This window comes from Streptomyces durhamensis, assembly GCF_000725475.1.
Classification (GTDB): Bacteria; Actinomycetota; Actinomycetes; order Streptomycetales; family Streptomycetaceae; genus Streptomyces; species Streptomyces filipinensis.
Genome location: NZ_JNXR01000007.1, coordinates 169,473 through 225,829, shown reverse-complemented (window position 1 = coordinate 225,829; position 56,357 = coordinate 169,473). Strand labels below are relative to the sequence as shown.

Sequence of the window (56,357 nt, the reverse complement as noted above, 5' to 3'; positions counted from 1 at the left end):
GCCACATCCGAGCGCTCGGGCCGGGCCGTGGCCCACGCGCGGACGTTGTTCAGGATCCGGTGGACGATCTCCAGCGGCGCCGCGGGCTCCAGCATGGCGGCGTCCAGCGGCGCCCCCGTGGCCCCCACCACGAGCAGGTCCGCGTCGCTCCCGGTCAGCACCCGGCCGCCGTCGAACGGATCGGCCAGCACCTGCTCCCCAGCCGCGCCGAACCCCACCACGAAGTGCCCGGGCAGCGCGACCCCGTACACCGGGGCACCCGCCCGCCGCGCGACCTCCAGCCAGACCACCGACAGCAGGATCGGCAGCCCGCGCCGCCGCCGCAGCACCTCGTGCAGCAGGGAGGACTCCAGCCGCTGGTAGTCGCCGGGCGTCCCGTGGAACTCGTAGCGCGCCCCGAGCAGCCGCCGCACGGCCTCCGCCCACGCGTGCGCCCCGCCCGGCCGGTACGGCAGCTCGCCCGCGAGCCGGTCCAGCTCCGCCTGTGCCGCGTCGATGCCGGCCTCGTCCAGCGAGCCGTCCGCCTCGGCGCCGATCAGCAGGCACAGCGCCGACAGATCCGGCCGGTCCGAGCGCGCCTCCTCGGCGAACCTCCGGCGCAGCTCGGCGGACCGCTCCGGCGGGGGCGGGTACGGCGGCGGCAGATAGGGGCGGGGCACGGCGGGCTCAGGCCCTTCCACGGCTGTCGCCCGGCTCGTCCGGCGCCCGGTAGTGGTGATAGGCGTGGTGCGGCGTGAAGCCCAGCGCGGCGTAGAACGCGTGTGCGCCCCCGTTGTCCGCCTCGACCTGTAGCCAGGCCGCCGACGCGCCCTCGTCCAGCGCGCGCCGGGCCAGCGCGGCCATCACCTCGGTGGCGAGACCCTGCCGGCGCCGGGTGGGATCCACCTCGACGGCGGCGAACCCGGCCCACCGCCCGTCCACGACACATCTCCCGATCGCCTGCAAAGGCTCGCCCTGCGCACCCGGCACGGACGCGAACCACACCGACGGACCACCGCCGAGCACCCGCAGGGCCACCTCGCTCACCCCCTTGCGCCGATACCGGGCGAGCCACGCCTGGTCCGCCTGCCGGGACAGCACCACGCCGGCGCCCTCGGCCCGGTCCGCGACCGGCGCCAGGGCACCCGTCCACAGCTCGGCGGTCACCTCCCGCACCCAGCCGCGCCGCTCCAGCTCCGCGCACAGCAGCTCCTGCGTGCCCTCGGCTCCGGTGGCCGTCTGGACGTAGGCGGGCAGACCACGCTCGCGGTACCAGCGTCGTACGGCCGCCAGGGCCGCGTCGAGGGGAACGCCCGGATCGCCGAGCGGCAGCACGCTGTTGGCCCGCCGGGTGAACCCGCCGGCCGCCCGCAGCCGCCACGCGCCGAGCCGCCCGGTCTCCAGTGGCGGCCAGCCGCGCGCGGTGACGTGCGCGAGTTCCTCGTACGAGGCGGCGGGCCCCCGGCGGCGTGCCGGAGCGGCCGGTACCACCTTGCCCGCGACCAGGGCGGACTCGGCGATCCGGACACTCCGCCCGTCCCGCCGTGTGATCATGAGCACGCCACCATCCCATGATGTGAGAACACCCACCGTGTCGGTGAACTTCTCCTGTGCCGTTCCAGGATCGCTCAAGCGCCGCACGGAGACTCGTTTCCCCACGTCAGCTGGGGTGATTCGGACTTCCAGGCGTCCTGTCGCCGAGATTTCCACTGGTCAGTTCACCCCTCCTGTTCGGATCATGCTCCGGAACGGAGATACTAGGGGCGGGCATCGACGACGCCGCGCTCCCGCGCGCCAGGCGGCGGAGCCTGAGGAGGCCCGCCAGCGCCCTATCGAGGAGGAACGACAGCGTGACCTACGTCATCGCGCAGCCTTGTGTCGACGTGAAGGACAAGGCGTGCATCGAGGAGTGCCCGGTCGACTGCATTTACGAGGGCTCCCGGTCCTTGTACATCCACCCGGACGAATGCGTCGACTGTGGTGCCTGTGAGCCGGTCTGCCCGGTCGAGGCGATCTTCTACGAGGACGACGTCCCGGAGGAGTGGAAGGACTACTACAAGGCGAACGTCGAGTTCTTCGACGAGCTCGGCTCTCCCGGCGGCGCCAGCAAGCTCGGGCTGATCGAGCGGGACCACCCCTTCGTCGCCGCGCTGCCGCCGCAGGGCGAGTGACCGTCTAAGCGCCAAGCGGCCGCCCGCACAACGCGCCGCCTCGGTCCCGTACGGCCCGATCGTCCCGATCACCGCCGTACGGGACCGAGGCGTTTGCCGCACCGTACGAAAGAGAGCCTGATTCCTGTGTCCGCAGTCTCCGACCGGCTCCCCGCCTTCCCCTGGGACAAGCTGGAGCCGTACAAGAAGACGGCCGCCGCCCACCCCGACGGGATCGTCGACCTCTCCGTGGGCACCCCCGTCGACCCGGTGCCCGAACTGATCCAGAAGGCCCTGGTCGACGCGGCCGACTCGCCCGGCTACCCGACCGTCTGGGGCACCCCCGCGCTGCGCGACGCGATCACCGGCTGGCTGGAGCGCCGCCTGGGCGCCCGCGAGGTCACCCACCGCCATGTCCTGCCGGTCGTCGGCTCCAAGGAGCTGGTGGCCTGGCTGCCCACCCAGCTGGGCCTCGGCCCCGGCGACAAGGTGGCCTACCCGCGCCTGGCCTACCCCACCTACGAGGTCGGCGCCCGCCTCGCCCGCGCCGCGTACGAGGCCTACGACGACCCGCGCGAGCTGGACCCGGCGGGCCTGAAGCTGCTCTGGCTGAACTCGCCCTCGAACCCCACCGGCAGGGTCATCCCGAAGGCGGACCTCACCGCGATCGTCGCCTGGGCCCGTGAGCACGGCGTCCTGCTGGTCTCCGACGAGTGCTACCTGGAGCTGGGCTGGGAGGCCGACCCGGTCTCGGTCCTGCACCCGGACGTCAACGGCGGCTCCTACGACGGCATCGTCGCCGTCCACTCCCTCTCCAAGCGCTCCAACCTCGCGGGCTACCGCGCGGCCTTCGTCGCCGGCGACCCGGCCGTCCTCGGACCGCTGCTGGAGATCCGCAAGCACGGCGGCATGATGACCTCCGCGCCGACGCAGGCCGCGGTCGTGGCGGCGCTGTCCGACGACACCCACGTCCACGAACAGCGCGAGCGCTACGCCGCCCGCCGCGATGCCCTGCGGGCCGCCCTGCTGGGCCACGGCTTCCGCATCGAACACAGCGAGGCGAGCCTCTACCTCTGGGCCACCCGGGGCGAGTCCTGCTGGGACACGGTCGCCCACCTGGCCGAGCGAGGCATCCTGGTGGCCCCGGGCGACTTCTACGGCGAGGCGGGCGAGAAGTACGTCCGCGTGGCCCTGACGGCGACCGACGAACGCGTCCGGGCGGCAGCCGCACGCCTGACCCCCTGAGCCGACGACACAGCCCACCGTCCCCGCTCCCCGTGGCCACCGACGTGGGCAGTCGTCCCGCGGGGCGGAACGGGTGGGCACGGCCTGCGGCACCGGGCACGGCCCGAACAAGGGCCGGCCCCCGCCGACGCGGGCACACAAAGGCGACGGGGCCCAGGGAATTCCCTGGACCCCGTCGGCTGTCAGAGCCGGGTGCCTAGCCGAGCGGCAGGCCACCCTGCACCGGCAGCTGCGGCAGCCCGCTCTTCGCCGTGGAGGACGCGGCGTTCCCGACGACACTCCCGGCCGCCCCGGTCACTTCACCGGCGGCCTTGCGCGCCACCGGCGCCGTCTTGCTCACGGCACCGGTGCCGGTCTTGGCCGCGCCCGGCACGGTCTTGCCGACCGCGGTGCCGCCGGTGGTGGCCGCGAGAGTGGTGGCGTGCTGCGCGGCGCCCTCGACGGTGCTGCCGACGTTCGCCGTGTCCGGGGCGGTGAGACCACCCGTGTTCGGGACCGCCACCGGCTGGTTGGTGGCCGCACCGGCGGAGCCGGCCGCACCGACCCCGGCAGCCGCTCCCGCTGCGACGATCAGCGCGGCACGGGCGATCCGGCGGGTCAGAGGGAGGGACATGATGCTCCATTCGACGGGAGAGAACGCTGTCTGTGGTCCGGGCTCGTGTCCGGCTCGGACGCCGTGACTACCGCTCGAAGCCCGCGAAGGTTGCGGACGCCCCAGGTAAAGAATGGATAACGCATCGCATTATCAGGTGTGGATAAAAACGGGCAAAGAGCGTCCGCCCGTCATCCCGCAGAATCCTTACAGCCTTTGATTTCCAAGGGATCCCGGATCCGGCGCCGTTCCCGCCCCGGACGCGCGCCGAACCGGCGCCGCACAACCCGCCGGAGTGATCCGTCGTACTACTGTCCGGCCACGATGCGGACGGCCCCCACGGACTGCTCCGCACCACTGGCCTCGCCCGTAGCGGCCGTCTTCCACGGGTCCTCGCCGTGCCCGGCGGTCCACTCCCGCCCCGCGTACGACACGCGCTGGATGTGCAGCGCCGAGGAGTTCGCGACCGCCCACTGCGCCAGCTGCCAGCCCCGCTCCCGCTCGGTACGCCCGCTCGCGTCCGTCCGCCTGCCCTGCGGCACCGGAACGGTCACCGTCCGCCCGTGCGCGGTCGCGGTCACGCTCGGCGAGGGAGACGGCGACGGCACCGGCGTACCGCCGACCTCCGCCCCGGTCTCCTGCAGCGCGTCCCGCCCGAAGTCCCCGACCAGCGCGGCCCGTACCGCGTCCGGACCCGTCGCCGAGGCGGCGGGCTCCGGGCGCCCGTCACAGGTCAGCGTGGCCGCCGCGCGGCCGGTAAGCGCCGCCGCCAGCAGCTTCGCGTCCGGCTCGTGCTTGGCGTACGCCTCCGGGTACCCGCTGCGCTGCACCTCCTGGGCCGCCTCGGTCAGCGGCAGCGCCGCGTAGTCCGGCACCTTGGCCAGATGCGCGTAGAAGATGCCCGCCGCGTACGCGGGGTCCATGATCTGCTGCTCGGTGCCCCAGCCCTGCGAGGGCCGCTGCTGGAACAGGCCGAGCGAGTCCCGGTCTCCGTGCTCGATGTTGCGCAGTCCCGACTCCTGCAGGGCGGTCGCCAGCGCGATCGTCACGGCCCGCTCGGGCATCCCGCGCCCGGTGCCCACGGCCGCGATCGTCGCCGCGTTCACGGCCTGTTCCGGCGTGAACTCGTGCGACGTCCCGTCACCCGCGGACGAGATCACCTTGCAGCCGCGCGCACCGCCGCCTCCGGTGACGTACTGCACCACGAGGTAGGCGGCGACACCGCACAGGACCAACAGGGCCGCCGCGAAACGGAAGAGGCGGCCGCGGCGCTTGGGACGGGTGGGGGACGGCTCTGGCACGCGTACAAGGTACTGGAGGGGCGTCCGGCGCTCACGGCGGGCCCGGTCAGCGCCGCGAACCGGGCCCCGGCAGGTGGCGCGCTAGGGTCGAGGCCATGGCCGACACCTCGCTTGACCTCACGCTCGACGCAGCCGCGCTCACCGCGCAGCTCGTGGACTTCCCCTCGGAGAGCGGCACCGAGCAGCCCCTCGCGGACGCCATCGAGACCGCCCTACGCGCCCTGCCGCACCTGACGGTCGACCGCTACGGCAACAACGTGATCGCCCGCACGAACCTGGGCCGCGCCGAGCGCGTGATCCTGGCCGGCCACATCGACACCGTCCCCATCGCCGACAACGTGCCCTCGCGGCTGGACGAGGACGGCGTGCTGTGGGGCTGCGGCACCTGCGACATGAAGTCGGGCGTCGCGGTGCAACTGCGCGTCGCGGCCACGGTCCCCGCCCCCAACCGCGACCTCACCTTCGTCTTCTACGACAACGAGGAGGTCGCCGCCGAGCTCAACGGCCTCAGGCACGTCGCCGAGGCCCACCCCGAGTGGCTGGAGGGCGACTTCGCGGTCCTGCTGGAGCCCTCCGACGGCGAGGTCGAGGGCGGCTGCCAGGGCACCCTGCGCATGCTGCTGAAGACCACGGGCGAGCGGGCCCACTCGGCGCGCTCCTGGATGGGCGCCAACGCCATCCACGCCGCCGCCCCCATCCTGGCCCGCCTGGCCGCCTACGAGCCCCGCCACCCGGTGATCGACGGCCTGGAGTACCGCGAGGGCCTGAACGCCGTGGGGGTCAGCGGGGGAGTGGCCGGCAACGTCATCCCCGACGCGTGCGTGGTCACGGTCAACTTCCGTTACGCCCCCGACCGCACCGAGGAGGAGGCGATCGCGCACGTCCGCGAGGTGTTCGCGGACTGCGGGGTGGCGGAGTTCGTGGTCGACGACCACAGCCCCGGCGCACTGCCCGGCCTGTCCCACCCCGCCGCCGCGGCCTTCATCGAGGCGGTCGGCGGCACGCCGAAGCCCAAGTACGGCTGGACGGACGTCTCCCGCTTCTCCGCGCTCGGTGTCCCCGCCGTCAACTACGGCCCCGGCAACCCGCACTTGGCCCACAAGCGCGACGAGCGGGTGGAGACGGCGAAGATCCTGGCGGGCGAGGAGCGCCTGCGGAACTGGCTCACCGCGTAGGGCCCGCCGCTCGGCGCTTCATTGCGGACATGCTCACGTCCCCCCTCCGTAACCCGCGTGGATCTAGTCTGAGATCGAACTACCGGCAAGCGGAGGGAGCGCACATGGCTACCGGCAACCCCGAGGGGAAGAAGCAGCCGCCGGACGAGCAGCGGCTCGGACCGGTCCTCCGACGTCGCGGCCAGGTGATGCCCAGCACCACCGACCAGCGGCTGCTCGACGAGCGGGCCCCCACGGACTGGGTCCACACGGACCCCTGGCGTGTGCTCCGCATCCAGTCGGAGTTCATCGAGGGATTCGGCACGCTGGCCGAACTCCCGCCCGCCATCAGCGTGTTCGGCTCGGCCCGGACACCGGTGGACTCGGCGGAGTACGACGCGGGGGTGCGGCTCGGCCGGGGCCTGGTCGAAGCCGGCTGGGCGGTGATCACGGGTGGCGGTCCGGGCGCGATGGAGGCCGCGAACAAGGGCGCTTGCGAGGCGGGGGGCGTCTCGGTCGGCCTCGGCATCGAGCTGCCCTTCGAGCAGGGGCTGAATCCGTACGTCGATATCGGGCTGAATTTCCGCTATTTCTTTGTAAGAAAAATGATGTTTGTGAAATATGCCCAGGGCTTCGTGGTCCTGCCCGGCGGCCTCGGCACCCTCGACGAACTCTTCGAGGCGCTGACCCTGGTCCAGACCCAGAAGGTCACCCGCTTCCCGATCGTCCTGTTCGGCACCGAGTACTGGGGCGGCCTGGTGTCCTGGCTGAGGAACACGCTGGTGGCCCAGGGCAAGGCGGCGGAGAAGGACCTCCTCCTGTTCCACGTCACGGACGAGGTGGACGAGGCGGTGGCCCTGGTCTCGAAGGAGGCGGCCCGCTAGCCCAGGGCTCCCTCCGGCATCCACCGCCACCACGCCACACCCCGGGGGACTTCGCCCCCGGGGTTCAGGCCAGGCCTCGTCGCGCCACAGCGGGGGGCCGGTGCCCGGAGATGGCGGCCACCATCTCCAGCACCTGACGCGTCTCGGCCACCTCGTGCACCCGGTACACCCGCGCCCCGAGCCACGCCGACACCGCGGTCGTCGCCAACGTACCGATCAGCCGCTCCTTCACCGGCCGGTCCAGCGTCTCGCCGACGAAGTCCTTGTTGGACAGCGACACCAGCACCGGCCACCCCGTCGCGACCATCTCGTCCAGCCGCCGCGTCGCCTCCAGACTGTGCCGCGTGTTCTTCCCGAAGTCGTGCCCGGGATCGATCAGCACCGACTCGCGCGGCACTCCGAGCGCGACCGCCCGCTCGGCCAGCCCCACGGTCACCTCGAGGATGTCGGCCATGACGTCGTCGTACGTCATCCGGTGCGGGCGGGTGCGCGGCTGTACACCCCCGGCGTGCGTGCACACCAGCCCCACCTCGTACCGCGCCGCGACCTCCGCGAGCGCCGGGTCGACGCCACCCCAGGCGTCGTTCAGCAGATCCGCCCCCGCCTCGCACACCGCCGCGCCGACCTCGGCCCGCCAGGTGTCCACGCTGATGAGCACGTCCGGGAAGCGGCGCCGTACCTCGGCCACGAAGCCGACCGTGCGCCGCGCCTCCTCCTCGGCCGTGACCTCGTCGCCCGGCCCGGCCTTCACCCCGCCGATGTCGACGATCGCGGCGCCCTCGGCCACCGCCTGCTCCACGCGGGCGAGGGCCGGCTCGTCACGGAAGGTGGCCCCCTGGTCGTAGAAGGAGTCCGGTGTCCGGTTCACGATCGCCATGATCACCGGCTCGTGGGGCCCGAATTCCCGCCTGCCCAGCCTGAGCATCCGCTGTGACCTCTCCTAGTACGTCCCGCAGTACGGCCGCCTGTGACCCTAACTGTCAGAGGCGCATGGCACGATCGGACCCTGACAGATTCAACGTCCGGCACAACGTCCGGCACGGAGCGTGGGGACCCCTGGCGATGGTGATGTTCTTGTTCCTGGTCGTCGCGCTGGCCGTCGTGGTCGCCGCGGTGACACTCGCCGTGGTGGGTGGCGGCGGGAGCGGCCCGCTGCCCGAGGTGGCGCCGGAGCGGCTGCAGGACCCGCTGCCCGAGGACCGCCCGGTGGAGCGCGCGGACGTGGAGAGCCTGCGCTTCCCGGTCTCCCCGCGCGGCTACCGCATGGCGGACGTCGACGACGCCCTCGGCAGGCTCGCCGCCGAGCTCGCCGAGCGGGACGCCCGTATCGCCGACCTGGAGTCCGCGCTGGCCGGCGCGAGAGCCGCCGCCGCACACGTCCACATGGAGAAGCGCGACCACCCCGAGGACCAGCGGTGAGCGCCGGTGCCGCCCTGGCCGGGACCGACGGCGCGCTGCGCTGCCCCTGGGCCCTGTCCACCGAGGACTATGTGGCCTACCACGACGAGGAGTGGGGCCGCCCGGTCCACGGCGACGACGCCCTCTTCGAGCGGCTCAGCCTGGAGGCCTTCCAGTCGGGCCTGTCCTGGATCACGATCCTGCGCCGCCGCCCGGGTTTCCGCGCGGCCTTCGCCGGCTTCCGCATCGAGAAGGTCGCCGCGTTCACCGACGAGGACCGCGAGCGCCTGCTGGCGGATCCGGGCATCATCCGCAACCGCGCCAAGGTCGACGCCACGCTCGCCAACGCACGCGTGCTCGCCGACTGGGCCGAGGGCGAGCTGGACGAGCTGATCTGGTCGCACGCCCCCGACCCGGCGGGCCGCCCGGCCCCGAAGACCCTCGCCGACGTCCCGGCCGTGACCCCGGAGTCGACGGCCCTGTCCAAGACCCTGAAGAAGCGGGGCCTCAGATTCGTCGGCCCGACCACGGCCTACGCCCTGATGCAGGCATGCGGCCTGGTCAACGACCACCTGGAAGCTTGCGTGGCGAGAAGCACGGGCGCCTGACCGCCATGTCCCAGGCCGTGCCCCCGACCCTGGCCGCCCTCCTGGACGCGGCGGCCCGCGGTCACTTCCCGCCGCCCGACGGCGGTGTCACCGTCGTGCCGCAGCCGAGCCACCGCGACGCCGGGGTGATCGCGTTCACCGCGCACTCCGTGGTGTTCACCGACGAGGACCCGCACTGGGTGCGGGACACCCTCGCGTCCCTCGACTGCGACGCGCTGGCGGCCGCGATGAACCCCCGCTTCCTGGCCGCGTTCCTGGCCCGCACGGGCCGTTCCACCGACACCGTCGACCTGCTCACCGTGGCCGGCTCCCTGCCCGGCGACCCCCCGGTGGGGCTGCGGGAACTCACCGACCCGGACCACCCGCGCGTGCACAGCGCGCGGGCCCGCCGCGACGACGTCCGGGTCTGGGCGGCGGACGGCGCGGTGGTCGTCCTCGGCCGGGGTGTGGCGGGCCGCTGGGAGACGGCGATCGAGGTGGACGAGGACGTACGCCACCGGGGCCTGGGACGGGCCCTGGCCACGGCCGCCCGGCATCTCGTCCCGCCCGGGCAGTGGGTCTGGTCGCAGCAGGCCGCCGGCAACGCCCGCAGCGTACGCGCCTTCCAGGCGGCCGGATACCGCCCGGTGGGCGCGGAGGCCCTGCTCATCGCCCCCTAGGCCCCGCACCCCGGCCCCGGTGCCTCACCGGCCCAGGTACGTGGGCTTCTCCTTGTTCACGAACGCCTGCACCGCGATCGCGTGGTCCTCGGACGCGCCGGCCCGGGTCTGCAGCTCGTCCTCCTTCTCCAGGGTCTCGTCGAGGGAGTGCGTGAGGCCGTAGGCCATCGCCTCCTTGATCGCCGCGTACGCCACCGTCGGGCCCTCGGCCAGTGCGCGCGCGGTCTTCTCGGCCTCGGCGCGCAGCTCGGCGGTGGGCACGACCCGGTTGGCGATGCCCAGCTCCAGCGATTCCTGGGCGCTGATGCTGCGCGGGAAGAGCAGCAGGTCGGCGGCGCGGCTCGGGCCGATCACCCGGGGCAGCGTCCAGGAGATGCCGGAGTCGGCGGTGAGGGCCACGCCGGCGAACGAGGTGTTGAAGGCGGCCGTGTCGGCGACCACCCGGTAGTCCGCGGCGAGCGCGAATCCGAAGCCGGCCCCGGCCGCGACGCCGTTGACCGCGGCGACCACCGGCTTCTGCGCCCCGGTGAGGGCCCGCACGATCGGGTTGTAGTGCTCCTTGACCGTGCTCATCGTCTGACCGGACCCCGTCGCGCGGTCCGACGCGAGCAGCCCGATGTGCTCCTTGAGGTCCTGGCCGACGCAGAACGCCCGGTCCCCGGCGGCGGTCAGCAGGATCGCCCGTACGGCCGGGTCGCCGGCCGCGGACTCCGCCGCCTCCCGGAGAGCGGCCTTGGTCGCGATGTTCAGCGCGTTCATCGCCTCGGGGCGGTTCAGCGTGATCGTCGCGAGTCCGTCGCTCACCTCGTAGAGCACGGTGTCGGCCATGGCGCATCCCCTCGGTGTCGCGGATGACGTACCGCTCGGTACGTCCCTGTATGAAGGACAGCATGGCGGAGATCGCCGGCCAAGGGCCGGACCCGACGTGTGACCTGCGTCAAAGAAAACCGGAGCGGAGTCGGCCCGCGGACGTCCGTGCAGCGGCGCAGTATCGCAGCCACATCCCCGAATTGGGTGGTTTTGCTCGCGCGCGTTGCCCAAGCGATGCCGACTGATGTTGGTCATCGGGTCCTGCGATGCGGGATAATGGCTGGGAAGCAATGTGTTCGATGCCGGTGTCGCGTGTCCGGTGCGGAACCGCGGATGCCCGGTGCGGGCTCCCGGCAGACGATGAGCTGGTTTCAGGAAGGGGAACGAGCATGGCGGCCATGAAGCCGCGGACGGGTGATGGCCCGCTCGAGGTGACCAAGGAGGGGCGGGGCATCGTCATGCGCGTTCCGCTCGAAGGCGGCGGTCGACTCGTCGTCGAGCTGACCCCTGACGAGGCCGAGGCGCTCGGCGACGCCCTCAAGAAGGTCGTCGTCTGACGCCCCAGCGCAGTGTCCTTCCGACTGCCCCGGCATCGTACGCGGTGCCGGGGCAGTCGCGCGTCCTGCCCCGCCGCGGGCCGGCGCTCACCGCTTGACGGCACACAGCAGGCCATCGCCCACCGGCAGCAGCGACGGCACCAGCTCCTGGCTCTCGCGCACCGTGCGCAGCAGTTCGCGCAGCTTGAGCACCTCCGTCGGCTGCGGTCCCGAGTCGACCGTACGGCCGTTGGCGAAGATCCCCTCGAAGACCACCAGGCCGCCGGGCCGGAGCAGGCGCAACGATTCAGCGAGGTAGTCCAGGTACTCCAGCCGGTCACCGTCGCAGAAGACGAGGTCGTAGCCGGCGTCCGCGAGCCGGGGCAGCACCTCCAGCGCCCGGCCGGGGATGAAGCGGGCGCGGTTGCTGGCGAAGCCACACGCGCGGAAGGCCTGCCGGGCGAACTGCTGGTGCTCCGGCTCCGGGTCGACCGTGGTGAGCACCCCGTCCGGGCGCATGCCGTGCAGCAGATGGATCCCGGACACCCCGCAGCCGGTGCCGATCTCCGCGACGGCCTTGGCGTCGACGGAGGCGGCGAGCAGACGCAGCGCGGCGCCCGTGCCGGGCGACACCGAGCGCAGCCCTGCCTCGCGGGCCCGGTCGCGGGCCCAGCGCAGTGCTTCGTCCTCGGCGACAAAGGCGTCGGCGAACGCCCAGCTCGTCTGCCGGTTGCCGGTAATGACCCTCTCCTGTCCCCATGGATGCCTGGGCGTGACTGTATCCGTTGGTGTCGGGAACCCGCAGATGGGACCGGGCGTTTATAGGGATGAGACGGAGGCCGGCGGCGCGACGGGGGGCGAGGGGTGGATCAGCGCACCGAGCAACTGCTGACGCAGCCGAACGAGCCGTATCAGCGAGTATCAAATTCTCGTAAAACCGCTTATCCGGAGCTAACGGGCGAGGTGGCTATGGTAGGGGCTCCACTGGACACCACCAGAGCCGACAGGGGAGGTGCGGCTGCGCCCGGGGACCGGGGTGGAGTGCTGCGGCGCTTCCTCGGGTCGGCGGGCAGGCCGAAATCCGTGACCGACACCGCTGCTGACCACCACGCCGGTCTCGCCGCAGGCGAGGCCCAGACCGCGACCTTCTCCACCGACGCGGACGGGCAGGCGTGGACTCCGCCCACGTGGGAGGAGATCGTCAGCACCCACAGCGGCCGGGTCTACCGGCTGGCCTACCGCCTGACGGGCAATCAGCACGACGCCGAGGACCTCACCCAGGAGGTCTTCGTCCGTGTCTTCCGCTCCCTGTCGACGTACTCGCCCGGCACCTTCGAGGGCTGGCTGCACCGCATCACCACCAACCTCTTCCTGGACATGGTCCGGCGCAAGCAGCGCATCCGCTTCGACGCCCTCGGCGAGGACGCCGCCGAGCGGCTGGCCAGCCGCGAGCCCACCCCGCAGCAGCTCTTCAACGACGCCCACTTCGACGCCGACGTCCAGCAGGCCCTCGACACCCTCGCGCCCGAGTTCCGCGCCGCCGTCGTCCTGTGCGACATCGAGGGACTGTCGTATGAGGAGATCGCCGCCACCCTCGGCGTGAAGCTCGGCACCGTCCGCTCCCGTATCCACCGCGGCCGTTCCCAGCTCCGCAAGGCCCTGGCGCACCGTTCCCCGGAGGCCCGCGCGGCCGAACGGCGCACCTTCCTGGCCCGGGTCCCCGCTCTGGGGGGAGGGGGCGCGACCGCGTGAGTGGATCACGGCCGAAACCTGCGGAGGGGCACCTCGCAGAGCAGCACCTGGGAGACCGTCTCTCCGCCCTGGTGGACGGAGAGCTCGGTCATGAGACGCGTGAGCGGGTCCTCGCGCACCTGGCCACCTGTGCCCGGTGCAAGGCGGAGGCGGACGCCCAGCGCGCGCTGAAGAACGTGTTCGCGGAGGCGGCCCCGCCGCCGCCCTCGGCGAGCCTCCTGGCCCGCCTCCAGGGCCTTCCCGGAGGAGGTGACCTGGACGGCGACGGCATGTCGCCGCCCGGGGGCGGCCCCTTCGGACGCGGCCCCGACGAGAGCGCCGGAGCCACCGGTGTCCTCGGCGTCTTCGGAGCGAGGCGCGGCGAGCGCTTCGCGTTCGGATACGTCCCCCCCCGCCCGCACGGCCCCGCTCCCGCGGGCTCCCATCACGTCGTACCGGCACCCGAGGAGCGCGGCTTCCGCATCCATCCCGTCGGCCGCCCGGACGACGGCCGCTCCGCCTCGCGCGGCCTGCGGTTCGCGGTCGCCGCCGCCGGCGCGGTCTCCCTGGCCGCGGTCGCCCTCGGCGGCATGACCACCGCCATCCCCGGTGACACCACCGCGGACGCCCGCGGCGGCTCCGGCACCGGCAGCGTGCTCCCGGCCCGCTCGGCCGGCACCGGCGCGGGCAGCGGCGCCGCCACGCCCGACAACCAGCGCCGTCGCGCGGCGGGACCACTGCTCGCCCAGGGCGGCGCCCAGCTCGGACCGACGTCGGCGGCCCCCACCTCGATGTCCGCGCCCCTCGTGCCCGGACTGCCGGCCTCCGGCACCGGCCAGACCCAGGTCGACGCGATACGGGGCCTGACCACGCCGGTGACGGCCGGTGCGGCCGCCGTCTCCCCGCTGATACGCCCGCTCGACGACACGGTGGTCTACCCGCTCACCGCCTGGTCCAGGATCCCCGGAGTGTCCGCCTCCGGCCTGCTGTCCGCCCCCGTCCCCGACGCCGCCTCCGCTCCTTCCCCGTCCCCCTCCACCCCCCACGAGACGCCCTGACCGGCCACTGCGCCACGGCCCGCGAACCTGGTTGAATCCTGTGAACACCGTTCCCGCGGCGATGTCCCGGGGGCGTGGTCGACGTTCCGTGGCCGCCGCCGAAGCGCGCGGCCACGGCCAGCCGTGGGGAGAGCATGAACGAGGGGAACCGTGTCCCGCCGGAGGACGGACCGGAGGGAGCGGCGGGGATGATGCCGGCCGACAACGAGCCGTCCGGCACCGAGCCGACGGGCGAGTCCGCTTCGGCAGGCCCGGCCGCGCCGGTGGACGCCGAGCGCGGTGAGGCGCCGGGTGGTGTCGGGCCGGCGGATTCCGGTTCGCTCGACGGAGACTCGGGCGACTTCGCCCTGGCGCGTCCGGCCGGCGCGGTGGGCACCGGGGCGGAGCAGGCCGGGTCGGACGAGGCCGGGGCCGCCGTGGCCGACGGGGACTTCGAGCTGGCCAAACCGGTGCCGGGCCCGGCGAAGGAGGCCGAGGCGGACGGCGGCACTTCGGCGGGTGAGGCGCCCGAGCAGGGGAAGTCCGCGTGGGCGGCCCCCGCCGGGCGTCCGAAGCCGTTGCACGACCCCGACCCCTACGGCACCCCGCCCTACGGCGAGCCCGGCCCCTGGGCACCCGCACCGCCCGTACAGCACCCGGCGGCCACACCGCCCCAGGGAACGCCCGTACCCCCGCCGCCCCCGGCACGGCCCGCATCCGGCCCCCCCGTTGCTGGCGTCTCCGCGCCCGGCATCCCGATGCCGGTGCCGGGCACGTCCGCGCCCAGCGTTCCTGGTGCTGGTGTCTCCGCGCCCGGCGTCCCGATGCCGGTCCCCGGCACGCCCGCCCCTGCCGCCGGTGCCCCGGCCACCGGCACTCCCATGGTCCCCGGCGCCCCCGCGCCCGGTGCCCCGATGCCGGTCCCGGCCGCCCCCGCGCCCGGCACCTCTGCTGCAGGCGCCCCCGCCCCCGGCACTCCCATGCCCGGCACCTCTGCTGCAGGCGCCCCCGCGCCCGGCACTCCCATGCCCGGCACCCCTGCCGCAGGCACCCCCGCGCCCGGCACTCCCATGCCCGCACCGGGCACCCATGGGCCCGGCACCGGTTCCGCCGTCGCGTCCGCCTCGCTGGTCACTCCGGTGTCGGACGGTGGGGCGGGGGACGTGGGTGGGCGTTATGACCCCTGGGCCGGCGGGTCTCCGCGGGAGCAGGTGGTCGCGCACGGGGGGCTGCAGCAGACCGGGGCCGGTGTGCCGACGGACGCGCAGCGCAGACGGCGGGCGAAGCGGCTCGCGCTGGTGTGGACCCTCGTGGTCGCCGTCGTCTCCGCCGGCGTCGGCGGGGTCGTCGGCGCCTATGTCGAACGCCAGGGCCTGGGCGGCGGTGACGTGCGTCTGCCGCAGGCCGGAAGCGTGCCCGCCGGGCGGCCGCCGGGCAGCGTGGCCGCGATAGCCGCCCGGGCGCTGCCCAGTGTCGTCACCCTGCACGTCACCGGGACCGACCAGTCGGACACCGGCACCGGCTTCGTGCTCGACGCCCAGGGCCACATCCTCACCAACAACCACGTCGTCGCGCCCGCCGGATCGGGCGGCGCGATATCCGTGACCTTCAGCAGCGGCGACACCGTCAAGGCCAAGGTCGTCGGCCGCGACAGCGGCTACGACCTCGCCGTCGTCCAGGTCCACGGCGTGCACGGGCTCACCCCGCTGCCCCTCGGCAACTCCGACGATGTGCGCGTAGGCGATCCCGTCGTCGCCATCGGCGCCCCCTTCGACCTCGCCAACACCGTCACCTCCGGCATCATCAGCGCCAAGGAGCGGCCCATCACGGCGGGTGGGGAGAAGGGCGACGGGAGCGACGTCAGCTACGTCGACGCGCTGCAGACCGACGCGCCCATCAACCCGGGCAACTCCGGCGGCCCCCTGCTCAACTCCCGGGCCCAGGTGATCGGCATCAACTCCGCCATCCGTTCCGCCGACAGCGGCTCCGAAACGGACAGCGGCCAGGCCGGCTCCATCGGTCTCGGCTTCGCCATCCCCGTGAACCAGGCCAGGCGCGTCGCCGAGGAACTGATCAACGACGGTCACGCGACCCATCCGGTGATCGGCGTCACCCTCGACATGGCGTACACCGGCGACGGGGCCCGGATCGACGGCAAGAGCGCGGGCGGCGGACCCGCCGTGACCCGGGGCGGCCCCGGTGAGCGGGCCGGACTCAAGCCGGGCGACGTCATCACCGAGGTGGACGGCGAGCGTGTGCACACGGCCGAGGAACTGATCGTCAAGATCCGCGCCCACCGGCCCGGTGACCGGTTGCGGCTGACGGTCCGGCGCGACGGCACCGACCGGCAGGTCCCGCTCAGCCTGGGCGCTGCGGATCAGAACTGACTGCCGTGGCACAGAACTGACAGAAGTCTCACCTCGGGACGGTACCGGTCGGACAGGAACGCCGGGTACCGTTGAGCGACCGAGGACATCGCAAGGAGCGTCAGGTGTTCAATGACATAGGGCCACTGGAGCTGGTGACGATCATTGTGCTCGCCGTGCTCGTCTTCGGTCCGGACAAGCTCCCGAAGGTCATCCAGGACGTGACGCGCACGATCCGGAAGATCCGCGAGTTCTCGGAGAGCGCCAAGCAGGACATCCGCAGCGAACTGGGGCCGGAGTTCAAGGACTTCGAGTTCGAGGACCTCAACCCCAAGACGTTCATCCGCAAGCAGCTGGACAACGACGATCTGGGGCTGAAGGAGATCCGCAACGGGTTCGACCTGAAGAAGGAGATGGCCGAGGTCACGGACGCCGTCAACGGCCGGGAGGCCGAGGCTTCGTCCTCCGCCGCGTCCTCGTCCTCCGCGTCCTCGTCGCCCGGTGGGCGTATCGACATGACCAAGAAGCCCGAGGAGCCCGGCCAGGACGAGCGGCCGCCCTTCGACGCGGACGCCACATAGCCGCGGCGACGGCCGCGGCCGCGGGGCTACGCCGACACGCGCACGGGGGCGCATCCCGCGCACGTGACGCGTGTCATAGCACGCACCCGTCGCACACGGCCTGAGCAGGGCGTTCGTGCGCCCCACGCCTCCAGCGCCTGCCCTGCGGTTCTCACCGGTGTGGATATGCTGCCGAGTTGTTGTGCGGACCGGACGCGTACGCCCGAAGGGGGGCGGGTCACCCGGTCCGACGAGAGCGAGGAGGCGTCCGGGCAGATGGAGACGACGAGTCGGGTGGGCGCGCAGCCGCCGGACGCGGAGGGCGAGCAACAGCTCCCCTCCGGCCGGCGTACGGTCGACGGTTACCTGCAGGCGCCCTTCCCGTGGTACGGCCTCGACGAGGCGTTCACCGGACCGCGCTGGCTGATGCAGGTCGGTATGGGGGCGGACGGCGCCGTCGAGCACGGTTCGATCGGGCACGGTGACGAGCCCTCCGTACGCAGCGAGGCGGTCTCCGGTGAGCCGCGGGAGAAGTTCGCGGTGGTCATCACGGTCGCCGCGCAGCCGTCGCGCCGGAGCGCCGACGGGACGGGGCTGCTGGAGGCCACCTCGGTCTCCTCGGCCGCGTGGCTGGCCGGGGTGGGACTGCTGTCGTTCACCTGGCCTGGACAGATGGACCACACCCTGCGGGACGACTGGCTGGACCAGCAGACGGAGACCGCGTGGGCCTTGGCCGACGATCTCGAAGGGCCGGAGTGGACCAGGCTCTCCCTGCCGGTGGACGGGGTGGCCGCCTCGTTCTACTACCGGGAGTCGGAATTCGGATGGGTCCTGGCCGGCACGACGGAGGCGGGGGTGCATCTGGGGGCGTACGGACGCGGCATGAGCGCATACGGTCTCGGGTTCGCCGCGGTGAAGGACGTTTCCGCCTACGCGTGAGGATGGGGCGCCGGTTGCCCGGCGCCCCTTTCGCCGCACGGTCCGCTCACGTTCACCGAAAGGGCCGCCGCGTCCGCCGAGACGTGCTCAGAACTTGTTCTTGGGCGTGATCCCCAGGGACAGGCCCGACAGACCCCGCTGCCTGCCGCCCAGCTTCCCCGCGATCGCGCGCAGGGCCGAGCCCGCCGGGGAGTCCGGGTCGCTCAGGACCACCGGCTTGCCCTCGTCGCCGCCCTCGCGGAGGCGGACGTCGATCGGGATGGAGCCGAGTACCGGGACGGTCGTGCCCGTCGTCCGCGTCAGGCCGTCGGCGACCGTCTGGCCGCCGCCCGTGCCGAAGACGTCGACCATCTCGCCGCAGTGCGGGCAGGGCAGGCCGGACATGTTCTCGACCACGCCGACGATCTTCTGGTGGGTCTGGACCGCGATGGAGCCGGCGCGCTCGGCCACCTCCGCCGCCGCCTGCTGCGGGGTCGTCACGACCAGGATCTCGGCGTTCGGGATCAGCTGGGCGATCGAGATGGCGATGTCGCCGGTGCCGGGCGGAAGGTCCAGCAGGAGGACGTCCAGGTCGCCCCAGTAGACGTCCGCCAGGAACTGCTGCAAGGCGCGGTGCAGCATGGGGCCGCGCCAGACGACCGGGGCGTTGCCCGGGGTGAACATGCCGATGGAGATGACCTTCACGCCGTTCGCCGACGGCGGCATGATCATGTTCTCGACCTGGGTGGGACGGCCGTCCGCGCCCAGCATGCGCGGCACGCTGTGGCCGTAGATGTCGGCGTCGACCACGCCGACCTTGAGGCCGTCGGCCGCCATCGCCGCGGCGAGGTTCACCGTCACCGAGGACTTGCCGACGCCGCCCTTGCCGGAGGCGACCGCGTAGACGCGGGTGAGGTTGCCGGGCTTGGCGAAGGGGACCTCGCGCTCGGTCTGGCCGCCGCGCAGGGCCGTCGCCAGCTCCTTGCGCTGCTCGTCGCTCATGACGTCGAGCGTGACGTCGACACGCGTGACGCCCTCCACCCGCGAGACCGCTTCGGTGACGCGCTGGGTGATGGTGTCGCGCATGGGGCAGCCGGAGACCGTCAGGTACACGGTGACGGCGACCGCGCCGTCATCCCCGATCTCCACCGATTTGACCATCCCCAGCTCGGTGATGGGGCGGTTGATCTCGGGGTCGTTCACCGTCGCCAGTGCCTCGCGCACCGCGTCTTCCGTAGCCATAAGGACGATGGTACGGCGCCCCGAGGGGCCGCAGGGATGCCCCTCAGCGGTCGTCTGTGTCACGTCCCGGGGGGCGTTCTGTCCGTTCCGCCGGGAATACGACATGGCCGGGGTGCCCGTCGTGACGGCGGCGCTCCTCCAGCTCCTTGACCACGTCCTGGAGTTCCGAGCGGATCCAGTCGCGGGTGGCCACCTCGCCCAGGCCCATGCGCAGCGCGGCGATCTCCCGGGTCAGGTACTCGGTGTCGGCGATGGACCGCTCGTTCTGCTTGCGGTCCTGCTCCAGGTTGACCCGGTCGCGGTCGTCCTGCCTGTTCTGCGCGAGCAGGATCAGCGGGGCCGCGTAGGAGGCCTGCAGGGACAGCATCAGGGTCAGGAAGATGAACGGGTACTGGTCGAAGCGCAGATGGCGGGGTGCGGCGATGTTCCACACCACCCACGCGATGATGACGACCGTCATCCAGACGATGAAGCGTCCCGTGCCCAGGAAGCGGGCGATCCTCTCCGACAGCCGCCCGAAGGCCTCCGGGTCCCACTCGGGCAGGATCCGGCGCCTGGGCGGGCGCGGCTGGTCCAGCCGGGGCGTACGGGGCCGGCCGGCGGCCGTGGCGCCCGCCGGGTTGCCGCGCTCACGGGTGCTCTCACGCTCAGGAGCCATGTGCGGCCGCCCCCTCTCCCTCGTCCAGGTGGAACTCGGTCTCCCGCCAGTCCTCGGGCAGCATGTGGTCCAGTACGTCGTCCACGGTCACCGCTCCCAGCAGCGACCCCGACTCGTCCACCACGGGCGCGGCCACCATGTCGTACGTGGCGAAGAACCCGGCGATCACGGGCAGCGCGGCGTCCGGGGCCAGGGTCTGCAGGTCCTCGTCGAGGAGCGAGCTGACCAGGGTGTACGGGGGATCGCGCAGCAGCCGCTGGAAGTGCACCGTGCCCAGGTACTTGCCGGTCGGGGTCTCGTCGGGCGGCCGGCAGACGTAGACCTGGGCGGCGAGGGCGGGGGACAGGTCGGGGTTGCGGACCCGGGCGAGCGCGTCGGCGACCGTGGCGTCCGGGCGCAGCACGATCGGCTCGGTGGTCATCAGACCGCCGGCGGTGTGCTCCTCGTACGACATCAGGCGGCGCATGTCGGCCGCGTCGGAGGGCTGCATCAGGCTCAGCAGCCGCTCCTTGTCCTCCTCGGGCAGCTCGGAGAGCAGGTCGGCCGCGTCGTCGGGGTCCATGGCCTCCAGGACGTCCGCCGCGCGCTCCTCCTTCAGCTTGCCGAGGATCTCGATCTGGTCGTCCTCGGGGAGCTCTTCGAGCACATCGGCCAGGCGGTCGTCGTCGAGTGCGGCGGCGACCTCGGCGCGCCGCTTCGGGGAGAGGTGGTGCAGGACGTTGGCGAGGTCGGCGGGGCGCAGCTGCTCGAAGGTGGCGAGCAGACTCTCGGCGCCCTGCCCGTGCTCCTCCAGCGAGAACCCGGTGACGGCGGACCACTCGACGGTCAGCGTCTCGCCCTTGGCCCGCCGGAACGCGCCGCCCTTCCTGCCCTTGCGGACGAAGACGCGGTCGACCTCCCAGTCGCGGCGGGCGGGCAGCTGCTGCACGGACACGTCGAGGACGGTGACCTGCTCGCCGGTCTCCGCCAGCGTCACCCGGCGGTCCAGCAGCTCGCCGAAGACCAGCCGCTCGGTGGGCCGCTGCTCGAAGCGCCGGACGTTCATCACGCCGGTGGTGATGACCTGCCCGGACTCGACGCCGGTGATCCGGGTCATGGGCAGGAAGATACGGCGCCGGGTGGTCAGTTCGACGACCAGCCCGAGCAGCCGCGGGGGCCTGCGGCCCACGCGCAGCATCACGACCAGATCGCGTACACGGCCCACCTGGTCGCCGCTCGGGTCGAAGACGGGGACCCCGGCGAGGTGCGAGACGAAGATCCGGGGGGCGCCGGCTGCCATGGTTGTGCTTCCTCTGCTGACGTGGCCTGGGAATCGCCCTTTGCTCGGGTGTTCCGCTTTCTTTGTGAATTGCTCGGATTTGCCCGCTCGGGTGCGCTTCAGGCTAGCCCGTACCGGTCGGATACGCCCCGGTGGGGGGTCCGGACGGACTGGCTCCGCCAGGCGGCCGGGGCACCGGTACGCTGCCGTACGCCGTTCAGGAACCGTCAGAAAGGCGACCCCACCTGTGACTGCGACTCCCCAGGGCCGTACCCGCCGGGCCGCCCGGGTCACCGCGTTCTGCGCACTCGCCGTGACGGGGACGGCGCTGCTGACCGGGTGCGGCGGCGGCGATCCGGACGCGGGGACGAACGGCGTGGGCAAACTGCCCGCCGACCGCATCGAGGCCAAGACGCGGGCGGCCGCCCAGGGCGCCCCGGCGGTGCGGCTGTCCGGGACCGTGGTCACCAGCGGCCGGACGTACCAGCTGGACATGCGGCTGAAGGCCGACGGCGGCACCGGGTCGGTGACCTCGCAGGGGGCGACCTTCAAGCTGCTGCGGGTCGGCGCACAGCTGTATCTGAAGGCCGACGCGGACTTCTGGAACCAGGCCGGCGGCAAGGACGGCGGTGACGGCACGGCCGGCAAGCTGAACGGCAAGTACGTGAAGGTGCCGCAGACGGACCCCGCGTACAAGAAGTTCAGCGGCTTCACGGACAAGGACGTCCTCCTCGACGGGCTGCTGACACTGCACGGCACACTGGCGACGGACGGCCACCACGACGACGCGGGTACCCGCACCATCCGCATCACCGGCGACAAGGGCTCCGGCGGCAGCCTCGACGTCTGCCTGGAGGGCACGCCCTACCCCCTGCGCCTGGTCCGCGCCGGCGGGGCGGGGACGCTCAGCTTCTCCGACTGGGGCAAGGACTTCGCCGTGACCGAGCCCGCGCAGGGCGAGACGGTCGACTACGGGCAGCAGCTGCCGACGTCCTAGCCGTCGAGAGCCCCGGTGCGAAACGGCACCGGCCGTTCTCGTCCGCCGCGACGGCGCTGAGCCCTCACGGACGTGACCTGCGGTGCCGAAGCCCCCTCAGCCCCGCCGCTCCTTCTTCCGCCGCTTCGCGAGCAGCCTCGGCAGGCCCGCCGGAATCGGCATCCGTGTCGTCGCCGGAGTCGGCACCGGAGCCTCGGCCAGGCTGCCGGCGGGCAGCGGCACCACGGACCCCGCCGGAGTCAGGCGCAGCACCCGGCACTCACGGGACCAGCGGGCCGGCATCTCCTCGCCGTCCGGGGCGTTCAGCCGCTTGCCCTTCAGCTCGGCGACCGTCGCCTCCCACTCGGCGGATCCGGGCGCCAGCTCGGTCACGGTCGCCGGGAACGTCACCAGCCGGCCACCCTTGTCCTTGCTGCGCACGGTCACCTCGGCGGAGCCCCCGTCGGCCAGCCCCTCCAGCGGCTGCTCACCGGGCCCGTCGCCGACCAGGCACACCGCGCCCTCGTGCCACACGTGCCACAGCGCACGCGCGGCGGGGCCACCTGTGCCCCTGACCCAGATGAGGCCGGACTTCTTCGCGGCCTCCTCGATGAGGGCCCGGTCGAGCAGCTCGCTTGTCATGCGCCCACCCTATCCAGCGCCGGTCACAGCCAGCCGTTGCGCTTCAGCGTGCGGTGGATGCCCAGACAGATCACGACCGTGATGCCCATGATCACCGGGTAGCTGTACTTCCAGTGCAGTTCCGGCATGTACGTGAAGTTCATGCCGTACACGCCGCACACCATCGTCGGTACGGCGATGATCGCCGCCCAGGCGGTGATCTTGCGCATGTCCTCGTTCTGCGCGACGGACGCCTGCGCGAGGTTGGCCTGGAGGATGGAGTTGAGGAGCTCGTCGAAGCCCAGCACCTGCTCCTGGACCCGGGCGAGGTGGTCGGCGACGTCCCGGAAGTACTTCTGGATGTCCGGGTCGACCAGCCGCATCGGCCGCTCGCTCAGCAGCTGCATCGGACGCAGCAGGGGAGCCACCGCCCGCTTGAACTCCAGTACCTCACGCTTGAGTTGGTAGATCCGCGCCGAGTCCACACCCCGGGACACCCCGCCCTTGCGGCCCGGCGAGAACACCTCGGTCTCCACCTCGTCGATGTCGTCCTGCACCGCGTCGGCGACCGCGATGTAGCCGTCCACGACATGGTCGGCGATCGCGTGCAGCACCGCCGAAGGGCCCTTGGCGAGCAGCTCCGGGTCGTCCTGCAGCCGGTGGCGCAGCGCCCTGAGCGAGCCCTGGCCGCCGTGCCGGACGGTGATGAAGAAGTCCCGTCCGGTGAAGCACATGACCTCACCCGTCTCGACGACCTCGCTGTTGGCGGTGAGCCGGTCGTGCTCGACGTAGTGGATGGTCTTGAAGACGGTGAAGAGCGAGTCGTCGTACCGCTCCAGCTTGGGCCGCTGGTGGGCCTGCACCGCGTCCTCGACGGCCAGCGGGTGCAGCCCGAACTCGCTCGCGATACCGGCGAATTCGGCCTCGGTCGGCTCGTGCAGCCCGATCCAGACGAAGCCGCCGTCGCGCCGTACCAGCCGCATCGCCTCGTGCGGGGTGAGCGGCTTCTCGCTCACGACACGGGCGCCGTCGCGGTACACGGCGCAGTCCACGACCGCCGAGGGCGTGGCGGGGTCGCGGGTGGTGTCGTACGACGCGCTCGACGTGCTCGTGGTCTTGCGCAGCGAGACACGGGACGGACGGACCACGGCGCGCAGGTCGCGGATCATCGACATGGGCAGGCTCCTTCGCTACAGGCAACGAAAGACCGCCGGCGACGGGTGGAACTACCCGGAATGGGGACGTCCTGACTGCGGGATGTTTGGCACGTCCACAAAGCGGGGAGCACCGCACCGTCGCGGTGGCGACTTCGCTACTGATGCAGAACTGATTTCAGATCAGGCAAAGCAAAACGAAGTGCTCTTCCGGAGGGCAGACACGCACGGGAAGGCGTCGGACAGCCAGAACCCAGCCAGTGATCGGATCAGCGGGCGGAAGAGCGAGTGGTACTGCACGGTCGACTTCGATCCATGACAGCCCCACCTCCTCCGGCCGGTCCCTCGTAAGGGAGTCTCAGCGGCGACGGGACTTGATGGCGACGCTTTGCGTGCTGTCCCGAACCACCGGCTCAGCGTAGCAGCAGCCCGATGTGTCAAGGCGCCGCTTTGCCCGCTGCTGACGAGTTCTATGCTCACCGCATGGTTGATGTTCTTCCTCTGGTCGAGGCACGGTTGACCACCGCGCTGGGCGCACCGGACGCGCGCGCCGCCGTCACCTTCCTCGGCGCGGACCGCATCGAGGTGCTCCGGTTCCAGGAGGGGGACGTCCTGCGGTACGCCACCCTCGGTATGTCCGCGCACCCCATGACCGACCCCACCGCGATGCTCGCCGACCCGGTCAAGGGCCCCCGCGCCGAGCTCGTCCTCTCCGTCCGCGCGGGCCTCGCCGACACCGACAAGGTGCTGCGTCCGCTCGCCGTGCTGGCCGCGACTCCGCAGGTGGAAGGTCTGATCGTGACTCCGGGCGCCTCCCTGGACGTCGGCGGCCCGCTGTGGCCCGGCGCCCCCTTCACCTCGGTTCTGGTGGGTGAGCCCGGCGGCCTGGTGGAGGACCTGGAGCTGGACGAGCCGATGGAGCCCGTACGGTTCCTGCCGCTGCTGCCGATGACTCCGAACGAGGCCGCCTGGAAGCGGGTGCACGGCGCCCAGGCCCTCCAGGAGCGCTGGCTCGCGCACGGCACGGACCTGCGCGACCCGGTCCGCGGGGCCGTCCCGCTGGACTGACCCGTACGTGAGCAAGCTCACCAAGGCCCGGGCAGCGGGCGCCAGTTGGCGAGGGGCGCCGGCACCTTCCTGCGTCTTCCTGTGTCGCCGGAGGAGCGTGTGGCCCCGCGGGCTCACCTGAGGTTTGTCTCCGGATGACTTAGCCCGGCTAATAAATGTGAAGTGCACGCACTTCACCGGGTGGTGTGTTCCGTCCGGACGGGTGATCGTCCTTGACGTGGGCGGGCAGGGGTAGGACCGTGGAGCCCTATGAGGGGCGAACCCAGTTGCCCGCGGTGTGGTGGCCGGGTCAGGGCTCCCGGTCTCTTCGCCGATGCGTGGCAGTGCGATGTGCACGGCACGGTGTATCCGCTGCAGCCCGTGATCCCGCCCAGCGTCGAAGCCCTCGGTGCCGTGGTGCACCGCACGCACGTCCCGCTGTGGATGCCCTGGCCGCTGCCGGTCGGCTGGCTCTTCACGGGCGCGGCCTACGCCGGCGACGACCGCAGCGGCGGCCGCGCGACCGCCGTGGCCTGCTCCGGACCCGGCCCGCTCGGCGGCCCCGGTGAGCTGATCCTGGTCGCCGAAGAACTCGGCGTCGGCCTCGGCGCGCGGTACGCGGGCATCGACGGCCCGGACCCGGGGTCGTACATGAACATCGAGAAGCCGCCCGAGGCCAAGGTCCTGGCCGCCGGCCGCCCGACCCCGCTCTGGCACGTCTACCGCACCCCCGACGACCGCGCCGCCTTCGCCGGGGAAGCCCTCGGGATGTGGCTGTGGGCGGTGATGTGGCCGGAGCAGTCCGGCCTGCTCATGTACGACGAGCTGGTGCTGACGGATCTGCGGGACGCGGGGGCGGAGCTGGATCTGGTGCCCTTCGGAGCGTTGTCGCCGCGCCTGCTCCGGCCGTAGCGCCCACTGGGGTGCCGGGGGCTGTTCGATGGCGGGTGCGGGTTCGCGGTGGGTCGCTCGCGCAGTTCCCCGCGCCCCTCAGGTGGGTTCGGTAGGGGGTGCTTCGGGGTTGCGGGTGTGACAGGCGGGCTTCGAAACCCCGCTATCCTTAGGTGTCCCCGTCCGTAGTCGTCCCCGTCTGGAGTCACCGTGCGCATCGATCTGCACTGTCACTCCACGGCCTCCGACGGTACGGACACCCCGGCCGGGCTGGTGCGCAACGCCGCTGCCGCCGGGCTGGACGTCGTCGCGCTGACCGACCACGACACCACCCGCGGGTACGCCGAAGCGGTCGCCGCGCTGCCCGAGGGGCTCACCCTCGTCACCGGCGCCGAGCTGTCCTGCCGTGTCGACGGCATCTCCATGCACATGCTGGCCTACCTCTTCGACCCCGCGGAGCCCGCCCTGCTGGCCGAGCGCGAGCTGGTGCGGGACGACCGGGTGCCGCGGGCCAAGGCCATGGTCGCCAAGCTGGACGCGCTGGGCGTGCCGGTCACCTGGGAGCAGGTCGAGCGGATCGCGGCCGGCGGTTCCGTGGGGCGCCCGCATGTCGCGACCGCGCTGGTCGAACTGGGCGTCGTACCGACGGTGAGCGACGCGTTCACCGAGGAGTGGCTGGCCGACGGCGGCCGGGCCTTCGTGGAGAAGCACGAGACCGATCCCTTCGAGGCGATCCGGCTCGTCAAGGGCGCGGGCGGGGTCTGTGTGTTCGCGCACCCAGCCGCCGCCAAGCGGGGACGCACCGTCCCGGAGTCGCGCATCGCGGAGCTCGCCGAGGCCGGCCTGGACGGCATCGAGGTCGACCACATGGACCACGACGCCGAGGCGCGCGAACGACTGCGGGGTCTGGCGAAGGACCTGGACCTGCTGGTCACCGGCTCCTCCGACTACCACGGCAGCCGCAAGACCGTGTCGCTGGGCGCGTACACGACCGACCCCGAGGTGTACGGGGAGATCACGCGGCGCGCCACCGGCGCGTTCCCGGTCCCGGGCACCGGCGGAGTCTGAGGCCGGAACCGGCCCGGCTCATCGACTCGACGCCCGAATCACTTCTCTCTGCAAGGCCTGCCGCACCACCATGTTCGACATCGCCGTCTTCGGCTCCCTGTTCCTGACCCTCTTCGTCATCATGGATCCCCCCGGGATCACCCCGATCTTCCTCGCCCTCACCGCCGGCCGTCCGGCCAAGGTGCAGAAGCGCATGGCCTTCCAGGCGGTGTGCGTCGCGGGCGGGGTCATCGCCACGTTCGGCGTCCTGGGCCACCAGATCCTCAACTACCTGCACGTCTCCGTCCCCGCGCTGATGATCGCGGGCGGTCTGCTGCTCCTGCTGATCGCGCTGGACCTGCTCACCGGCAAGACCGACGAGCCGAAGCAGACCAAGGACGTGAACGTGGCGCTCGTACCGCTCGGCATGCCGCTGCTGGCGGGCCCCGGTGCGATCGTCTCCGTGATCCTGGCCGTGCAGAAGGCCGACAGCGTGTCCACGCAGCTCTCGGTGTGGTCCGCGATCCTCGCGATCCACGTCGTGCTGTGGCTGGTGATGCGCTACTCGCTGCTGATCATCCGGGTCATCAAGGACGGCGGCGTGGTGCTGGTGACGCGGCTCGCGGGCATGATGCTCTCCGCGATCGCCGTGCAGCAGATCATCAACGGGATCACTCAGGTGATCCGGGGGAGCTGAGCCCTCGTCGGCTCGGCTCCCCCGGAAAGCTTGAGTGGCGCGCAGCGCGTGAGCGTTACGAGACCTTGGTCCCGGCCGGGCGGATCCACAGGCGCTGTCCGATGGCGGCGGCCTGCTGAACGATCCGGTTGACGGAGGCGGCGTCCACGACAGTGCTGTCCACGGTGGTGCCGTCGACCTCGTCGAGACGCATGATTTCGAAGCGCATGGGCTTCTCCCTTCGTCTGGTCATCCTCCTGAGGAGAACTACTCGGTGCACCGGCTGTGCAGCCGGTGTCGTACGTAGTCAACATGCTCCATGTTACGAACATTCCCTACGCTAAAGAAATTTTTCGAACGGCTAATTACTGACCGGTAAGCGTCCGTTTGTGTTCGCAGCGTGACCACCGGGACAATGGAGGCGATGAACGACGACCTGGCGGCCCTGGGCGCCCGCATCGACCGCACGAACGAGCTGCTGACCCGCATGCTCGCCGAGGTGGCGAAGACGCCCTCCACCCACGCGATCTTCGTCGACGCGGGGTACCTGTACGCGGCCGCCGGCCGGCTGGTCGCGGGGACCGAGGACCGCCGGGCCTTCGACCTCGACGCCGAGGGCCTGATCGAGGCCCTCATCGACCGCGCCCGCTCCGTCTTCGCGGACAGCCGCCTGCTGCGCGTCTACTGGTACGACGGTGCCCGCCGCCGCATCCACACCGCCGAGCAGCAGGCCATCGCCGAACTGCCCGACGTCAAGGTGCGCCTGGGCAACCTCAACGCCAACAACCAGCAGAAGGGCGTCGACTCACTGATCCGCACGGATCTGGAGTCCCTCGCCCGGCACCGCGCCATCAGTGACGCCGCGCTCCTCGGCGGCGACGAGGACCTGGTCTCGGCGGTCGAGGCGGCACAGGGGTACGGCGCCCGCGTCCACCTGTGGGGCATCGAGGCCCCCGAGGGCCGTAACCAGGCCGACCCGCTGCTCTGGGAGGTCGACAGCCAGCGCACCCTCGACCTGGAGTTCTTCAAGCCGTACGTCTCCCGCCGAACGGCCGCCGCCTACGAGGCCACGTCCGGCAACCGTCCCACCCGCGAGGACGTCCGCTTCGTGGGCGCCCAGATCGCGGCCAAGTGGCTGGCCTCCCGGGGCCGCGAGGCCCTGGTCGAGCTGCTCCCCGGCCACCCCTATCTCCCCGGCTCCGTCGACCAGGACCTGCTCGTCGAGGCCGAGGGCCTGCTCCAGTACTCCCTGCGCGGCCAGGCGGACCTGCGCCGCGCCCTCAGGGACGGCTTCTGGGACCATCTGCAGGCGCAGTACTAACCCCGTCCGCCCGCGGCGTCCCAGAAGTCGGCGAGGGCGCGGGCCGTGGCCAGGGGCTGGTCGGTGTTGGGGGAGTGCTCGGCGTCCTCGACCACCGTCCGCCGTGCGCCCAGCCGTACCGCCATGTCGTCCAGCAGGGGCAGCGGCCAGGTGTCGTCCCGTGAGCCGGACAGGACGTGGAACGGAAGCGGCACGGCGGCCAGTTCCGCGACGCGGTCCGGCTCCGTGCACAACTGGCCCCCAGTGGCGAGGAGTTGGGCGGGCTTCGTGCCCAGCCAGCGGCGCCGCAGATCGTCCCGGTCGTCCAGGCCGTCGTCCAGTGCGGGCGTCTCGGTCTCCTCGGGCGTCTCCATCGCCTGGATCGCCTCCCACACCTGCGCCATCGTCAGCGCGGCGAGCGCGTCCCGCAACAGCTTCACGCGCTGCTGCTGGGACTCCGAGATCTGCGCGGGCCCGGACGCCATGAGGGTGAGCGACCGGAACGGGGCGTGGTCGAGCAGCACGGCCGCGCGCGAGATCTGCCCGCCGAGGGAGTGCCCCAGCAGATGCACCGGCTGCCCGAGTGCCTCGGCCTGGGCCAGCACGTCCCGCGCCAACTCCTCCTGCGCGTAGGCGGACTGGTCGATTGCGGGACCGTCCGACTCGTACTGGCCGCGCCCGTCGACGGCGACGGTCCGGTACCCGCGCTCCGCGAGCGGCACGTGCAGCGGGTTGAAGTCCTCCTTGCTCCCGGTGAACCCCGGCAGCAACAGCGCGACCCCGCGCGGCTCGACCCCGTCGCCCACGGGAGCGTCGACGACGGCGAACTCACCCCGCGCGGTCCGCAGACGGTACGCACGGGCGCCGGGCGGCGGGACGAAGGTGGCGGGCCTGCTCATGGGGAGAGGCTATCGGGCCCCTGCCCGGGCACGAGGGGGCGGGCACGGGTTCGGGGAGCGCCGGCACGGGCGGGGCCGGGGGCGCGAACGCGACGGCCCGGCCCACCGAAGTGGACCGGGCCGTCGGCGACGGTGCGCCGGCTCAGCTTTCGGCGGCCTCGACGGCCGCCGTGGCCTTGCGGGTCCGGCGACGCGGCTTGGTCTCCGGCTCCGCGGTGGCCTGCGCCGGGATCTCCGCGGTGACCGCCTTGCGCGTACGGAGCGGCTTGGCCTCCACGCCGTCGGCGGTGTCGACGGCGGCGGCCTTGCGGGTCCGGCGCGGCTTGGCCTCGACCACCTCGGCGTTGTCCGCGGTCGTCTCGGCGGCGGCGGCCGTCTTGCGGGTGCGGCGCGGCTTGGCCTCGGCCTCGGGGGCTTCCGGCGCGGCTGCGGCGGTCTTCCGCGTACGGCGCGGCTTGGCCTCCGTGCCCTCCGCCGTCTCCACGGCGGTTTCGGCGGCTGCCGCCGTCTTGCGCGTACGGCGCGGCTTGGCCTCGGCCTCAGGGGCTTCCGGCGCGGCTGCTGCGGTCTTGCGGGTGCGGCGCGGCTTGGCCTCCGTGCCCTCCGCCGTGTCCGCCGCGGCCTCGGCGGCGGCTGCCGTCTTCCGCGTGCGACGGGGCTTGGCCGCCGGGGCGGCCTCCTCCGCCGGGGCGTCGGCCTTGGCGGACGCGGCCTCGGCGGCCGGCTCCGCTGCCTTACGGGTACGGCGGCGGGGCTTGGCGTCCGTGCCCTCGGCCGTGTCCACGGCGGTTTCGGCGGCGGCAGCAGCCGTCTTCCGGGTGCGGCGCGGCTTGGCCTCGACCGTTTCGGCGGCCTCGGCGGTGTCCGCGGTCGTCTCGGCGGCAGCGGCCGTCTTCCGGGTCCGACGGGGCTTGGCCTCGACAGCCTCGACGGTCTCGGCGACCTCAGCGGCCTCGGCGGCGGCCGTCTTGCGGGTGCGGCGCGGCTTGGCCTCGGCCTCGGGGGCTTCCGGCGCCGTCGCGGCGGTCTTCCGCGTGCGACGGGGCTTGGTCTCCGTGCCCTCCGCCGTCTCCACGGCCGCTTCCGCGGCGGCGGCGGTCTTGCGGGTCCGGCGCGGCTTGGCCTCGACGGTCTCGGCGACCTCGGTGGCCTCGGCGGTGTCCACGGTCGCCTCGGCGACGGCGGCCGTCCGGCGCGTGCGACGGCGGGGCTTGGCCTCGGCGGTCTCGGCCGTCGGCTCCGGCGCGGGGCCCTTCTCGACCACGGGCTCGGGCTTCGCCGCCACCTCCGTGGCCACGGACTCGATCGTCGCCGCGCTCTCGGGAGCCGTCGGCTCGGTCACCAACGGGGCCGCTTCGGCGGAAGCCGGCTTGCGGGTACGGCGGCGGCGCGGCTTGGCCGCGGCCTCCTGCTCCGGAGCGGTCGGCGCGGGCGCGCCCTCCGCGGTGTCCAGCGACTCGACGGCGGCCTCGGCCGCCACCGGCTGCGCCGAGGCACCGGCGCGCGTACGGCGACGGCGGCGCAGGGTGCGGGGAGCCCGGGACTCCTCCGCACCGGTGGCCGACTCCGTGGTGCCGGACTCGGCGGCCGGTGCCGCGGGGGCCGTGGCGGCGTCGACGAGGGATCCGCCACGGGTACGGCGGCGATTGCGCGGAGTACGGGGCGTACGCTCGCGCTCGGCGGTGCCGGACTCGGGACGGTCGCCACGCTCACCGCGGCCGCCACGGCCGCGGCCGCGTGCGCCACGCCCGCCGGTCTCGCCCAGGTCCTCCAGCTCCTCCGCGTCCAGACCGGCACGGGTCCGCTCCGCACGCGGCAGGGTGCCCTTGGTGCCCTCGGGGATGCCGAGGTCGGAGAACAGGTGCGGGGAGCTCGAATACGTCTCCACCGGGTCGTTGAAGTCCAGCTCCAGCGCCTTGTTGATCAGCTGCCAGCGCGGGATGTCGTCCCAGTCGACGAACGTGATCGCCGTACCCTTGGCGCCCGCCCGGCCCGTACGGCCGACCCGGTGCAGATACGTCTTCTCGTCCTCGGGGGACTGGTAGTTGATGACGTGGGTCACGCCCTCGACGTCGATGCCGCGCGCGGCGACGTCGGTGCAGACGAGGACGTCGACCTTGCCGTTGCGGAAGGCGCGCAGCGCCTGCTCGCGGGCGCCCTGGCCGAGGTCGCCGTGGACCGCGCCGGAGGCGAAGCCGCGGCGCTGCAGCTGCTCGGCGATGTCGGCGGCCGTGCGCTTGGTCCGGCAGAAGATCATCGCCAGTCCGCGGCCCTCGGCCTGCAGGATGCGGGCCACCATCTCCGGCTTGTCCATGTTGTGCGCGCGGTAGACGAACTGCTTGATGTTCGCGACCGTCACGCCCTCGTCGTCCGGCGCGGTGGCGCGGATGTGCGTGGGGCGGGACATGTAGCGCCGCGCGAGGCCGATGACCGCGCCCGGCATGGTCGCCGAGAACAGCATCGTCTGACGCTTGGCCGGCAGCATGTTGATGATCTTCTCGACGTCGGGCAGGAAGCCCAGGTCGAGCATCTCGTCGGCCTCGTCGAGGACCAGGCACTTGACGTGCTTCAGGTTCAGCTTCTTCTGGCCCGCGAGGTCGAGCAGCCGGCCCGGGGTGCCGACGACCACGTCGACGCCCTTCTTCAGGGCCTCGACCTGGGGCTCGTAGGCCCGGCCGCCGTAGATCGCCAGCACGCGCACGTTGCGGACCTTGCCCGCCGTGAGCAGGTCGTTGGTGACCTGGGTGCACAGCTCGCGCGTGGGGACGACGACGAGGGCCTGGGGGGCGTCCGTGAGGGCCTCGGGGGCGGCGCGTCCGGCCTCGACGTCGGCGGGGACGGTGACGCGCTCCAGGAGCGGAAGACCGAAGCCCAGCGTCTTGCCGGTGCCGGTCTTGGCCTGGCCGATGACGTCCGTGCCCGAGAGGGCCACGGGGAGGGTCATCTCCTGGATGGGGAAGGGGGTGATGATGCCGACGGCCTCCAGGGCCTCGGCCGTCTCGGGAAGGATTCCGAGGTCTCGAAACGTCGTAGTCAGGGTCATGCCTCTTCTGTGTGCGCGGTGCGAGGCGAGCGCGGGGGTCATGACTGACCGTGCCGGGGACGTCGGCTGCCGTACGGGCGAACCACTCGGGCAAGCCGTAAGGCACGGGACCTCTGCCGACGCTCTAGCGCTCGTACCGCTGAGGTGTCCCTCCGGTCGTCGTACGTACTCTCACGTACGGCCAGGGAGGGCTGTCGGGTCGGAGCCGATCGGGCCACCGACCGGGCATCCTCATGCGTGCGGCCCGTCGCGAAGACGTCGAACAGCGTCGACGCACTCTGGCAGGCGCATTACCACCATACCTCGGATTCGCGCACATGCGATGGCCGATTTGGTCACGTCGTCGTCGTCACACTGATCGGCCAGGCGCTTCCGAGACCGCGCGAGCGGGCTATTGTGCGCCTCATGACTAGCTCTGACAAGCCTGAGAACGACTCCGCGGCGCCCACCGGTGTCGCCGCCCAGGACTGGACGCAGGCCTCCGCCGACCCGCAGTACCGCGCCGCCGTCGTGGACCTGCTCGGCGCGCTCGCGTACGGGGAGCTGGCGGCGTTCGAGCGGCTCGCGGAGGACGCGAAACTGGCTCCGACCCTCGCGGACAAGGCGGAGCTGGCGAAGATGGCCTCGGCCGAGTTCCACCACTTCGAGCGGCTGCGGGACCGGCTGACCGAGATCGGCGAGGAGCCGACGGCCGCGATGGACCCGTTCGTCGCGGCCCTGGACGGCTTCCACAAGCAGACTGCGCCCTCGGACTGGCTGGAGGGCCTGGTCAAGGCCTATGTCGGCGACTCGATCGCGAGCGACTTCTACCGGGAGGTCGCGGCGCGTCTCGACTCCGACACCCGCGAGCTGGTTCTGGCCGTTCTCGACGACACCGGGCACGCCGGGTTCGCGGTGGAGAAGGTGCGGGCCGCCATCGAGGCCGACCCGCGTGTGGGCGGCCGGCTGGCGCTGTGGGCGCGGCGGCTGATGGGCGAGGCGCTGTCGCAGTCCCAGCGGGTCGTCGCCGACCGGGACGCGCTGTCGACGATGCTGGTCGGCGGGGTGGCCGACGGCTTCGACCTCGCGGAGGTCGGGAAGATGTTCTCGCGGATCACCGAGGCGCACACGAAGCGGATGGCTGCGCTGGGCCTCGCGGCGTAGCACCCTGCGAGGGGTGGTTGCGGCGAGGTGCGCGGCCGCGGGTCCGTACGGGCCGGTCGCGCAGCTCCCCGCGCCCCTGGGGATCTGCCCCTGGCGCCCGCTGTGAAGGCGCCGGGGCTACGCCGTCGCTGATCGGCGCAGTCTGCCCGCCGGACGCAGCAGCAGGGACAGCGACGCCGCCGAGATGACCGCGGCGCCCAGGAGGCTCAGCCAGGTGGCGGCGGACCCGAGCGCGGTGTGGGTGACGAAGTCGCCGAACAGGGCGCCGGCGATGCCCGTCGACAGGACCAGGGGCCGGGCCGGCAACCGGTGCGGCAGGCGGTACGCCGCGATCAGGGCGAGGGCCAGACCGAGCACGGCGGAGCCGAGTGCTTCCAGGATCATGTCGGGGTCCCTCCCACGGCCGTGCTGCCTTGAACGGTCCTAGCCCGTCATACCCGTGACCTGCGGAGTGCAATCCTCCGCTGTGGAGAAGTTGTGTGCCAACTGTGTGCACGACCCATGCGGAAGGGCCCGGCGGCACAAGCCGCCGGGCCCTTCTCGCGACGTCGGCCTACAGCGTGCCGAACCCCACCTTGCGCACGGTCGGCTCGCCGATCTCCACGTACGCCAGGCGGTCGGTCGGCACCAGGACCTTACGGCCCTTCTCGTCCTGGAGGCTCAGCAGCTGCGTCTTGCCGGCCAGCGCGTCCGACACCAGACGCTCGACCTCCTCGACGCTCTGACCGCTCTCCAGAACGATCTCGCGGGGCGCGTACTGCACGCCGATCTTGACCTCCACGGCTTTGTCCCTCCGACGGCCAGTGATGTGCGCGATCTTCCGCGCCGTACCCCGCACACATTAGTCCGGTGAGGGGACGTACACGCTGCGGGCCGGAACGCCGTCAGCGAACAGCGCATGGGAACAAACGGACGTCAGTGGTGTTCGGTGCCGTGCAGCGGGAAGCCGGCGATGCCCCGCCAGGCCAGCGAGGTGAGCAGTTGCACCGCCTGGTCGCGGGGCACGCTGCGGTCGCTGTGCAGCCAGGAGCGGGCCACCACCTGGGCGAGTCCGCCGAGGCCGGAGGCGAGCAGCATCGACTCCGCGCGCGAGAGACCGGTGTCCTCGGCGATGACGTCGCAGATCGCCTCGGCGCAGTCGTTGGTGACCTTGTCGACGCGCTCGCGCACCGCCGGCTCGTTCGTCAGGTCCGACTCGAAGACCAGCCGGAACGCGCCGCCGTCGTCCTCGACGTAGGCGAAATAGGCGTCCATCGTGGCCCGGACGCGCTGCTTGTTGTCGGTCGTCGACGCCAGGGCGCCGCGCACGGACTGGATCAGCGACTCGCAGTGCTGGTCCAGCAGGGCGAGGTACAGATCGAGCTTGCCGGGGAAGTGCTGGTAGAGCACAGGCTTGCTCACGCCGGCCCGCTCGGCGATGTCGTCCATCGCCGCCGCGTGGTACCCCTGCGCGACGAAAACCTCCTGGGCGGCGCCCAGCAGCTGGTTCCGTCGGGCTCGGCGTGGCAGACGGGTGCCACGCGGGCGGGCCGCCTCAGTTTGCTCGATGGCTGTCACGCCGCCTCCCAAAATCGTCCATATCGCGGTGTCGGCCGCGCCGCCATCGTACTTTTCGGTAACCGTGGTGTGCGCGCTGCGAGCGCAGAATTTCACGTACCGGACGGCGGCGAAAGCCGCAGCGGGTCCCGGGTGCGGCCGCAGGAGCACGCCGACGTCAGCGGTAGTCGTCCTCGTCGAGTGAGACCACGCGCGTCTGTTCGACCAGATCGGCCTCGTTCGCCCGGTCCGGATCCACCCCCGTCAGGGGGTCGTCACGGTCCGGCCTGATGTCCGCCTGCTGTTCCGCGGCGTCTACTTCGGGAGCCTCGACGTCGATCTCGGGGACCGTGTCGGCCTCCAGGTCGTCGATCGTTTCGGGCTCGGTCGGGTCATAAGCCATGGTGGGCTCCCTTCCTACGAACGTCCCTGGAAGAAGCAGGGGCCACATGCGGGTGCCCTCTGTACGAGCCTAGGAGAGAGCTGATCCGGACGCCATGCCGTCTCGCCCCTTCGTCGCCCCTGTTCACCGGACGCGGACGCCCCGGTCGCGTCGTCCGCGCTCCGTCGGGTTCACCCGTCCCCCACATTCACTCCGTGACGGCCACCACACACCATTCTGTGACGGCCGCCACACGAACCCCGGCGTGATCACCTCGTAACATTGCCGCATGTCTTCGACCGAGTCGCCGTCCGTACCGGCCGCCACGAGTGCGCTTCCGAGGGTGGCGCCCGTCCGGGTCGGAGAGGGCGAACGGCTGCGGTCCGTGGGGCTGCCCGGAGTGACCCTGTCGATCCGTTCCCGCCGTCCCGCGCACGAGGACCTGCCGCCCGCCCTGTACGTCCACGGGCTCGGCGGCTCCTCGCAGAACTGGTCGGCCCTGATGGCCGAGCTGGACGGCGTCGTCCACAGCGAGGCGGTCGACCTGCCGGGCTTCGGCGACTCCCCGCCCCCGGACGACGGCGACTACTCCGTCACCGGGCACGCGCGCGCGGTGATCCGCTATCTCGACGCGGCCGGCCGCGGCCCGGTCCACCTGTTCGGCAACTCGCTCGGCGGCGCGGTCACCACGCGCGTGGCCGCCGTACGCCCCGACCTGGTCCGTACGCTCACCCTGGTGTCGCCCGCCCTGCCGGAGCTGCGCATCCAGCGCACCGCGGCGCCGACCGCCCTGCTCGGGGTGCCCGGTGTCGCCGCCCTGTTCACCCGGTTGACCAAGGGGTGGACCGCCGAGCAGCGGGTGCGCGGGGTTCTGGGACTCTGCTACGGCGACCCCGGGCGGGTGTCGCCCGAGGCGTTCCAGCACGCGGTGGAGGAGCTGGAGCGGCGGCTGCAGCTGTCGTACTTCTGGGACGCGATGGCCCGTTCCGCGCGCGGGATCGTCAACGCCTACACGCTCGGCGGACAGCACGGGCTGTGGCGCCAGGCCGAGCGCGTGCTCGCGCCCAGCCTGCTGATCTACGGCGGCCGCGACCAGCTGGTCGGCTTCCGCATGGCTCCCCGGGCCGCCCGTGCCTTCCGCGACTCCCGCCTGCTGTCCCTGCCGGACGCCGGGCACGTGGCGATGATGGAGTACCCGGACGTGGTCGCCACGGCGTTCCGGGAACTCCTCGCGGACACGGGGGAGCCGGCCCGGAGCGCCGGCGCCGCCGTCCCGGGCGAGGGGAGCTGAGGTCCGCGTGGGACGTCACAGCCGCCGCGGCCCGGCCCCCAAGGACGACTCCGCGGACATAGCCGCCATGCGCCGGGAACAGCGGGACAACCACTCCGACGACGCCAGGGACCTTCCCGTACAGGGGGGCGGACCGGCGTCGCAGGAGGAGGGTGCGGACGGGGTCCGGCCCGTGCTGCCGGGCCAGCGTCAGGCACCACCGGGCCAGCGTCAGGCACCACCGGGCCGGCGTCAGGCACCGCCGGGCGGGGCCGGTGCCGGGGCCGTGGGACATCCGCCGCGCGTCCCCCAGGGGCCGTCGGCGTTCCCGGGCGGCACACCGGCCCACGGAACCCCGGGCTTCGGCGACGGCACGCCCGTACGGGCTGCCCCGCGCCTTCCTGACGGCACCCCGGGGCATGGTGTGCCGCGATTCCCTGACGGCACCCCCGCGCGCGATGTGCCGCGGCTTCCTGATGGCACCCCGGCCCGCGGTGTGCCCCGCTTTCCCGGTGGTGCTGCCGCGCGGGGTGGGCACCCTGAGCAGCGGGAAGCCGGCGGCGGTTGGGGGGAGTTCGCGGGGGCGGCCGGGACCGGGACCGCGTTTGCGCGGCAGCGGCCCGCGGGGCCGGGCCCCGGTGGCGGGCCCCGGCAGGAGTACCTCGACGCCTTCGCGGGCGGGCGCGCCGGCGATGTCGAGGCCCGTGACGATGCCGATGTCTTCGCGCCCCGGGTGGGCAAGCCCCGCACCGCAGAGGAGCACGCGGACGGCGCGCCGGAGGCGGACGGCCCCGGCGGCAGCACCCCGAGCGGGCCGCGGGGAACCGCGCCCGCAACGCACCCGCAGGGTGAGGGAAACACCTCCCCGGGAGCGCCGCGCGGCCGGGCCTTGGCCGGCATCGCGGCGGCCGCCGTCACGACGGTGCTCGCGGTGGTCGTCGCCGGACAGGTGACCGAGTCGCGGGACGGCGGCGCAGCGCAGTCGCGGTCCGCCACCGACCAGGCCCGTGACGCGCACACGCCCGCCGGGCAGGCCCCGTCGGCCTCGCCCGGCACGGCCACGCTGCCGTACCGGCAGAAGATGGACCGGACGTACCCGCTCAGCGCCACCCTGAAGGCGTCGGGGAAGTTCGAAGCGGTGCCCGGTTTCGCCAAGGCGCCCGGCAAGGGGCAGAAGTACACCTACCGCGTGGACGTGGAGCAGGGACTCGGGCTGGACGGCGAGCTGTTCGCCGAGGCCGTGCAGAAGACCCTGAACGACGACCGCAGTTGGGGCCATGGCGGTACCCGTACCTTCGAGCGGATCTCCTCCGGCAAGCCCGACTTCGTGATCACACTGGCCAGCCCCGGTACGACCGCCGAGTGGTGCGCCAAGTCCGGGCTGGACACCACGGAGGACAACGTCTCCTGTGACTCGGCCGCCACCGAACGCGTGATGATCAATGCGTACAGATGGGCCCAGGGAAGCAAGACATACGGGGACAAAAAAATCTACGCCTACCGGCAGATGTTGATCAACCACGAGGTCGGTCACCGGCTCGGCCACGGCCATGTGACGTGCCAGAAGAACGGCGAACTCGCCCCCGTCATGCAGCAGCAGACCAAGTTCCTGGACCATGACGGAATCCACTGTCTTCCCAACCCCTGGCCTTATCCCAGGAGTTGACAGGCGTCGCTCATGTCAGATTGACATGAGTCGTAAGTTCGTTCATATTTCTGCGCATGTGGTCTAGTCATGCCGTCTGCGAGAGCGCCGCCATCGAGCTGGCGCTCATCGGTGTGACCGCACTCTGCGTGGCCGACATCGACTGTCGCTGACGCCGCCGCCCTGGCGCTCGCGTCGCGATCTTCCTCCTTTCCCCGTCCGTGACCGTGTCACGGATTCTTTCGGCGACCCGGCGCCGGGGCGGACGTCTGTCCGCAGTCGTCTCACTGTTCGTCCGCACGTCTCACTCTTCGAGAAGCGCACGATCAGGGCCCCGAGCACCGCCCATTCCCCCTCACTTTCCCCCTCATTTCCCCGAGAGGTCGTCATTCCGATGCGTCAAACGTCCGTCACAGCGCGCCGCGTGGCAGCGGCATCCGTCAGCCTGGTCGTGGCAGCGGGCGCCGCCGCCTGCGGCCCGAAGGACAACGATGCCAAGGCCTCCGGTGGCGACTCCGCGCCCCACAAGGGCGGCACCCTGACGGTGCTGAACTCCCAGCCGCAGACCGACTTCGACCCCGCCCGCCTCTACACCTCCGGAGGCGGAAACGTCCCTTCGCTGGTCTTCCGCACCCTCACCACGCGCAACCGCGAGAACGGCGCGGCCGGTGCCAAGGTCGTCCCCGACCTCGCCACCGACACCGGACGCCCCAACAAGGACGCGACCGTGTGGACGTACACCCTGAAGAAGGGCCTGAAGTACGAGGACGGCACGCCGATCACCTCGGCCGACATCAAGTACGGCATCGAGCGCTCCTTCGCCCCGGAACTGTCGGGCGGCGCGCCCTACCTGCGTGACTGGCTGGCCGGGGCGGCCGACTACCAGGGGCCGTACAAGGACAAGAAGGGCCTTCCGGCGATCGAGACGCCGAACGCCCGGACCATCGTCTTCCACCTGAACAAGCCCGAGGGCGAGTTCCCCTTCCTCGCCACGCAGACGCAGTTCGCCCCGGTGCCCAAGAGCAAGGACGACGGCACCAAGTACGAGGAGCACCCGGTCTCGTCCGGCCCCTACAAGGTCGTCAAGAACGAGAACGACGGCGAGCACGTCGTCCTGGTGCGCAACACGAACTGGTCCGCGGCCACCGACGCCGAGCGCAAGGCCTACCCGGACGAGATCGACGTCCGCTCCGGCCTCGACTCCTCGGTGATCAACCAGCGGCTGTCCGCGTCCCAGGGTGCGGACGCGGCCGCCGTCACCACGGACACCAACCTCGGTCCCGCCGAGCTCGCCAAGGTCGGCGGCGACAAGGCACTGGCCGCGCGCGTGGGCACCGGCCACTTCGGCTACACCGACTACATCGCCTTCAACCCGACCGTGAAGCCGTTCGACGACCCGAAGGTGCGTCAGGCGATCGCCTACGCCATCGACCGGTCCTCGGTGGTCAACGCGGCCGGCGGCAGCGCGCTCGCCGAGCCCGCCACCACGTTCCTGCCCAGCCAGAAGTCCTTCGGCTACACGCCGTACGACCCGTTCCCGGCCGGCACCTCCGGCAACCCGGCCAAGGCCAGGGAGCTGCTGGCGCAGGCCGGCCACAAGAACGGGCTCACGGTCACCCTCACCCACTCCAACGAGAAGGACTTCGAGACCAGCCCGGAGATCGCGACCGCCGTCCAGGACGCGCTCAAGAAGGCCGGCATCACGGTCAAGCTGCAGGGCCTGGAGGACAACGACTACCGGGACAAGATCCACAGCGTGAAGACCGAGCCCGGCTTCTTCCTCGCGCACTGGGGTGCCGACTGGCCCTCCGGCGGCCCCTTCCTCGCCCCGATCTTCGACGGCCGGCAGATCGTCAAGGACGGCGCGAACTTCAACACGGGCCTGCTCGACGACACGTCGGTCAATGACGAGATTGACGCGATCAACAAGTTGACCGACCTTGACGCGGCCGCCAGGCGATGGGGTGCACTGGACCGGAAGATCGGCGAGAAGGCCCTCGTCGTGCCGCTGTTCCACCCCGTCTACAAGCGGCTCTACGGCGAGGACGTCAGGAACGTCGTCATCAGCGACTGGACCGGCGTCCTCGACATCTCCCAGGTCGCGGTGAAGTAGCACCGTGAGCGAGGCACTCGTCACCGTCGAGGCAGCCGGGACGGAATCGTCCGTCCCGGCTGCCTCGGGGGCCCGTCAGTTCTGGCGGCGGCTGCGCGCGCAGCCCGCCGCCCTGGTCGCCGCGGCCGTCGTCGCGCTGCTCGTCCTGATCGCGCTCGGCGCGCCGCTGCTCACCGCGCTGGAGGGCCAGGACCCCACCGCGTACCACCCGTCCCTGATCGACTCCGCCCGCGGCGGCGTTCCGGTCGGCTCCCTCGGCGGCATGAGCGCCGACCACTGGCTGGGCGTGGAACCCCAGACCGGCCGGGACCTGTTCGCGCGGCTCGTGTACGGGGCGCGGGTGTCGCTGGGGGTGGCCCTGGCGGCGACGGTGGCGCAGGTGATCCTCGGCATCGTCATGGGCGTGGCGGCCGGCCTGGGCAACCGCTGGGTCGATCTGGTCCTGAGCCGGATCACCGACATCTTCGTCTCGATGCCGCTGATGATCATGGCCCTCGCGCTGCTCGCCGTCGTCCCGGGCAACTTCCCGCGGCCGGTGCTCGTCGCGCTGGTCATCGCCCTGGTCTCCGGCTGGAGCACGACCGCGAAGATGGTGCGCGCGCAGACGCTCACCCTCAAGAACCTCGACTACGTCGCCGCCTCCCGGCTCAGCGGCTGGAGCACCTGGCGGACCGCCGTGCGCGAACTGCTGCCCGGGCTCGCCGCGCCGGTCATCACCTACGCGGCACTGCTGGTCCCGACGAACATCAGCGCCGAGGCGGCCCTGTCCTTCCTCGGCGTCGGCGTGAAGCCGCCGACGCCCTCATGGGGACAGATGCTGACCTCCGCCGACGTCTGGTACCAGGCGGCCCCGCAGTACCTGCTGCTGCCCGCCGGCGCCCTGTTCACGACCGTCTTCGCGCTGACCGTCCTCGGCGACGGCGTCCGTGTCGCCCTCGACCCGCGCGCGGCCTCCCGCCTGCGCGTCGGCACCGGCCGCAAGCGCGAGGCCCGCGCGGAGCAGGCCGCACCGGAGGCCGGGGCCCGCGCGCGGCGCCAGAGCGGCGCGAAGACCGAAGCGGGAAAGGAGGACCTGGCGTGAACGGCCTCACCGGCTTCGTCCTGCGCCGCGTGATCGGCGCCGTGGTCACCCTGTTCGCACTCTCGGTGATCATCTACGTCGTCTTCTACGTCACCCCCGGCAACGTCGCCCAGATCACCTGCGGCCCGCGCTGCTCCCCCGCCCAGGTCCACCAGGTGGCCCAGCAACTCCACCTCGACGACCCGCTGTACGTGCGCTACTGGCACTTCCTGCAGGGGCTCTTCGCCGGGCAGGACTTCTCCACCGGCACGTCCGTCGAGCACTGCGCGGCGCCCTGCCTCGGCCAGTCGTACCAAACCGGCCAGCAGGTCACCGACATCATCCTGGCCAAGCTGCCGGTGAGCTTCTCGCTGGTGCTCGGCGCGATGGTGATCTGGCTGCTGCTCGGTGTCGGCACCGGTGTGCTGTCGGCCTGGCGGCGCGGCCGGTTCAGCGAGCGCGTGCTGACCGCGATCACGCTGGCCGGCGTCGCCACACCGGTCTTCGTCATCGGTCTGGTCCTGATGATCGTCGTCTGCGGCGAGCTGCAGCTGCTGCCCTTCCCGCAGTACGTGGACTTCACCGACGACCCCGAGCAGTGGGCCTGGAACCTGCTGCTGCCCTGGCTCTCCCTCGCGCTCGTCGAGTCGGCCAACTTCGCCCGGCTGACCCGGGCGTCGATGCTGGAGACGCTGGCCGAGGACCACATCCGCACGTTCCGCGCGTACGGCGTCGGCGAACGCGCGGTGATCGCCCGGCACGCCCTGCGCGGCGCGACGGCCTCCGTCATCGCGCTCAACGCGGTCACCTTCGGCTCGGCGGTCGGCGGCGCCGTCCTCACCGAGACCCTCTTCGGTCTGCCCGGCATCGGCCAGGAGCTGGTGCACGCGGTGAAGGTCGTCGACCTGCCGGTGGTCGTCGGCATGGTCCTGGTCATCGGCTTCTTCGTGGTCCTCGCCAACGCCGCCGCGGACGTGCTGTACGCGGTGGCCGACCGACGGGTGGTGCTCGCATGAGCCTGGTGGAAGTGACCGACCTGAGCGTCGAGTTCGGCCCCCTGCGTGCCGTGGACTCGCTCTCCTTCAGCCTGGCGAAGGGCGCCGCGCTGGCCCTCGTCGGCGAGTCCGGCTCCGGCAAGTCCACGGTCGCGGGCGCCCTGCTGGGACTGCACCGGGGCACCGGGGCGCGGGTCACCGGCGCGGTGCGGGTGGCCGGCACGGACGTACAGGCGGCCTCCGACGAGGAGCTCCGGCGGCTGCGCGGGGCGAAGGCCGCCATGGTCTTCCAGGACCCGCTGTCCTCGCTGGACCCGTACTACGCGATCGGCGACCAGATCGCCGAGGTCCACCGCGTCCACGCGCGCGTGTCGCGTCGCCACGCACGCGCGCGTGCGGTGGAGGTGCTGGACCGGGTGGGCATCGCGGACGCACAGCGCCGCTCCCGCTCCCGGCCGCACGAGTTCAGCGGCGGCATGCGCCAGCGCGCCCTCATCGCCATGGCCCTCGCCTGCGAGCCGGACCTGCTGATCGCCGACGAGCCGACGACCGCCCTCGACGTCACCGTCCAGGCCCAGATCCTCGACCTGCTGCACACGCTCCGCGCGGAGACCGGCATGGGCCTGCTGCTCGTCACCCACGACGTGGGCGTCGCCGCCGAGAGCGTGGACGACATCCTCGTCATGCGGCACGGCGGGGCCGTCGAGCGCGGCCCGGTCGGCACGGTCCTCGCGGCGCCCGCCGAGGCGTACACCCGCGAGCTCCTCGACGCCGTCCCGCGCGTGGACGCCCGTCGCACCGGCTCTCCGGCCACCGACGAGGTCGTGCTGGAGGCCATGGGCCTGCGGCGCGAGTTCGGGCGCGGCAAGGGGGCGGTCGCGGCCGTGGACGACGTCTCCGTGACCGTCCGGCGCGGCGAGACCCTCGGTGTGGTCGGCGAGAGCGGCAGCGGCAAGACCACGCTCGGCCGCATGCTCGTCGGACTGCTGGAGCCGACCGCCGGTGCCCTGCGCTACGAAGGCCGCCCGCACACCGGGGTGAACCCGGCCGTCCAGATGGTCTTCCAGGACCCCGTCTCCTCCCTCAACCCCCGCCGCAGCGTGGGCGAGTCCATCGCCGACCCGCTCCGGGCGCGTGGCGAACGGGACGAGGAGCGCATCCGGGGGCGCGTGACGGAACTGCTGAAGCGGGTGGGGCTCGAACCGGCGCACTACGACCGCTACCCGCACGAGTTCAGCGGCGGCCAGCGCCAGCGCATCGGCATCGCCCGCGCGCTGGCCGCCGAACCGCGCGTCATCGTCTGCGACGAGCCCGTCTCCGCGCTCGACGTCACCACACAGGCGCAGGTGGTCGCCCTGCTCGGCGAACTCCAGCGGGAACTCGGCCTCGCGCTCGTCTTCATCGCGCACGACCTCGCTGTCGTCCGGCAGGTGAGCGACCGGGTCGCGGTGATGCGCCGGGGCCGGGTCGTCGAGTACGGGCCCGCGGACGAGGTGTACGACAGCCCGCGTGAGTCCTACACCCGTCGGCTGCTGGCCGCCGTACCGGCGCTCGACCCCGAGCTGGCGGCCCAGCGGCGCGCGGCCCGCCGGGAACCGGCCGTGGCGTAACGTTTCGCGCCCGCCTGATCGCCGGGTGGATCCTTAGCGCGGCCGAACGCGACCCGCACGCGAAAGTTACGCCCGTTCACCCCTTTTGGTGGCGCGATGGACAACCGTCCGTCGCGCCACCGCCTTGTCCGCTTACGTTCGTCCCGCTGCGAGCCGCCGGGACCGGGGCGGCTCACCGGACAGGAGATCGGGGGTGCACACGTGCGCATCGGACTGGTTACCGAGGGTGGCTACCCGTTTGTGGGCGGTGACGCCGGACTCTGGTGCGAGCGGCTCGTGCGCGGGCTCGGGCGGCACGAGTTCGACGTCTACGCGCTCAGCCGCAGCCGGCGCCAGGAGGACTCCGGCTGGGTCGCGCTCCCGCCGCAGGTCAGCGGGGTGCGTACGGCGCCGCTGTGGACGGCCGAGGACGACGGGGTCGCCTACGGGCGGCGCACACGCCGGCGTTTCACCGAGTGCTACGGCGAACTGGTCGCCGCGGTATGCGCCGGGACCAGGGCCGATGCCGTCTCCGAGGAGGAGGCCACCGCTCTGGCGGACCGTTTCGGCAACGCGCTGTACGGACTCGCCGAACTCGCCCGTGACCAGGGCGGACTGGTCGGCGCCCTGCGCTCGGACGCCGCCGTACGCACCCTCGAACGCGCCTGTCGTGCCCCCGGCGCGCTGCGCACCGCGCACGAGGCGCGCGTACCCGATCTGCTCACCGTCGCCGCACACCTCGAACGCGCCCTGCGCCCCCTCTCCCTCGACTGGTACGGCGACGACGGCCTCGGCGCGGCCGACCTCTGTCACGCCGCCGCCGGCGGCCCCGCCGCCCTCCCCGGGCTGCTCGCCCGGCACTTCTCCGACGTACCGCTGCTCGTCACCGAGTACGGCGTGCCCCTGCGCTCGCACTACCTGACCCTCGGCCCCGACACCGCCGCCCCCGCCGTACGCGCGCTGCTCGGCGCCTTCCACGGCCGGCTCGCCACCGAGGTCTACCGGCGGGCCGAGATCCTCACCCCCGGCAACACCCACGCCCGCCGCTGGCAGGAACGGTGCGGCGCCGACCGGGCCAGGATCCGCACGGTCTACCCCGGGATGGACGCCGCCCGCTTCACCGAGGTCGGCGAGGCCCCCGACCGCGCCGACCCGGACACGCTCGTCTGGGTCGGGCGCGTAGAACCCGCCAAGGACCTGATCTCGCTGCTGCACGCCTTCGCCGAGGTCCGCAAGGAGGAACCCAAGGCACGCCTCAGGATCGTCGGCGCGCCCGCCGGGCCCGAGGGCGCGGCCTACCTCGGCCACTGCCGGGCGCTCGCCGCGCAGCTCTTCCCGGACGAGGCGGAGGGCGCGCACGCCGTCGGTGACAACCCCGTCTCCTTCGAGGAGATCGGCGGCCCGGAAGCCCCCACGCTGCCCGACGCCTACGCCGCCGGCGCGGTCGTCGTGCTGTCCAGCGTGGTCGAGGGCTTCCCGATCGGCCTCATCGAGGCCATGCTCTGCGGCCGGGCCACCGTGTCCACCGACGTCGGCGCGGTGGTCGAGGTGATCGGGGGCACGGGACTCGTCGTACCCCCGCGCAACCCGAGGGCGCTCGCCGAGGCGTGCGTGGCGTTGCTGCGCGACCCCGAGCGCCGTGAGCGCCTCGGCGCCGCCGCGCGCGCCCGCGCGCTCGAACTGTTCACCGTCGAGCAGAACATCGCGGCGTTCCACGGCCTCTACCTGCGGATCGTCTCGCACTGCCCGGTCCACCGGGTCGTCCTCGACGAGGCCGGCGAGCCCCGGCCGTTCGCCACCCCCGCCGAGTCGCACGTCCCCGGCCGCTGGACCGGCCCCACGGCCCGCGTCCTGCCCCGGACCGTCCCCGGCTGGGCCACGGCCCCACCGGTACGCGCGACACCACTGGCCGTGGAGGGGGCGTGATGGGCGTACGGGACGCAGACGGGAGCGGTGCGGTGGGTGAGCCCGGCGAGGCGGGCATGTCGGTCGGGCTCGACCGGCCCGGGATGCCCAAAGGTGCCGAGCCCTGGAACGCGGGCTCGGGGGAGTGGGGGAACGCGCCCGCCGACGACGGGGATCCGGTCGGCCCCGATCCGGTCGGGCGACGCCTCGCCGCACCCCGGCGCGGTGCCGCCGACCCGGTGAAGGCCCTGCTGCACCGGCACCGCGAGCTCTGCGAACAGGCCGTGGACCCGTTGGAGATCGCCGCCGGTCTGGAGGCGCACGGCGTCACCGACCGGACCGCCGCCCGGTTCCGCCACCGCGACGTCTTCTCCCTCGCCGAGGAGCTCTACGCGCGCGTGCCGCGCACCGGTGAGCGCGGCCCGGCGACCGAGCCGCTGCCCGCACCCCGGGTGCGCGCGGACTGGGTCCTGCTCACCCTCCTGCCCGGCGCCCTCGCAACGGCCACCGTGGCAGGACTGCGCCTCACCCACGGCCAGCCCCGCCTGCTGATCACTCTCGCCGGCATCCTCGCCGTCGCTCTCGCCACGCGTGCCGCACTGCGCCGCGGCCCCCTCGCCGGCCCGTCCGGCCCACCCGCGTGGTACACCGCGAACGCCACGCGTGCGTGCACGCTCTGGCTGCTCGGGTACGCCCTCCTCGGCGACGGGCTGCTCCACGCCGTCGTGACCGGCGGCCCCGACGCCCTGCCGACCGGCGCCCCGGACGGCCCCTGGCCCACGGCCACCGCGCCCGCCCTCGCCCTCACCCTGGCCTGCGCCCCGGCCGCCTGGTGCGCCCACCTGCTCACCGCGGGCGCCCGCCGCAGGCTCGCCGGCAGCCGCGGACTGGAGGACTTCACGGCCGCCAGCAGACCCCTGTTGCTCGGCACCTTCGTCCTGTTCGTGGGCGCGCTCACCGCGCTGCTCCTGGTGTGCGGCACCGGCCTGCGCGAATCCGTGGCCTCCCCGCAGACCCTCGCCCTGGGCGCCCTGCTCCTGCTCGCCCGTCTGCTCACCGTGCACCACCACCGGCACGCCCCAGCCGTGCTGCTCGGCGCCGCGGCGGCCACGGAAGCGGTGGCCCTCGCCCTGCCGACGGTCGCGAGGCTGACCGGCTGCGCCGTGCCGGCCACCCCCGTCCGGACCCTCGTGCACGCGTGGGGCGCGGCGGCCGTCCCGGCCCTCGCCTGCGGCACCGCCGCGCTGGTCCTGTTGCTCCACGCCGTCCGCACGCTGACCCAGGCCTCGGCGCACGCGCCCACAGGAGCCCCCGAGTGAACCTTCCGCCGCGGCCCGGACCGCCGCCGGAGGCGACCGCACCACCCCTGTTGAAGGAGAACACCAGATGACCACCTCCCGACCCGGAGCGTCCGGAGCCCCCGGAACCACCGGCGCGTCCGCCGCAGCCGCGCGCGCAGGAGCCGCCGGGACCGCTGGAGCCACGGGCGCCGGGACCGCCGGACTCGCGGGCGCCGGAGCCGCTGGAGTCGCGGGCGCTGGAGCCGCCGGGACCTTCGGATCCGGAAGCCGGGCAGTGACCGGATCCGCCGGGGCCGGGGCCTGGGGCGCCACGGGGTCCGCGCTCGCCCCCAGAGCGAGCGGACCCGTCACACACCCCTGTCCCAGTCGCTCCTTCGGTCACACGAGTCCCGCAGGTCCCAGCCGCCCCGGCTCCAGCCACACCGGCCCCAGCCACACCGGTCACCGTCCCGCCGGTCGCAGTCCCGGGGGTCAAAGTCCCGCTGGTCATCGTCCCGCCGGAGACCGTCCCGCTGCTCACCGTCCCACCGGTCACGGCGACCCCGCCGGCCCCCTCGGCCACAGCGGTTCCGCCGGCCACTCCGGTCCCGACGGTGCCGTCCGCGCCCACACCCCGGGAGCCGTCCGATGAGGGTCCTGCTGATCGGAGCCAACGGATACATCGGCCGGTTCGTCGCCGACCGTCTGCTCGCCGACCCGGCCGTCCAGCTCACCGCGCTCGGTCGCGGCGACGACGCCGACGTCCGCTTCGACCTGGCCACCGGCAGCCCGGGCGCGCTCACCCGCTTCCTCGACGCGGTGCACCCCGGGGTCGTCATCAACTGTGCCGGTGCCATCCGCGGCGGCGCCCGCGAACTCACCCGGCACAACACCGTCGCCGTCGCCACCGTCTGCGAGGCCCTGCGCCGCAGCGGCTGCGGAGCCCGGCTGGTGCAGATCGGGTGCAGCGCCGAGTACGGGCCGAGCCAGCCCGGCTCCTCCACCGCAGAGGACGCCGTACCGCGCCCCGGCGGCCCGTACGGCGTCAGCAAGCTCGCCGCGACCGAACTGGTCCTCGGCTCCGGCCTGGACGCCGTCGTGCTGCGGGTCTTCTCGCCGGCCGGCCCCGGCACCCCGGCCGGCTCCCCACTGGGCCGGCTCGCCGAGGCCATGCGGCGCGCCATGCAGTCCGGCGACGGTGAACTCAAACTCGGCGGCCTCGGGGCCCAGCGCGACTTCATCGACGTACGCGACGTCGCCCGCGCCGTGCACGCCGCCTCGCTCTCCGCCGCGCAGGGCGTCATCAACATCGGCTCCGGCCGCGCCGTCCGCCTCCGCGACGCCGCCGCCGTCCTCGCGCGCGTGGCCGGTTACGGCGGCGCCCTGCACGAACTGGACGCCCCGCCCGGACCGCTGCGCGGCACCATCGGCCACCCCCGGCCCGACTCCGACCACGCGGCCCCTGTCGCGTACCCGTACCCCGACGGCTGCGGGGGCTGGCAGCAGGCCGACGTGCGCACCGCACGCGACCGGCTCGGCTGGCGGCCCCGCATCGGCCTGGAGGAATCCCTGGCCGACATCTGGATGGAGGCGGCATGCCGCATCTGACCAGCACCTCAGCAGGCGCCACCGGCACCGGCCTGCGCACCGCCCTCGGTATCCCCGGCTACGCCCACCCGCTCGTCGCCCCGGCCCAGTGGGCGGAACTGGCCCGCCCCGGCACCCCGCTGGACTGGGTGGTCCTCAACGTGGCCGCCGGACCCGGCACCCGCCCCGACCCGCACTGCCTGGAAGCCGCGGGGCGGCTGCGCGGGGCGGGCGTGCGGGTCCTCGGCCACCTGGACCTCACCCACGGCGCCCGGGCCTTCGCCGACCTGCTCTGCGACGCCCACCGCCACCTCGACTGGTACCGCGTCGACGGATTCCTGCTGGACCGCTGTCCCACGGACCGCGGCGCGCTCCCCGAGGTCCGCCGTGCGGTCACCACGCTCCGGGCGATCAGTGACACCGCCCACATCGTCCTCGGTCACGGCACCCACCCGCACCCCGGCTATGCCGAGAACGCCGACCAGCTGGTGACCTTCTCGGGCTCCTGGTCGGACTACCGCTGGTCGCAGGTGGCCGAGTGGACCGCCGACTACCCGCCGGACCGCTTCTGCCACTTCGTGCACGGCGTGCCCCGCGGTCACCTGGACGAGGCGCTGCGCCTCGCCCGCTGGCAGGGAGCGGCGACGATCTACTTCACCGACCGCACCGACCGCGGCGGCCGCACCGACCCCTGGGAGACGATGCCCGGCTACTGGGACGACATCGTCTCGCGTATCGGAACAGGTGTCTCGGAATGAAAAAGGCCGTGGCAGTGTTACGGGAAGAACAACCGTACTGTTTGACCGACCAACGGAGTCCCCGTGTCGCTGCCACCCCTGGTCGAGCCAGCTCCTGAGCTCACCGTAGACGAGGTCCGCAGGTACTCCCGCCACCTGATCATCCCCGACGTGGGCATGGACGGGCAGAAGCGGCTGAAGAACGCCAAGGTGCTCTGTGTGGGCGCCGGCGGCCTGGGCTCGCCCGCGCTGATGTACCTGGCCGCCGCGGGCGTGGGCACCCTGGGCATCGTGGAGTTCGACGAGGTCGACGAGTCGAACCTGCAGCGCCAGATCATCCACAGCCAGTCCGACATCGGCCGCTCCAAGGCCGAGTCCGCCCGTGACAGCGTCAAGGGCATCAACCCGTACGTCAACGTGGTCCTTCACGAGGAGCGGCTCGAGGCCGACAACGTGATGGACATCTTCAGCCAGTACGACCTGATCGTCGACGGCACCGACAACTTCGCCACCCGGTACCTGGTCAACGACGCGTGCGTGCTGCTGAACAAGCCGTACGTGTGGGGCTCGATCTACCGCTTCGACGGCCAGGCCTCCGTCTTCTGGTCGGAGCACGGTCCCTGCTACCGCTGCCTCTACCCGGAGCCCCCGCCCCCCGGCATGGTCCCCTCCTGCGCCGAGGGCGGCGTCCTGGGCGTGCTGTGCGCGTCCATCGGCTCCATCCAGGTCAACGAGGCGATCAAGCTCCTCGCGGGCATCGGTGAGCCGCTGGTCGGCCGCCTGATGATCTACGACGCCCTGGAGATGCAGTACCGCCAGGTCAAGGTCCGCAAGGACCCCAACTGCGCGGTCTGCGGCGAGAACCCGACCGTCACCGAGCTCATCGACTACGAGGCCTTCTGCGGCGTCGTCTCCGAGGAGGCCCAGGAGGCCGCCGCCGGCTCGACGATCACTCCCAAGCAGCTCAAGGAGTGGATCGACGACGGCGAGAACATCGAGATCATCGACGTCCGAGAGCCGAACGAGTACGAGATCGTCTCCATCCCGGGCGCCAAGCTGATCCCGAAGAACGAGTTCCTCATGGGCAGCGCCCTGGAGGGCCTCCCGCAGGACAAGAAGATCGTCCTGCATTGCAAGACGGGTGTCCGCAGTGCGGAAGTCCTGGCGGTCCTGAAGTCCGCGGGCTTCGCCGACGCGGTCCACGTCGGCGGTGGCGTCATCGGCTGGGTCAACCAGATCGAACCGAACAAGCCGGTGTACTGACCGGCCCCTCCGCCGGCCAGCGGGACGGACGAAGCCCACGGCTCTGACCAGTGCAGATGCCGTGGGCTTTCGTCGTTGTTGCTCGGCGTCGCCCAACCTACCGCGTGACGACTCGCTGCAAGCAGTACCTGACTCCGCTGGCGACGTACGCAGGTGCGACGACGTAGTGCACCAGCCCCTCAGGGTCTGACTTCCCCCAGACCTGCTGGCGGTCGGTATCTACTGGCTCACCCGCACAGAATTCAAAATCCCAGAACCCTCTGTTCTTCATCGAGCGGGCCTCGCGCACCAAGGCAGTACCTTGGTCAAATACATTGCTTGCGTGTGCAGCCAATGCATCGGTCGACCGTGCTTTGACAATGCGTCGAATGCGAGCCTCAGTCGTATCGGCTCGTCCGAAAATCTCAGCGCAGAGCTTCTGGACGGTGTTGGAAATAGCCTGTCCAGTATCTCCCCGAGCGTGCAGCGCAACTGATTTTCGCGCCAGCCCGAACAAAGCTTGCTCGACGAACCCCACATACTTCTCCGCAAGGAGGCGATGCGCCTCGGACTCCAGAGAGTCCAAATCATCGCGGTAGCGTGTCCATTGGGACATGATGCCATCTATGCGGGCATCCGACTCTTCCAGTGACGATCGAAGAACGACTATCTCGCTTCGCGCTTCCTGAAGGGCTTCTCGAAGAGACGCAACCTCTCGTTCGAGTTCAGTAACGCTGTCTTCGATCGCTGTACAGTGCTGACCTGCGCTTGGGTCGTCATCGACCCCCTCAGGCAGCGATTCCTCGTATGCGAACTCAGCCGCGTCTGCCATACTGCCTCTTCATTGATTCATGACAACGGAACGAAGTCCAGTTCTGCGTGCACCGCCTCTCCGGTCTCCTTTACCGTGGCGGTAACCTTGATTTCGGTCTCACCGAACTGCATGGCAACATTTACGCCACGCTTGTCCAGGTCCAGGTGCATCACGCTGGACAGGTCAACGGTAACGCTGCCGATCTTCTGGCACTGCGTTTCAGTGACGTACTGCGGATATCCACTGTGTGTGCTGTGCACATCGATGGTGAGCGTACGCTGTGTGTCCCAGACCGGGCTCAGGGCATGCTCGACTACCTCGTCCACCCTTACCGTCTGGCCGCGACTGACAAAGACGCAGAACCTGTTTCGGCACCTGTCTCTGCCGTCGGGACCGGTGAACTTGAACTCCGGCGGGTCGAGGCGCGGTCGAAAGGTACTGGATGTGTTGCATCCGTACGTGAGGCGGGCTCGACGTGCTCGAACTTGTGGATTGCATGCGAAGTAGACAGCGCCGTACAGGACAGCCACCTGCGGATCCGGGGGCGTGATGACTTCTGCCCGTCCCTCCAGGTGCTCTTCCAGTCGCCCCCTCAGATAGGGGGAATTGGCGAACCCCCCTACGAGTACTACTAGCTCCTTGCCTCGGGAGTTCCGCCGCTGACGTTTCATCTCCTCGAGTTGCCTGTCCACCAGGTCAAGAATGCCGGGTACTACGACTTCAAATGCATTGCGAGCTTCGTCGGGCGAGATCACGATGGCGTCGGTGAATCCATCCTGAGACTTCGCCAGTGCAGCGCGAGCGCTGTCGTCAAGGCACCGGTCGAGAGCCAAAGGGATCTGGATGTTGATTTCTTCCGCTTGCCCTACGGTGAAGTGAAGCTTCGCCTTCTCCCAGTCGTCGGTCAGGTCGATGATTGCGGTGGGCTGTTGCTCCCTGATGCGCTCAAGCGCATCGAAGGACCCGAATCGCGAGGTAAGAATATCTTCGACGAATGCGCGATTGACGTACTCTGAGCCGAATTTGCCACCGCACTCTCGACCGATTTCCTCGAGGCTATCGCCGGAGACCGCCCGGTAGGCGGTGATGTCAACCGTCCCACCGCCACAGTCTGCGACGAGGAAGCGAGATCCGGGGGACAGCAGACTGGCGCGCTTTCCTGTCAACTTCGCTGTGCGCACACCCGACACGCGCGCATAGTGAGCCGCCACCTCAGGCTCATAGGCCAGCAAGAGACGCTTGGGCTCATCGGGCAATCCAGCAGCTTCCGCGGCTTCGCGCATCAGCTGCTTCTCGTAATCACCCCAAATGGCAGGTACTGTCACACACCAGCGGATTTCATCTTCCGAGAATCCACTCCGGGTAATTTCACCAACTGCCTCTTGGAAGATCTTCTCGAGATAGCAGATGACCAGCCTCTTCGCCTCGTCCGAAGAGAGTGACTCGGAAGGAAGCTCAGGCTGCCTGGCGCCCTCTGGAGACGTCGGGGCCAGCGACATCTTGAAGGCGTTCACGTACCGGCTGTTGTCGCCGGCGGAACGTGAGTTGAAACGTCGCCGGGCGTCATAGCCCCAAGCCTGCAATTCCCCGCTTTCGTTGAAGAGAAGTGCAGTCAGGTTCTTCGGGTAGGGAATCGGATGTGACGGCCACTGCATGCGAGGGTGGATATCTCGCCGCTGATTGCCGTTCTTGACTTCATCAATGATCGTCCATGCATACCCGGTGCCATGGGTGCCGAAGTCAACAGCAACTGCGACTTTCTGCTTCTTCATGAGACGTCACCACCCTAGAGAGCGCAGAGTTGAACGGCGTGCAATTCCCTCAAGGAGCCTGGATGCCCTGGTTACTTGAGAGGGATCCCCTACGTCTACGAGGACGTCCAGGAGGAGCCGCATCGTGGCCGTGTCGACAGGTGGGTCGGAACTCTCGCACATGCCCAACGCGGTGAGTGCGAAGTTCCTTGCCTCGGCCGAGAACTGTGCATCCCTATACAGAACGGCTTGCTGGATGCGTCCGTGAATTTCTTGGACTCTCCCTCTCTGGATGGCAACCTCATAGGCGGCTACGAGGCCGAGCGCCATAGATCGTCGCTCCAGGCCCATATTGTCCGGAAGTGTCCTGTGGATATACGGAGCCCGGCCGTAGTTGGCCAGATGGAACCACTCACCCAGGAGCCCTACCGTGAGGGCGGTCGAGTAGCCCAGCTCGTCCTCGAACGCAAGTCGATTCGCGCGCTGAATTTCCTCGTCTGAACTGGCCGGAGGGAGGGACAGCGGAGGAAAATTAACCTGCACAGACTGGAAACCGAAGGTATCCACTATGTTCCAGGCTGTAAGGGTGGGCCATACTCTCTTACCTGCCTGAACGTCCCCATAAATGAGAATCACTGGTAGATCACCGAGAGCTCTCTGGAGAAGTGCGACATCGACATCCGTCTGCCTCAAGGGCCGCTTGATCGTGCCATCCATAGAACAAACGTCAGCGGCCCACTGGGAGTTGACCCAGGCTCGCCGAATTGCCACTCTGAAGGAGTGAGGCCCGTCGTCGTTTCCCTCTCTGTTCAATTCCTCGTGAAAGAACGGGGCCACGAGAAGTGCAGGGCGAGATCCGTTATTGGTTGACTCTTGAACCAGCTCCCGAAGCTCCTGAGGGGTATAGGAGAAGGGCGAGTTCGTCATCTCTCGGTCGAGCTTGTCCTGAGCCGCCTTGACCTGAATGCTGATCTGCGCCTGTCGCCAGTCGCGATCGATCTCGTATCGATTGTTGCGACTGGCTTCCTGGGCTCGCATCGCGGCGGCGCGTTCTTCTCGCTCGGCGATTCTGATCTCGGCAGCGGCTGCTTCGTCTTCACGCAAAAGGTGCGAAAATTCCTGCTGGTCGAAGTAGCTGCCGTCTCGCTTTAATTTGTAGATTTCCAGCAGGCGTCCACTCAGATCAGTGATGCCTCGAAACATGCCAGCCGACAGCAACGCGCCGCTCCCTCTCGCCCCGTGAGCCGTAATCCTAGACGTCTCATGCGCGAGGTGTCCTGGGTTTCGCGTACACCATCAACGAGATGGCTGGATCCACCATCTACACACTTGATCCCGGTGGCCGTGAGGCGCTGAACCGCGCCGCCGTGAACGGTCTGAAGACAAGCGAGGCCCGGAGGCGCGAGATTCCCCGTCCGCGTCAGGAGCAGACCGTGCCGGCCTTCGGTTCCTTGCCGTCGAGCAGGTAGTCGTTCACCGCGCTCTGCACGCACTTGTTCTTGCTGTCGTACGCGCCGTGCCCCTGGCCCTTGTACGTCAGCTCCACGGCGACGCCCTTGCCGAGCGCGTCCACCATCTTCTTCGCGCCCTCGTACGGCGTGGCCGGGTCGCCGGTGTTGCCGACGACGAGGATGGGGGCCGAGCCGGGCGCGCTGACGTCGGGATGGTCGGCCGCGCCCGGCACGGCCCAGTCGGTGCAGCTGAGCATGCCCCAGGCCAGGTAGTCCCCGAACAGCGGGGACGCGGCACGGAACTCGGGCACCTGCCGCTGGACGTAGTCGGCGGTGTACCGGGGCTTCTGGTCGGCGCAGTTGATGGCGATGTTCGCCGCGGTGATGTTGCTGTACTCGCCGTTCTCGCTGCGGCCGTTCAGCGAGTCGGACAGCAGCATCAGGATCTTGCCGTCGCCGTCGTAGGCCTGCTCCAGGCCCTCGGTGAGGTACTCCCAGAAGTCCTTGGAGTACAGGGCCTGCGCGATGCCGTTCGTCGCGGCTGTCTGGGTCAGCTGACGTGGTGTGATGCCGGAGATCGGCTTCTTCTCCAGGTCGTTCAGAAGCTTGGCGATGCGGTTCTTCACGTCCTGCGCGGTGTCGCCGATCGGGCATTCCGTGGTCTTCGAGGTGCAGTCCTCGGCGAAGTTGTCGAGCGCCAGCTGGAAGCCCCTCGCCTGCCCGAGCGCGCTCTGCTCGGCGTTCTGGGTGGGGTCCACGACGGCGTCGAGCACGGCCCGGCCGACGTACTGGGGGAACAGGTGGGCGTACACGCCGCCCAGTTCGGTGCCGTAGGAGATGCCGAAGTAGTGCAGCCTGGCGTCGCCGAGGACCTGGCGCAGCAGGTCCATGTCGCGGGCCGCGTCGGTGGTCGCCACGTGCGGCAGGACCTTTCGGGAGTTCTTCTCACAGGCCGCGTTGAACTGCTTGGTGCGGTCCAGCAGCGCGGTGCGTTCGGCGTCGTCGTCGGGGGTCGCGTCCTGCTGGAAGTACTCGTCCAGCTGGGCGTCGCTCTCGCACTTCACCGGCGCGCTGCGGCCGACCCCGCGCGGGTCGAAGCTGACCAGGTCGTAGCGGG

At 71.5% G+C, this 56,357-nt stretch carries 56 protein-coding genes (2 of these 56 cut by a window edge); 33 read left to right on the top strand and 23 right to left on the bottom strand.

What is annotated here, in order from left to right; genetic code table 11:
* Together IO33_RS0112075 and IO33_RS44085 are read right to left on the bottom strand one after the other, a co-directional pair.
* Positions 1–680: the 5' portion of a transglutaminase family protein gene (locus IO33_RS0112075; RefSeq protein ID WP_245235764.1), read on the bottom strand. Its footprint begins 208 nt before the window's first position; the window shows 680 of its 888 coding nt (coding positions 1–680); it begins with the start codon at positions 678–680; the stop codon falls past the left edge of the window.
* Entirely contained in the window at positions 667–1,689 is a 1,023-nt protein-coding gene (locus IO33_RS44085; protein ID WP_031163570.1) for a GNAT family N-acetyltransferase, read from the bottom strand. Before IO33_RS44085 ends, IO33_RS0112075 begins: the two co-directional genes overlap by 14 nt.
* Positions 1,690–1,829: 140 nt before the next feature.
* Between IO33_RS44085 and fdxA the strand changes: the two genes are divergently transcribed.
* Complete coding sequence (fdxA, locus tag IO33_RS0112065; RefSeq protein WP_023546973.1) at positions 1,830–2,150, top strand: ferredoxin; 321 nt, start codon at positions 1,830–1,832, stop codon at positions 2,148–2,150.
* Between the two features lie 126 nt (positions 2,151–2,276).
* Positions 2,277–3,374 carry a bifunctional succinyldiaminopimelate transaminase/glutamate-prephenate aminotransferase gene (locus tag IO33_RS0112060; protein WP_031163567.1) on the top strand — a complete coding sequence of 366 codons (1,098 nt, stop codon included), beginning with the start codon at positions 2,277–2,279 and terminating at the stop codon, positions 3,372–3,374.
* A 196-nt stretch (positions 3,375–3,570) separates the two neighbouring features.
* On the opposite strand, the gene IO33_RS0112055 is transcribed toward IO33_RS0112060, so the two are convergent.
* Both IO33_RS0112055 and IO33_RS0112050 read right to left on the bottom strand, forming a co-directional pair.
* Entirely contained in the window at positions 3,571–3,987 is a 417-nt protein-coding gene (locus IO33_RS0112055) for a hypothetical protein (protein WP_031163565.1), read from the bottom strand.
* 287 nt (positions 3,988–4,274) lie between these two features.
* The gene (locus IO33_RS0112050; protein WP_031163563.1) at positions 4,275–5,267 is read right to left on the bottom strand and encodes a hypothetical protein; all 993 of its coding nucleotides are present in this window, start codon (positions 5,265–5,267) and stop codon (positions 4,275–4,277) included.
* A gap of 95 nt (positions 5,268–5,362) precedes the next feature.
* On the opposite strand from IO33_RS0112050, the gene dapE reads away from it, so the two are divergent.
* Positions 5,363–6,442, top strand: coding sequence for a succinyl-diaminopimelate desuccinylase (gene dapE, locus IO33_RS0112045; RefSeq protein ID WP_031163561.1), 1,080 nt, complete (start codon positions 5,363–5,365; stop codon positions 6,440–6,442).
* Positions 6,443–6,546: 104 nt separating this feature from the next.
* A complete protein-coding gene (locus IO33_RS0112040; RefSeq protein ID WP_031163559.1) occupies positions 6,547–7,305 on the top strand; it encodes an LOG family protein in 759 nt (252 codons plus the stop codon).
* Positions 7,306–7,369: 64 nt separating this feature from the next.
* On the opposite strand, the gene folP is transcribed toward IO33_RS0112040, so the two are convergent.
* Positions 7,370–8,230 (bottom strand): dihydropteroate synthase, encoded by an 861-nt coding sequence (folP, locus tag IO33_RS0112035; protein ID WP_031163557.1) that lies wholly within the window; start codon positions 8,228–8,230, stop codon positions 7,370–7,372.
* Positions 8,231–8,367: 137 nt separating this feature from the next.
* Here folP and IO33_RS0112030 point away from each other — a divergent pair, with 137 nt between their 5' ends.
* Genes IO33_RS0112030 through IO33_RS0112020 form a run of 3 tightly spaced genes read left to right on the top strand, consistent with a single transcriptional unit; the run spans position 8,368 to position 9,970 of the window.
* On the top strand, positions 8,368–8,724 hold the full coding sequence (locus tag IO33_RS0112030) for a DivIVA domain-containing protein (RefSeq protein ID WP_031163555.1): 357 nt from the start codon (positions 8,368–8,370) through the stop codon (positions 8,722–8,724).
* Entirely contained in the window at positions 8,721–9,311 is a 591-nt protein-coding gene (locus IO33_RS0112025; protein ID WP_031163553.1) for a DNA-3-methyladenine glycosylase I, read from the top strand. The genes IO33_RS0112030 and IO33_RS0112025 overlap by 4 nt, the downstream gene beginning before the upstream one ends.
* Before the next feature lie 5 nt (positions 9,312–9,316).
* A complete protein-coding gene (locus IO33_RS0112020; protein WP_031163551.1) occupies positions 9,317–9,970 on the top strand; it encodes a GNAT family protein in 654 nt (217 codons plus the stop codon).
* A gap of 24 nt (positions 9,971–9,994) precedes the next feature.
* Here the strand turns inward: IO33_RS0112020 and chcB are convergent, their stop codons facing one another.
* On the bottom strand, positions 9,995–10,798 hold the full coding sequence (gene chcB / locus IO33_RS0112015; RefSeq protein WP_031163549.1) for a 2-cyclohexenylcarbonyl CoA isomerase: 804 nt from the start codon (positions 10,796–10,798) through the stop codon (positions 9,995–9,997).
* Positions 10,799–11,169: 371 nt separating this feature from the next.
* On the opposite strand from chcB, the gene IO33_RS47190 reads away from it, so the two are divergent.
* Positions 11,170–11,337, top strand: a complete 168-nt coding sequence (locus IO33_RS47190) for a DUF3117 domain-containing protein (RefSeq protein WP_018544333.1) — start codon at positions 11,170–11,172, stop codon at positions 11,335–11,337.
* An 87-nt stretch (positions 11,338–11,424) separates the two neighbouring features.
* On the opposite strand, the gene IO33_RS0112005 is transcribed toward IO33_RS47190, so the two are convergent.
* Positions 11,425–12,123 (bottom strand): O-methyltransferase, encoded by a 699-nt coding sequence (locus tag IO33_RS0112005; protein ID WP_078963523.1) that lies wholly within the window; start codon positions 12,121–12,123, stop codon positions 11,425–11,427.
* A 234-nt stretch (positions 12,124–12,357) separates the two neighbouring features.
* Between IO33_RS0112005 and sigE the strand changes: the two genes are divergently transcribed.
* The 5 genes from sigE (at position 12,358) to IO33_RS0111975 (ending at position 17,949) form a co-directional block, all read left to right on the top strand.
* Positions 12,358–13,068 (top strand): RNA polymerase sigma factor SigE, encoded by a 711-nt coding sequence (gene sigE, locus IO33_RS0112000; RefSeq protein ID WP_078963521.1) that lies wholly within the window; start codon positions 12,358–12,360, stop codon positions 13,066–13,068.
* Positions 13,065–14,105 carry a zf-HC2 domain-containing protein gene (locus IO33_RS0111990; protein WP_078963519.1) on the top strand — a complete coding sequence of 347 codons (1,041 nt, stop codon included), beginning with the start codon at positions 13,065–13,067 and terminating at the stop codon, positions 14,103–14,105. The genes sigE and IO33_RS0111990 overlap by 4 nt, the downstream gene beginning before the upstream one ends.
* Before the next feature lie 347 nt (positions 14,106–14,452).
* The gene (locus IO33_RS0111985) at positions 14,453–16,471 is read left to right on the top strand and encodes a S1C family serine protease (RefSeq protein ID WP_425347962.1); all 2,019 of its coding nucleotides are present in this window, start codon (positions 14,453–14,455) and stop codon (positions 16,469–16,471) included.
* 104 nt (positions 16,472–16,575) lie between these two features.
* Complete coding sequence (locus IO33_RS0111980) at positions 16,576–17,031, top strand: sec-independent translocase (RefSeq protein WP_031163536.1); 456 nt, start codon at positions 16,576–16,578, stop codon at positions 17,029–17,031.
* A gap of 255 nt (positions 17,032–17,286) precedes the next feature.
* Positions 17,287–17,949, top strand: a complete 663-nt coding sequence (locus IO33_RS0111975; RefSeq protein ID WP_031163533.1) for a hypothetical protein — start codon at positions 17,287–17,289, stop codon at positions 17,947–17,949.
* Positions 17,950–18,036: 87 nt separating this feature from the next.
* On the opposite strand, the gene IO33_RS0111970 is transcribed toward IO33_RS0111975, so the two are convergent.
* From IO33_RS0111970 to IO33_RS0111960, 3 genes are read right to left on the bottom strand one after another with little or no spacing between them, the layout of a single operon-like run.
* Positions 18,037–19,170, bottom strand: a complete 1,134-nt coding sequence (locus IO33_RS0111970) for an Mrp/NBP35 family ATP-binding protein (protein WP_031163531.1) — start codon at positions 19,168–19,170, stop codon at positions 18,037–18,039.
* 43 nt (positions 19,171–19,213) lie between these two features.
* Positions 19,214–19,828 (bottom strand): DUF1003 domain-containing protein, encoded by a 615-nt coding sequence (locus IO33_RS0111965; RefSeq protein WP_031163529.1) that lies wholly within the window; start codon positions 19,826–19,828, stop codon positions 19,214–19,216.
* On the bottom strand, positions 19,818–21,107 hold the full coding sequence (locus tag IO33_RS0111960; protein ID WP_031163526.1) for a magnesium transporter MgtE N-terminal domain-containing protein: 1,290 nt from the start codon (positions 21,105–21,107) through the stop codon (positions 19,818–19,820). The genes IO33_RS0111965 and IO33_RS0111960 overlap by 11 nt, the downstream gene beginning before the upstream one ends.
* Positions 21,108–21,333: 226 nt before the next feature.
* On the opposite strand from IO33_RS0111960, the gene IO33_RS0111955 reads away from it, so the two are divergent.
* Positions 21,334–22,083 carry a hypothetical protein gene (locus tag IO33_RS0111955; RefSeq protein ID WP_031163524.1) on the top strand — a complete coding sequence of 250 codons (750 nt, stop codon included), beginning with the start codon at positions 21,334–21,336 and terminating at the stop codon, positions 22,081–22,083.
* Positions 22,084–22,179: 96 nt separating this feature from the next.
* Here the strand turns inward: IO33_RS0111955 and IO33_RS0111950 are convergent, their stop codons facing one another.
* Together IO33_RS0111950 and IO33_RS0111945 are read right to left on the bottom strand one after the other, a co-directional pair.
* Positions 22,180–22,704, bottom strand: coding sequence for a hypothetical protein (locus IO33_RS0111950; RefSeq protein WP_031163522.1), 525 nt, complete (start codon positions 22,702–22,704; stop codon positions 22,180–22,182).
* Positions 22,705–22,727: 23 nt separating this feature from the next.
* Positions 22,728–23,858, bottom strand: coding sequence for a magnesium and cobalt transport protein CorA (locus IO33_RS0111945; protein WP_031163519.1), 1,131 nt, complete (start codon positions 23,856–23,858; stop codon positions 22,728–22,730).
* Between the two features lie 462 nt (positions 23,859–24,320).
* Between IO33_RS0111945 and IO33_RS0111940 the strand changes: the two genes are divergently transcribed.
* The 4 genes from IO33_RS0111940 (at position 24,321) to IO33_RS0111925 (ending at position 27,519) form a co-directional block, all read left to right on the top strand.
* A complete protein-coding gene (locus IO33_RS0111940) occupies positions 24,321–24,905 on the top strand; it encodes a suppressor of fused domain protein (RefSeq protein WP_031163517.1) in 585 nt (194 codons plus the stop codon).
* Positions 24,906–25,154: 249 nt separating this feature from the next.
* Positions 25,155–25,796, top strand: a complete 642-nt coding sequence (locus IO33_RS0111935; protein WP_037685260.1) for a DUF6758 family protein — start codon at positions 25,155–25,157, stop codon at positions 25,794–25,796.
* A 189-nt stretch (positions 25,797–25,985) separates the two neighbouring features.
* On the top strand, positions 25,986–26,843 hold the full coding sequence (locus IO33_RS0111930) for a PHP domain-containing protein (protein ID WP_031163513.1): 858 nt from the start codon (positions 25,986–25,988) through the stop codon (positions 26,841–26,843).
* A 70-nt stretch (positions 26,844–26,913) separates the two neighbouring features.
* On the top strand, positions 26,914–27,519 hold the full coding sequence (locus tag IO33_RS0111925) for a MarC family protein (protein WP_031163511.1): 606 nt from the start codon (positions 26,914–26,916) through the stop codon (positions 27,517–27,519).
* Between the two features lie 55 nt (positions 27,520–27,574).
* Here the strand turns inward: IO33_RS0111925 and IO33_RS51130 are convergent, their stop codons facing one another.
* Entirely contained in the window at positions 27,575–27,727 is a 153-nt protein-coding gene (locus IO33_RS51130; protein ID WP_167349446.1) for a hypothetical protein, read from the bottom strand.
* A 186-nt stretch (positions 27,728–27,913) separates the two neighbouring features.
* On the opposite strand from IO33_RS51130, the gene IO33_RS0111915 reads away from it, so the two are divergent.
* The gene (locus tag IO33_RS0111915) at positions 27,914–28,819 is read left to right on the top strand and encodes an NYN domain-containing protein (RefSeq protein ID WP_031163509.1); all 906 of its coding nucleotides are present in this window, start codon (positions 27,914–27,916) and stop codon (positions 28,817–28,819) included.
* Here IO33_RS0111915 and IO33_RS0111910 read toward each other — a convergent pair.
* Positions 28,816–29,697 (bottom strand): alpha/beta fold hydrolase, encoded by an 882-nt coding sequence (locus IO33_RS0111910; protein WP_031163506.1) that lies wholly within the window; start codon positions 29,695–29,697, stop codon positions 28,816–28,818. The two genes, IO33_RS0111915 and IO33_RS0111910, sit on opposite strands and share 4 nt — an antisense overlap.
* A 142-nt stretch (positions 29,698–29,839) precedes the next feature.
* Complete coding sequence (locus tag IO33_RS0111905; RefSeq protein ID WP_078963518.1) at positions 29,840–32,641, bottom strand: DEAD/DEAH box helicase; 2,802 nt, start codon at positions 32,639–32,641, stop codon at positions 29,840–29,842.
* Between the two features lie 495 nt (positions 32,642–33,136).
* Between IO33_RS0111905 and IO33_RS0111900 the strand changes: the two genes are divergently transcribed.
* Positions 33,137–33,883 (top strand): ferritin-like fold-containing protein, encoded by a 747-nt coding sequence (locus IO33_RS0111900; RefSeq protein ID WP_078963514.1) that lies wholly within the window; start codon positions 33,137–33,139, stop codon positions 33,881–33,883.
* Between the two features lie 117 nt (positions 33,884–34,000).
* On the opposite strand, the gene IO33_RS0111895 is transcribed toward IO33_RS0111900, so the two are convergent.
* From IO33_RS0111895 to IO33_RS0111880, 4 genes are all read right to left on the bottom strand, one after another.
* Positions 34,001–34,267 carry a hypothetical protein gene (locus tag IO33_RS0111895; protein ID WP_031163498.1) on the bottom strand — a complete coding sequence of 89 codons (267 nt, stop codon included), beginning with the start codon at positions 34,265–34,267 and terminating at the stop codon, positions 34,001–34,003.
* 169 nt (positions 34,268–34,436) lie between these two features.
* Complete coding sequence (locus IO33_RS0111890) at positions 34,437–34,664, bottom strand: DUF3107 domain-containing protein (protein ID WP_031163497.1); 228 nt, start codon at positions 34,662–34,664, stop codon at positions 34,437–34,439.
* A 134-nt stretch (positions 34,665–34,798) separates the two neighbouring features.
* Positions 34,799–35,440: a TetR/AcrR family transcriptional regulator gene (locus tag IO33_RS0111885; protein WP_031163494.1), complete on the bottom strand. Its 642-nt coding sequence runs from the start codon at positions 35,438–35,440 to the stop codon at positions 34,799–34,801.
* Positions 35,441–35,597: 157 nt separating this feature from the next.
* Entirely contained in the window at positions 35,598–35,822 is a 225-nt protein-coding gene (locus tag IO33_RS0111880; RefSeq protein ID WP_031163491.1) for a hypothetical protein, read from the bottom strand.
* A 268-nt stretch (positions 35,823–36,090) separates the two neighbouring features.
* On the opposite strand from IO33_RS0111880, the gene IO33_RS0111875 reads away from it, so the two are divergent.
* The 12 genes from IO33_RS0111875 (at position 36,091) to moeZ (ending at position 51,245) form a co-directional block, all read left to right on the top strand.
* Positions 36,091–37,092 (top strand): alpha/beta fold hydrolase, encoded by a 1,002-nt coding sequence (locus IO33_RS0111875; protein ID WP_031163489.1) that lies wholly within the window; start codon positions 36,091–36,093, stop codon positions 37,090–37,092.
* A gap of 7 nt (positions 37,093–37,099) precedes the next feature.
* Positions 37,100–38,737, top strand: a complete 1,638-nt coding sequence (locus tag IO33_RS46605) for a DUF3152 domain-containing protein (protein ID WP_063765752.1) — start codon at positions 37,100–37,102, stop codon at positions 38,735–38,737.
* A gap of 56 nt (positions 38,738–38,793) precedes the next feature.
* Complete coding sequence (locus IO33_RS53785) at positions 38,794–38,889, top strand: Ms4533A family Cys-rich leader peptide (RefSeq protein ID WP_342448267.1); 96 nt, start codon at positions 38,794–38,796, stop codon at positions 38,887–38,889.
* 221 nt (positions 38,890–39,110) lie between these two features.
* A complete protein-coding gene (locus tag IO33_RS0111860) occupies positions 39,111–40,829 on the top strand; it encodes an ABC transporter substrate-binding protein (RefSeq protein WP_031163484.1) in 1,719 nt (572 codons plus the stop codon).
* Positions 40,830–40,833: 4 nt separating this feature from the next.
* A complete protein-coding gene (locus tag IO33_RS0111855; RefSeq protein ID WP_031163482.1) occupies positions 40,834–41,910 on the top strand; it encodes an ABC transporter permease in 1,077 nt (358 codons plus the stop codon).
* Complete coding sequence (locus IO33_RS0111850; protein ID WP_031163480.1) at positions 41,907–42,905, top strand: ABC transporter permease; 999 nt, start codon at positions 41,907–41,909, stop codon at positions 42,903–42,905. Before IO33_RS0111855 ends, IO33_RS0111850 begins: the two co-directional genes overlap by 4 nt.
* Positions 42,902–44,494, top strand: coding sequence for a dipeptide ABC transporter ATP-binding protein (locus IO33_RS0111845; RefSeq protein ID WP_031163477.1), 1,593 nt, complete (start codon positions 42,902–42,904; stop codon positions 44,492–44,494). Before IO33_RS0111850 ends, IO33_RS0111845 begins: the two co-directional genes overlap by 4 nt.
* A gap of 201 nt (positions 44,495–44,695) precedes the next feature.
* Positions 44,696–46,399: a DUF3492 domain-containing protein gene (locus tag IO33_RS0111840; RefSeq protein ID WP_031163474.1), complete on the top strand. Its 1,704-nt coding sequence runs from the start codon at positions 44,696–44,698 to the stop codon at positions 46,397–46,399.
* 218 nt (positions 46,400–46,617) lie between these two features.
* Complete coding sequence (locus tag IO33_RS0111835) at positions 46,618–47,697, top strand: hypothetical protein (protein WP_031163471.1); 1,080 nt, start codon at positions 46,618–46,620, stop codon at positions 47,695–47,697.
* Between the two features lie 609 nt (positions 47,698–48,306).
* Complete coding sequence (locus tag IO33_RS0111830; RefSeq protein ID WP_031163469.1) at positions 48,307–49,266, top strand: NAD-dependent epimerase/dehydratase family protein; 960 nt, start codon at positions 48,307–48,309, stop codon at positions 49,264–49,266.
* The gene (locus tag IO33_RS0111825) at positions 49,254–50,003 is read left to right on the top strand and encodes a spherulation-specific family 4 protein (RefSeq protein ID WP_031163467.1); all 750 of its coding nucleotides are present in this window, start codon (positions 49,254–49,256) and stop codon (positions 50,001–50,003) included. The genes IO33_RS0111830 and IO33_RS0111825 overlap by 13 nt, the downstream gene beginning before the upstream one ends.
* A 63-nt stretch (positions 50,004–50,066) precedes the next feature.
* A complete protein-coding gene (gene moeZ / locus IO33_RS0111820) occupies positions 50,067–51,245 on the top strand; it encodes an adenylyltransferase/sulfurtransferase MoeZ (protein WP_031163464.1) in 1,179 nt (392 codons plus the stop codon).
* A gap of 97 nt (positions 51,246–51,342) precedes the next feature.
* Here moeZ and IO33_RS50370 read toward each other — a convergent pair whose 3' ends face one another.
* The 3 genes from IO33_RS50370 to IO33_RS50365 are packed head-to-tail and all read right to left on the bottom strand — an operon-like array spanning position 51,343 to position 54,506.
* A complete protein-coding gene (locus IO33_RS50370; RefSeq protein WP_157857836.1) occupies positions 51,343–52,056 on the bottom strand; it encodes a hypothetical protein in 714 nt (237 codons plus the stop codon).
* Positions 52,057–52,073: 17 nt separating this feature from the next.
* Positions 52,074–53,810 carry an Hsp70 family protein gene (locus tag IO33_RS0111815; protein ID WP_157857835.1) on the bottom strand — a complete coding sequence of 579 codons (1,737 nt, stop codon included), beginning with the start codon at positions 53,808–53,810 and terminating at the stop codon, positions 52,074–52,076.
* A 6-nt stretch (positions 53,811–53,816) separates the two neighbouring features.
* Positions 53,817–54,506, bottom strand: coding sequence for a hypothetical protein (locus tag IO33_RS50365; RefSeq protein WP_157857834.1), 690 nt, complete (start codon positions 54,504–54,506; stop codon positions 53,817–53,819).
* Between the two features lie 156 nt (positions 54,507–54,662).
* Here IO33_RS50365 and IO33_RS50360 point away from each other — a divergent pair, with 156 nt between their 5' ends.
* Positions 54,663–54,941, top strand: coding sequence for a hypothetical protein (locus tag IO33_RS50360; protein WP_157857833.1), 279 nt, complete (start codon positions 54,663–54,665; stop codon positions 54,939–54,941).
* 268 nt (positions 54,942–55,209) lie between these two features.
* Here the strand turns inward: IO33_RS50360 and IO33_RS0111810 are convergent, their stop codons facing one another.
* On the bottom strand, positions 55,210–56,357 hold the 3' portion of the coding sequence (locus IO33_RS0111810) for an alpha/beta hydrolase (protein WP_031163460.1). The gene runs 400 nt beyond the window's last position; 1,148 of the gene's 1,548 nt are visible here — the last part of the coding sequence; its start codon lies off the right edge, out of view — the gene reads right to left on this strand; its stop codon occupies positions 55,210–55,212.

Coding starts and splice junctions, on each gene's coding strand:
- IO33_RS0112055 (WP_031163565.1), bottom strand. CDS start 3,987: ATGTCCCTCCCTCTGACCCGCCGGATCGCCCGTGCCGCGCTGATCGTC.
- dapE (WP_031163561.1), top strand. CDS start 5,363: ATGGCCGACACCTCGCTTGACCTCACGCTCGACGCAGCCGCGCTCACC.
- IO33_RS0112040 (WP_031163559.1), top strand. CDS start 6,547: ATGGCTACCGGCAACCCCGAGGGGAAGAAGCAGCCGCCGGACGAGCAG.
- folP (WP_031163557.1), bottom strand. CDS start 8,230: ATGCTCAGGCTGGGCAGGCGGGAATTCGGGCCCCACGAGCCGGTGATC.
- IO33_RS0112030 (WP_031163555.1), top strand. CDS start 8,368: ATGGTGATGTTCTTGTTCCTGGTCGTCGCGCTGGCCGTCGTGGTCGCC.
- IO33_RS0112020 (WP_031163551.1), top strand. CDS start 9,317: ATGTCCCAGGCCGTGCCCCCGACCCTGGCCGCCCTCCTGGACGCGGCG.
- chcB (WP_031163549.1), bottom strand. CDS start 10,798: ATGGCCGACACCGTGCTCTACGAGGTGAGCGACGGACTCGCGACGATC.
- IO33_RS47190 (WP_018544333.1), top strand. CDS start 11,170: ATGGCGGCCATGAAGCCGCGGACGGGTGATGGCCCGCTCGAGGTGACC.
- IO33_RS0111975 (WP_031163533.1), top strand. CDS start 17,287: ATGGAGACGACGAGTCGGGTGGGCGCGCAGCCGCCGGACGCGGAGGGC.
- IO33_RS0111970 (WP_031163531.1), bottom strand. CDS start 19,170: ATGGCTACGGAAGACGCGGTGCGCGAGGCACTGGCGACGGTGAACGAC.
- IO33_RS0111965 (WP_031163529.1), bottom strand. CDS start 19,828: ATGGCTCCTGAGCGTGAGAGCACCCGTGAGCGCGGCAACCCGGCGGGC.
- IO33_RS0111960 (WP_031163526.1), bottom strand. CDS start 21,107: ATGGCAGCCGGCGCCCCCCGGATCTTCGTCTCGCACCTCGCCGGGGTC.
- IO33_RS0111950 (WP_031163522.1), bottom strand. CDS start 22,704: ATGACAAGCGAGCTGCTCGACCGGGCCCTCATCGAGGAGGCCGCGAAG.
- IO33_RS0111945 (WP_031163519.1), bottom strand. CDS start 23,858: ATGTCGATGATCCGCGACCTGCGCGCCGTGGTCCGTCCGTCCCGTGTC.
- IO33_RS0111940 (WP_031163517.1), top strand. CDS start 24,321: ATGGTTGATGTTCTTCCTCTGGTCGAGGCACGGTTGACCACCGCGCTG.
- IO33_RS0111935 (WP_037685260.1), top strand. CDS start 25,155: ATGAGGGGCGAACCCAGTTGCCCGCGGTGTGGTGGCCGGGTCAGGGCT.
- IO33_RS0111925 (WP_031163511.1), top strand. CDS start 26,914: ATGTTCGACATCGCCGTCTTCGGCTCCCTGTTCCTGACCCTCTTCGTC.
- IO33_RS51130 (WP_167349446.1), bottom strand. CDS start 27,727: ATGCGCTTCGAAATCATGCGTCTCGACGAGGTCGACGGCACCACCGTG.
- IO33_RS0111915 (WP_031163509.1), top strand. CDS start 27,914: ATGGAGGCGATGAACGACGACCTGGCGGCCCTGGGCGCCCGCATCGAC.
- IO33_RS0111910 (WP_031163506.1), bottom strand. CDS start 29,697: ATGAGCAGGCCCGCCACCTTCGTCCCGCCGCCCGGCGCCCGTGCGTAC.
- IO33_RS0111905 (WP_078963518.1), bottom strand. CDS start 32,641: ATGACCCTCCCCGTGGCCCTCTCGGGCACGGACGTCATCGGCCAGGCC.
- IO33_RS0111895 (WP_031163498.1), bottom strand. CDS start 34,267: ATGATCCTGGAAGCACTCGGCTCCGCCGTGCTCGGTCTGGCCCTCGCC.
- IO33_RS0111880 (WP_031163491.1), bottom strand. CDS start 35,822: ATGGCTTATGACCCGACCGAGCCCGAAACGATCGACGACCTGGAGGCC.
- IO33_RS0111875 (WP_031163489.1), top strand. CDS start 36,091: ATGTCTTCGACCGAGTCGCCGTCCGTACCGGCCGCCACGAGTGCGCTT.
- IO33_RS53785 (WP_342448267.1), top strand. CDS start 38,794: ATGTGGTCTAGTCATGCCGTCTGCGAGAGCGCCGCCATCGAGCTGGCG.
- IO33_RS0111860 (WP_031163484.1), top strand. CDS start 39,111: ATGCGTCAAACGTCCGTCACAGCGCGCCGCGTGGCAGCGGCATCCGTC.
- IO33_RS0111845 (WP_031163477.1), top strand. CDS start 42,902: ATGAGCCTGGTGGAAGTGACCGACCTGAGCGTCGAGTTCGGCCCCCTG.
- IO33_RS0111830 (WP_031163469.1), top strand. CDS start 48,307: ATGAGGGTCCTGCTGATCGGAGCCAACGGATACATCGGCCGGTTCGTC.
- IO33_RS0111825 (WP_031163467.1), top strand. CDS start 49,254: ATGCCGCATCTGACCAGCACCTCAGCAGGCGCCACCGGCACCGGCCTG.
- IO33_RS50370 (WP_157857836.1), bottom strand. CDS start 52,056: ATGGCAGACGCGGCTGAGTTCGCATACGAGGAATCGCTGCCTGAGGGG.
- IO33_RS0111815 (WP_157857835.1), bottom strand. CDS start 53,810: ATGAAGAAGCAGAAAGTCGCAGTTGCTGTTGACTTCGGCACCCATGGC.
- IO33_RS50365 (WP_157857834.1), bottom strand. CDS start 54,506: ATGGATGGCACGATCAAGCGGCCCTTGAGGCAGACGGATGTCGATGTC.